Annotated in this window: 39 protein-coding genes (1 of these 39 running past the window's edge); 13 read left to right on the top strand and 26 right to left on the bottom strand. The window is 68.1% G+C overall.

The window, feature by feature from the left end; genetic code table 11:
• The 6 genes from ACFUEJ_RS14490 to ACFUEJ_RS14465 all read right to left on the bottom strand — a co-directional run.
• Positions 1-14,674, bottom strand: partial view of a non-ribosomal peptide synthase/polyketide synthase gene (locus tag ACFUEJ_RS14490; RefSeq protein ID WP_388030130.1) — the 5' portion only. Its footprint begins 25,529 nt before the window's first position; the window shows 14,674 of its 40,203 coding nt (coding positions 1-14,674); the start codon lies at positions 14,672-14,674; the stop codon falls past the left edge of the window.
• Positions 14,675-14,732: 58 nt separating this feature from the next.
• Entirely contained in the window at positions 14,733-22,868 is an 8,136-nt protein-coding gene (locus ACFUEJ_RS14485) for an amino acid adenylation domain-containing protein (RefSeq protein WP_388030128.1), read from the bottom strand.
• Positions 22,869-23,240: 372 nt separating this feature from the next.
• A complete protein-coding gene (locus tag ACFUEJ_RS14480; protein ID WP_388030147.1) occupies positions 23,241-24,074 on the bottom strand; it encodes an ABC transporter permease in 834 nt (277 codons plus the stop codon).
• Positions 24,075-24,103: 29 nt separating this feature from the next.
• A complete protein-coding gene (locus ACFUEJ_RS14475; protein ID WP_388030125.1) occupies positions 24,104-24,934 on the bottom strand; it encodes an ABC transporter permease in 831 nt (276 codons plus the stop codon).
• On the bottom strand, positions 24,931-26,454 hold the full coding sequence (locus tag ACFUEJ_RS14470) for an ATP-binding cassette domain-containing protein (protein WP_311277080.1): 1,524 nt from the start codon (positions 26,452-26,454) through the stop codon (positions 24,931-24,933). The genes ACFUEJ_RS14475 and ACFUEJ_RS14470 overlap by 4 nt, the downstream gene beginning before the upstream one ends.
• A 295-nt stretch (positions 26,455-26,749) precedes the next feature.
• Positions 26,750-27,661 (bottom strand): glycosyltransferase, encoded by a 912-nt coding sequence (locus tag ACFUEJ_RS14465; protein WP_388030121.1) that lies wholly within the window; start codon positions 27,659-27,661, stop codon positions 26,750-26,752.
• Positions 27,662-28,072: 411 nt separating this feature from the next.
• On the opposite strand from ACFUEJ_RS14465, the gene ACFUEJ_RS14460 reads away from it, so the two are divergent.
• Entirely contained in the window at positions 28,073-28,570 is a 498-nt protein-coding gene (locus tag ACFUEJ_RS14460; protein ID WP_065631405.1) for a phosphoribosyltransferase, read from the top strand.
• On the top strand, positions 28,567-28,938 hold the full coding sequence (locus ACFUEJ_RS14455) for a GNAT family N-acetyltransferase (RefSeq protein WP_006360243.1): 372 nt from the start codon (positions 28,567-28,569) through the stop codon (positions 28,936-28,938). Before ACFUEJ_RS14460 ends, ACFUEJ_RS14455 begins: the two co-directional genes overlap by 4 nt.
• Positions 28,939-28,962: 24 nt before the next feature.
• On the opposite strand, the gene ACFUEJ_RS14450 is transcribed toward ACFUEJ_RS14455, so the two are convergent.
• The 15 genes from ACFUEJ_RS14450 to rpsJ form a co-directional block, all read right to left on the bottom strand.
• Positions 28,963-30,063, bottom strand: coding sequence for a hypothetical protein (locus ACFUEJ_RS14450; RefSeq protein ID WP_388030118.1), 1,101 nt, complete (start codon positions 30,061-30,063; stop codon positions 28,963-28,965).
• A complete protein-coding gene (locus ACFUEJ_RS14445; protein WP_374614195.1) occupies positions 30,060-31,289 on the bottom strand; it encodes a sensor histidine kinase in 1,230 nt (409 codons plus the stop codon). Before ACFUEJ_RS14445 ends, ACFUEJ_RS14450 begins: the two co-directional genes overlap by 4 nt.
• Positions 31,273-32,376 (bottom strand): hypothetical protein, encoded by a 1,104-nt coding sequence (locus ACFUEJ_RS14440; RefSeq protein WP_388030114.1) that lies wholly within the window; start codon positions 32,374-32,376, stop codon positions 31,273-31,275. The genes ACFUEJ_RS14445 and ACFUEJ_RS14440 overlap by 17 nt, the downstream gene beginning before the upstream one ends.
• Positions 32,373-33,662, bottom strand: a complete 1,290-nt coding sequence (locus ACFUEJ_RS14435; protein ID WP_159371354.1) for a sensor histidine kinase — start codon at positions 33,660-33,662, stop codon at positions 32,373-32,375. Before ACFUEJ_RS14435 ends, ACFUEJ_RS14440 begins: the two co-directional genes overlap by 4 nt.
• Before the next feature lie 123 nt (positions 33,663-33,785).
• Positions 33,786-34,076 (bottom strand): 30S ribosomal protein S17, encoded by a 291-nt coding sequence (rpsQ, locus tag ACFUEJ_RS14430; RefSeq protein WP_058252339.1) that lies wholly within the window; start codon positions 34,074-34,076, stop codon positions 33,786-33,788.
• Positions 34,073-34,306, bottom strand: a complete 234-nt coding sequence (gene rpmC / locus ACFUEJ_RS14425) for a 50S ribosomal protein L29 (RefSeq protein WP_004020547.1) — start codon at positions 34,304-34,306, stop codon at positions 34,073-34,075. The genes rpsQ and rpmC overlap by 4 nt, the downstream gene beginning before the upstream one ends.
• Entirely contained in the window at positions 34,306-34,722 is a 417-nt protein-coding gene (gene rplP, locus ACFUEJ_RS14420; RefSeq protein WP_004020548.1) for a 50S ribosomal protein L16, read from the bottom strand. The genes rpmC and rplP overlap by 1 nt, the downstream gene beginning before the upstream one ends.
• A 3-nt stretch (positions 34,723-34,725) precedes the next feature.
• Entirely contained in the window at positions 34,726-35,532 is an 807-nt protein-coding gene (rpsC, locus tag ACFUEJ_RS14415; protein WP_004020549.1) for a 30S ribosomal protein S3, read from the bottom strand.
• Between the two features lie 2 nt (positions 35,533-35,534).
• Entirely contained in the window at positions 35,535-35,945 is a 411-nt protein-coding gene (rplV, locus tag ACFUEJ_RS14410; protein WP_004020550.1) for a 50S ribosomal protein L22, read from the bottom strand.
• Complete coding sequence (gene rpsS, locus ACFUEJ_RS14405) at positions 35,945-36,226, bottom strand: 30S ribosomal protein S19 (RefSeq protein WP_004020551.1); 282 nt, start codon at positions 36,224-36,226, stop codon at positions 35,945-35,947. The genes rplV and rpsS overlap by 1 nt, the downstream gene beginning before the upstream one ends.
• A 17-nt stretch (positions 36,227-36,243) precedes the next feature.
• Complete coding sequence (gene rplB / locus ACFUEJ_RS14400) at positions 36,244-37,080, bottom strand: 50S ribosomal protein L2 (protein WP_004020552.1); 837 nt, start codon at positions 37,078-37,080, stop codon at positions 36,244-36,246.
• Positions 37,081-37,110: 30 nt separating this feature from the next.
• On the bottom strand, positions 37,111-37,416 hold the full coding sequence (rplW, locus tag ACFUEJ_RS14395) for a 50S ribosomal protein L23 (protein WP_058252341.1): 306 nt from the start codon (positions 37,414-37,416) through the stop codon (positions 37,111-37,113).
• A 1-nt stretch (position 37,417) separates the two neighbouring features.
• On the bottom strand, positions 37,418-38,107 hold the full coding sequence (gene rplD / locus ACFUEJ_RS14390; protein WP_058252342.1) for a 50S ribosomal protein L4: 690 nt from the start codon (positions 38,105-38,107) through the stop codon (positions 37,418-37,420).
• On the bottom strand, positions 38,104-38,760 hold the full coding sequence (rplC, locus tag ACFUEJ_RS14385; protein WP_058252343.1) for a 50S ribosomal protein L3: 657 nt from the start codon (positions 38,758-38,760) through the stop codon (positions 38,104-38,106). The genes rplD and rplC overlap by 4 nt, the downstream gene beginning before the upstream one ends.
• 19 nt (positions 38,761-38,779) lie before the next feature.
• Positions 38,780-39,085, bottom strand: coding sequence for a 30S ribosomal protein S10 (rpsJ, locus tag ACFUEJ_RS14380; protein ID WP_003938093.1), 306 nt, complete (start codon positions 39,083-39,085; stop codon positions 38,780-38,782).
• Between the two features lie 405 nt (positions 39,086-39,490).
• Here rpsJ and ACFUEJ_RS14375 point away from each other — a divergent pair, with 405 nt between their 5' ends.
• From ACFUEJ_RS14375 to ACFUEJ_RS14330, 10 genes are all read left to right on the top strand, one after another.
• Entirely contained in the window at positions 39,491-39,967 is a 477-nt protein-coding gene (locus ACFUEJ_RS14375; protein ID WP_165629693.1) for a hotdog fold domain-containing protein, read from the top strand.
• Positions 39,968-40,088: 121 nt separating this feature from the next.
• Positions 40,089-41,888, top strand: coding sequence for an N-acetylglutaminylglutamine amidotransferase (locus tag ACFUEJ_RS14370; RefSeq protein ID WP_165629692.1), 1,800 nt, complete (start codon positions 40,089-40,091; stop codon positions 41,886-41,888).
• The gene (locus ACFUEJ_RS14365) at positions 41,885-43,798 is read left to right on the top strand and encodes a S9 family peptidase (RefSeq protein ID WP_165629691.1); all 1,914 of its coding nucleotides are present in this window, start codon (positions 41,885-41,887) and stop codon (positions 43,796-43,798) included. Before ACFUEJ_RS14370 ends, ACFUEJ_RS14365 begins: the two co-directional genes overlap by 4 nt.
• An 8-nt stretch (positions 43,799-43,806) precedes the next feature.
• Positions 43,807-44,499 carry a GntR family transcriptional regulator gene (locus ACFUEJ_RS14360; protein ID WP_078113145.1) on the top strand — a complete coding sequence of 231 codons (693 nt, stop codon included), beginning with the start codon at positions 43,807-43,809 and terminating at the stop codon, positions 44,497-44,499.
• A 122-nt stretch (positions 44,500-44,621) separates the two neighbouring features.
• The gene (locus ACFUEJ_RS14355) at positions 44,622-46,265 is read left to right on the top strand and encodes an NCS1 family nucleobase:cation symporter-1 (RefSeq protein WP_078113113.1); all 1,644 of its coding nucleotides are present in this window, start codon (positions 44,622-44,624) and stop codon (positions 46,263-46,265) included.
• A 138-nt stretch (positions 46,266-46,403) separates the two neighbouring features.
• Entirely contained in the window at positions 46,404-47,411 is a 1,008-nt protein-coding gene (locus ACFUEJ_RS14350) for an alpha/beta hydrolase (protein ID WP_388030103.1), read from the top strand.
• Positions 47,408-48,268, top strand: coding sequence for an SDR family NAD(P)-dependent oxidoreductase (locus ACFUEJ_RS14345; protein WP_058252350.1), 861 nt, complete (start codon positions 47,408-47,410; stop codon positions 48,266-48,268). The genes ACFUEJ_RS14350 and ACFUEJ_RS14345 overlap by 4 nt, the downstream gene beginning before the upstream one ends.
• Positions 48,269-48,311: 43 nt before the next feature.
• Entirely contained in the window at positions 48,312-49,235 is a 924-nt protein-coding gene (locus ACFUEJ_RS14340; protein WP_058252351.1) for a hypothetical protein, read from the top strand.
• 10 nt (positions 49,236-49,245) lie between these two features.
• Positions 49,246-50,739 carry an NAD(P)/FAD-dependent oxidoreductase gene (locus tag ACFUEJ_RS14335; RefSeq protein ID WP_078113114.1) on the top strand — a complete coding sequence of 498 codons (1,494 nt, stop codon included), beginning with the start codon at positions 49,246-49,248 and terminating at the stop codon, positions 50,737-50,739.
• Between the two features lie 4 nt (positions 50,740-50,743).
• Positions 50,744-51,559: a MerR family transcriptional regulator gene (locus ACFUEJ_RS14330; RefSeq protein WP_242697054.1), complete on the top strand. Its 816-nt coding sequence runs from the start codon at positions 50,744-50,746 to the stop codon at positions 51,557-51,559.
• On the opposite strand, the gene ACFUEJ_RS14325 is transcribed toward ACFUEJ_RS14330, so the two are convergent.
• From ACFUEJ_RS14325 to mftE, 5 genes are read right to left on the bottom strand one after another with little or no spacing between them, the layout of a single operon-like run.
• Positions 51,518-52,174, bottom strand: coding sequence for a hypothetical protein (locus ACFUEJ_RS14325; protein ID WP_176455926.1), 657 nt, complete (start codon positions 52,172-52,174; stop codon positions 51,518-51,520). The genes ACFUEJ_RS14330 and ACFUEJ_RS14325 overlap by 42 nt on opposite strands.
• Positions 52,161-52,592 carry a PPOX class F420-dependent oxidoreductase gene (locus tag ACFUEJ_RS14320; RefSeq protein WP_078113115.1) on the bottom strand — a complete coding sequence of 144 codons (432 nt, stop codon included), beginning with the start codon at positions 52,590-52,592 and terminating at the stop codon, positions 52,161-52,163. The genes ACFUEJ_RS14325 and ACFUEJ_RS14320 overlap by 14 nt, the downstream gene beginning before the upstream one ends.
• Positions 52,593-52,648: 56 nt before the next feature.
• Positions 52,649-53,989: a mycofactocin system GMC family oxidoreductase MftG gene (gene mftG, locus ACFUEJ_RS14315; RefSeq protein WP_078113116.1), complete on the bottom strand. Its 1,341-nt coding sequence runs from the start codon at positions 53,987-53,989 to the stop codon at positions 52,649-52,651.
• The gene (mftF, locus tag ACFUEJ_RS14310) at positions 53,986-55,515 is read right to left on the bottom strand and encodes a mycofactocin biosynthesis glycosyltransferase MftF (protein ID WP_078113117.1); all 1,530 of its coding nucleotides are present in this window, start codon (positions 55,513-55,515) and stop codon (positions 53,986-53,988) included. The genes mftG and mftF overlap by 4 nt, the downstream gene beginning before the upstream one ends.
• A complete protein-coding gene (gene mftE, locus ACFUEJ_RS14305) occupies positions 55,512-56,222 on the bottom strand; it encodes a mycofactocin biosynthesis peptidyl-dipeptidase MftE (protein ID WP_058252356.1) in 711 nt (236 codons plus the stop codon). The genes mftF and mftE overlap by 4 nt, the downstream gene beginning before the upstream one ends.
• A gap of 180 nt (positions 56,223-56,402) precedes the next feature.
• On the opposite strand from mftE, the gene ACFUEJ_RS14300 reads away from it, so the two are divergent.
• Positions 56,403-57,515 carry a CaiB/BaiF CoA-transferase family protein gene (locus ACFUEJ_RS14300; RefSeq protein WP_058252357.1) on the top strand — a complete coding sequence of 371 codons (1,113 nt, stop codon included), beginning with the start codon at positions 56,403-56,405 and terminating at the stop codon, positions 57,513-57,515.
• Positions 57,516-57,671 lie beyond the last annotated feature (156 nt).

Genomic DNA, 57,671 nt, shown 5'->3' with positions numbered 1-57,671 from the left:
GCGCAAGCGCGTCCGGGTTCTCCGCGACCCGGGCGACGAGGGCGTCGGGCAGGGTGACAGCGGGAACGGCGGTCTCGGCGCCCGACTCGGCGCTCTCGATCTGTGCATGCGCGGCATCGTCGAGCAGGGTGATGTCACCCACCGGGGCGGCGGGAGACGTGACGAGCCGGCGCAGTACCTCGACGAAGCGCGCGCCGAATTCGGCGATCGTCGGCTCGTCGAACAGATCGGTCGCGTAGATCAGCGAGACGTCCCACGCGGCATCTGGTGTCGCGGTCACGGTGACCGTCATGTCCATCTGGGCGGCGACCGAGTCCCGCTCGACCGGCGCGATCCCCAGTTCGGTCACCGCGTCGACGACCGCACCGGCCGACATGGCCGGATCGAACGACAGCATCACCTGGGCGAGCGGCGAGAACGCCTCTGAGCGAACCGGATTGATTCGCTCCACCAGGGCCTCGAACGGCACGTCGGCGTGCGCGAACGCGTCCAGGTCGGTGACCCGGACCGCGGCAAGCAGCTCGTCGAAACTCATACCCGGCCGTACCTCGGAGCGAAGGACCAAGGTGTTGACGAACATGCCGACGAGCGGGTCGAGGGCACGCTGACCACGTCCCGCGATCGGGGTGGCGACCGCGATGTCCTCGGTGGCCGACAGCCGGGCGAGGACGACCGCGAGGGCGGCGTGGACCACCATGAAGGAGGTCATCCCCCGCTCGGCGCGCAAGGCGTCGACGGCCGCGGCGACGTCCGCGGGGATCTGCAGGCTGTGGTGTGCACCGTGGTTGGACGCCACCGCCGGACGTGGACGATCCGCCGGGAGTTCGAGGACCTCCGGCAGTCCGGCGAGCTGGGCCGTCCAGTACCCGAGCTGGCGACCGATGATCGAGTCCGGGTCATCGGGGTCGCCGAGGACGTCGTGCTGCCAGATCGCGTAGTCGGCGAACTGCACCGCCAGCGGGCCGAACTCCGGCTCGGACCCCCGGCTGCGCGCCTGGTAAGCCGCAACGACGTCGGAGACCAGCGGCGCCAGCGACTCACCGTCTGCGCCGATGTGGTGGAGGATGATCGCGAGGATCGCCTCGGTGTCGTCGATGCGCCAGAGTCGGGCCCGCAGGGGCCACTGGGCGGTGACGTCGAATCCGGTTCCCGCGGCGAGTTCGAGCTCGTCGGCGGAGTCCACCAGCGCCCAGTCGAGTCGCGTATCGACCTCGCCGGTGGGGTGGATCAGCTGATACGGCTCGCCGGCGTCGTCGGGGAAGGTCGTGCGGAGCACCTCGTGCCGCTCCACCGCGTCGACGATGGCGGCGCGCAGCGCGTGGGTGTCGAGCGGACCCGTCAGGCGCAGTACCGCCGGGATGTTGTAGGCGACCGAGTCGGGCTGGAACCGGTTGATGAACCAGATTCGGCGCTGCGCGAACGACAGCGGGATCCGGTCCGGGCGGGGCGACACCGCCACCACGGGTGGCAGGGTGCTGCCGCGGCCGGACACGGCGTCCACCAGATCCCGGACGGACGGTGCCTCGAAGACGTCTCGCACCGACACGTCGGCGCCGAGTGCATCGGCGACGCGCGAGGCGAGGCGGGTCGCGGACAGCGAGTTGCCGCCGAGATCGAAGAAGCTCGTCGTGACCCCGATCTCGTCGACACCGAGGACGTCGGCGAAGACCTGCGCGACGGCGGTCTCCTGCGGGCCGGTGGGTGCGACGATCTCCTCGACGACAGTGGCCGAGTCGGGTATCGGAAGGGCATCGCGGTCGAGTTTGCCGTTCGCGGTGAGCGGCAGGGTGTCGACGTCGATGATCTGGTCGGGGACCATGTACGACGGCACCGCGCGGCCGGCGATGCGCCGGACCTCGGTCGCGTCGACCGCGTCCTGCTCGTCGCGGACCAGGTAACCGATGAGTTGCTCACCGCGACCGGGGATGTCGACGACCCGGGCCGCTGCCGCGCTCACACCCGGCACCGCCAGCAGTGCCGCCTCGATCTCGCCGAACTCGATCCGGTAGCCACGCAACTGCACCTGCGCGTCACCGCGCCCGAGGTACTCGATGTCGTCGCCCACGCGACGGGCGAGGTCGCCGGTGCGGTACATGCGGGTTCCGGGCTCGCCGTAGGGTGACGCGACGAAACGCGTCGACGACAGCCCGGCGCGCTTCAGGTAGCCCTGGGCCAGTTGTCCACCGGTGACGTACATCTCGCCCACGATGCCCTCGGGGACCGGCCGCAGCCGGTCGTCGAGCACGTGGATGGCCAGCGACGACAGCGGCCGGCCGATGAAGCTCGCGTCGTCGGCCGCCACCGAGTGCGGGTCGAGCGGCCGGAAACTGACGTGCACGGTCGTCTCGGTGATGCCGTACATGTTGACCAGCGTCGTGGTCTCGTCCGGATGATCGTCGAACCAGCGCCGCACCTGCTCGAAGCTGAGCGCCTCGCCGCCGAACACGATGTAGCGCAACGACAGCGGGGTGTCGCGGCGTCGTCGGGTCTCGGCGAGCTGGTAGAACGCCGACGGCGTCTGGCTCAGCACGGTGACCCGTTCGCGGGCGAGCAGGTCGAGGAGCTCCTCCGGCGCCCGCGCCAGATCCCGGTCGACCAGGACCAAGCGGCCACCGGTCAGCAGCGGCCCCCACAGCTCCCAGACCGAGAAGTCGAACGCGTACGAGTGGAACATCGTCCACACGTCCGTCTCGTCGATGTCAAAATCATCTGCGGCGGTGTCCATCAGGGTCACCACATCGCGGTGGGTGACCTCGACACCCTTGGGCCGGCCCGTGGAACCCGACGTGTAGATCACGTAGGCACGCGAATCGGGATGAACCGCAACCGGTTCCGGTTCCGGAGTCGCAGCGGCACCCTCAGCGATCAGCTGCGCGACCGGCACCACCGGCGTGGTGCCCAATTGGGACCACAGTTCGAAGTCCGCGGTCGTGTCGTCGATGATCACCGCGCTCGGCGCGGCATCGGAGACGATGAAACGCAGGCGGTCGACCGGATTGGTGGTGTCCAGCGGCAGATAGCCGGCGCCGGAACGCAACACACCCAGGATCGAGGAGACGAGATCGACGCCGCGGGAGGTCGCCACGGCGACGAGGTCGCCGGTGGAGACTCCTCGCGCACGCAGGGCCGCGGCGACCGCGGCGGAACGTTCGTCGATCTCGCGGTAGTCGAGTGTGGACGTGGTGTCGGTGACGGCCGGACGGTCGGCGTGGGTGCGCGCTGCCCGCGCGAACAACTCGGCGAGCGAGACGTCGGTGTTGCGGGTCCGGGTGACCGGCGGCGTGAGCTCGCTGCGGTACTCGGCGTCGTCGAGCAGGGAGATGGCGCCGACCGCAACCGTCGGGTCGTCGACCAGCGCACGCAGGATGCGGACGAGCGCATCGGAGTACACGTGGACCTGTCGCTCGTCGAAGGCGGCGGGCAGATACTTCAGTTTCAGCTCGATCTGGTCGCCGACCACGCCGGTCACCAGATTCAGCGGGTAGTGGGTCGAGTCGGTGGCGTCGAGATCCTCGATCCCGATGCCGCCGGCGTCGGCCCCCTGCTTCAGCGACTGGGCGTCGACCGGATAGGACTCGTGCACCGCGAGGGTGTCGAACAGCTGTCCGCGACCGACGAGTGCGGTCAGCTCGGGCAGTCCGAGGTGCTGGTGGTCGAGCACTGCGACCTTCGAGGCCTGCAGCGCGTCCAGGACGTCGGCGGCGCGGGCGCCCGGGTCGACGTCCGCGACCGCGGGCAAGGTGTTGATGAAGAGGCCGACCATCGTCTCGACGCCGTCCAGATCGGCCGGACGTCCGGAGACGGTCTCGCCGAAGACGACCGTGCGCTGGCCGGTGATGCGCGAGAGCAGCACCGCCCAGGCGAACTGCATCACCGTCGAGACGGTGACTCCCCGTGCGCGCGTGAGGTCGTCGACGGCGGAGGTGATCTCGGCCGGGAGCAGCACGCTGTGATCGCGCGGAAGCTGATCGGAGGTCGCCTCGCGGCCGGAGCCGACGAGGGTCGGCTCGTCGACGGCGGACAGCACCGACCGCCAGGCCGCCAGTCCCGCTTCGGTGTCGGAGGCGGCGATGTACCGCAGGTAGTCGAAGTAGTCTCCCCGAGCCCCGGACTCGGCGGCGACGGTGCCGGTGTAGGTCTGACCGGTGGCGTACAGCGCGAACAGGTCGGCCATGATCAGCGGGCTCGACCAGCCGTCGATCAGGATGTGGTGGCTGGTGACGACCAACGTAGAGCGTGTGCCACTGCGGACGAGGACGAACCGCATGAGCGGGCCGGACTCGAGGTCGAACGGCGTCGCGCGTTCGACCTGCGCGACCGCGTCGATCGCGTCGTCGCCGTTATCGGCGTCCACTGTCCGCCAAGGGATCTCGACCGTCTCCGGAACCACCACGACGACCTCGCCGCTGGGTACCCGGACGAAACTGGAGCGGAGTACCCGATGGCGGGCGAAGACCTCGCGCACGGCCTCGGCGAGACGGGTGGCGTCGACCTCGCCCTTGAGCGTGAGAACCGCCTGCGCGGTGTAGACGTCGACCGCCCCGGCTTCGCGGCCCGCCGCGGCGAGTTCGGCCTGGAACTGCAGGCCGCGCTGCAGCGGCGACAGCGGCCACACGTCGGCGCCCGGATACCGCCGGGCCAGGTGATCGAGATCGTCCTGGGTGACGCGCGCACCGAGGACATCCGACGGGGAGAGTCCCGGATCGCCGACGCGGGCGACCTCGTCGACGATGGTCGCGAGCTCGGCGTCCCAGCGCCGCGCGAGGTCGTCGACCGCCTCGGTGTCGATCGCGCCGCGCGGGAACGTGAATCCCGCGACGAACTCGCGACCGCTGTCGCCGATCGCGGTTCCCGCGTTGATGCTCAGCAGGTTCGGCACGACCATCGCGCCGGTGACCGTGCCGGGCAGGCGCGGTGCGGCGGGGTCGGGCAGGAACGGCATGCCCGCCTCGCCCACGGCCGAGGCGTTCTCGCCGCCGGCCCCGGTTCCCGTGACGTTGCCGAGGTAGTTGAAGCCGATGCTCGGCAACGGTCGCCGGGACAGCTCGGTGTCGCCGTAGCGGAGGAGTCCGTAACCGATCCCGTTGTCGGGTTGGCCGACCCGCTCCTCCTTGGCGAGCTTGACCGTGTGGACAGCGTCACCGCGGACGTCGACGGCCATCGGCGCGATGGTCGTGAACCACCCGACGGTCCGGGACAGATCCACGGTCCGCGGATCGGTTCCGTGCAGGAGGGATTCCTCATATCGGCCGTGACCCTCGAGCAGGATGGTCACCGGCCGGTCGTCGGCGATGCCCCGGGCCTGCTGCCACGACCGGACGGCGCGCGCCAGAGCAGCCACGAGAGCGTCGTTGACGTTGCCGCGGAAGGCGGTCGGCACTGAAGTCAGCAGCGCCTCGGTCACCGACGAGCCGACCGAGTGCACCACGGTCTCAGTGGTCGACATGCGGTCACGCGCGCGGTCGACCTCCGCCCCGAGGTCGGTGACCCGTTCCGGCGACCGTTCGAGCCAATAGCGCAACTCGTCGGATCGCCCGGCCCGCTGGGCATCGAGCGCGGCGGTGAAGGCGCGCGCCGAGGTGACCTCCGGTCGCAACGAATACGCCTGACCGCCTTGATGTTGCGCCCACGCGGTCAGCAGGTCCTCGATGATGACCCGCCACGAGACGGCGTCGACGCCCAGGTGGTGGATCACGACGACGAGCCGTGCGGCGGCGTCTGGGGCGGTGACCAGAACGGCCGCGACGAGCTTCCCGCTGGTCGGGTCGAGGCGCCGGGAGGCGTCCTCGAAGGCCGCGACGACGGTGTCGGAGAAGCCGGGGTCGCCGACGAGCGCGGGAGAAGCGAGCGCGGTGACCGCACCGGGCACCAGTGGCGCGACACCGGTGCGCATGCGCCACTCACCATCCGGCCCCGATTCGACGGCCGCGGCGAGCATCGGATGCACGGACACGACCTGCGCGAGGAGTTCCTGCGCGATCTCGACGGTGAGTCCGGCCGGCGCGGTCAGCACCATGGACTGGGAGAAATCGGCGAAGTCGGTGACCACGTCGGTCTGATCGAGGATCCACGAGACCACCGGCGGCACGGCCATCGGGCCGATCCCGCCGCCGGCCGGTTCCTCGAGGGCGGGCACCCGCTCGCCACGGGCGCCGACGGCGCGGGCAATCGCCCGAACGGTCTTGTGCTCGAAGATGTCTCGAGGCGACACATCGATCCCGGCGGCCCGCGCGGCCGAAGCGACCTGAATGGACATGATGGAATCGCCGCCGAGGGCGAAGAAGGAGTCGCTGACGCTGACGCGTTCGAGACCCAGGAGTCCGGCGATGATCGTGGCGAGCTGCTGCTCGACCGGCGTCTCGGCGTCGACATGATCGGAGTCGACCTCGATGGTCGGCGCGGGGAGTGCCCGACGATCGAGCTTGCCCACCGGGGTCAGCGGCAGTGCGTCGAGCACGACGATCCCGGCCGGCACCATGAACAACGGCAACCGGTCGGCGAGATGCTCACGCAGCGTGGCGATGTCGACTGCGTCGCGCAACACCACGTAGGCGGCGAGCGCCGCGACGACCGACTGTCCACTCGCGGCGAGCCCGCCGTCGGAGTCGACGCCGACGACGACCGCGGAGGCCACCGCGGGGTGATCGCCGAGCGCACTCTCGATCTCGCCGAGTTCGATACGCAGACCGCGAAGCTTGATCTGGTCGTCGCTACGACCGACATAGTCCACCGAGAGCGACCCGTCGCGGTCACGGGCCCAGCGGACGATGTCCCCGGTGCGATAGATCCGGTCGCCCGGCGCGCCGAAGGGGTTGGCGACGAAGCGCTCCGCGGTCAGGCCGCGGCGCGCGAGGTAGCCGCGCGCCAGGGCCGGGCCGCTCACGTACAGTTCGCCCGCCACCCCGACCGGAACTGGGCGGAGCCGGGAGTCGAGCACCAGCAGGTCGACGCCGCCGATCGGCGGTCCGACGAGGACCGGTTCCTCGACCCGCATGGGCGGGCCGATCGCGACACCGATCGTGGTCTCGGTGGGTCCGTAGAGGTTCTGGAAGCGCACCAGTGGTGCCCAGCGGTCACGCAAGGTGTCCGGGACCGCCTCACCGCCCGCGTAGACGGTGTGCAGATCCGGGAGGTCGGCCGGATCGAGGGAGGCGAGCACTGTCGGGGTGAGGAATGTATGGGTCACGCGGTGCTCGCGCATGAAGTCCGCGAGCGGTGCACCGGCCACCGCGTCGCGGTGCCGGTACACGACGGAGGCACCCACGGTGAAGGCGAGCAGATACTCGAGCACGAAGGCGTCGAAACTGGGTGAGGCGAAACCCAGGACGCGTGAGTCCGGGGTGATGCCGGATTTCTCCGCGGCCTCGACGCCGAAGTTGCGCAGGCCGCCCGCGGTGACCTCGACGCCCTTGGGCGTGCCGGTCGATCCGGACGTGTAGATCACGTAGGCCGTGTCGTCGGCCCCGACCGCGCTCGGCCGGTCGGCGTCGGTCACAGGCGAATCACTGGCCGCCGCAACGGCTTCGATGAGCTCCGGCGCGTCCAGTTCCAGCCACTCGCTGCCGGGCATCCCGGGCCCGGCCACGTCGCCGAGCGTGAGCCCGAGCCGCGCACCGGAATCGGTGATCATGTGCGACACGCGATCCGCCGGGTAATCCGGGTCGATCGGTACGTACCCGGCCCCGGTCTTGGCCACCGCCCAGATCGCGACCATCAGTTCCGCCGACCGCGGGATGAGCAGCGCGACCAGGGTGCCGCGGCCGATGCCCCGATCCAGCAGGTGACGAGCCAGCCGGTTCGACGCGGCATCGAGCTCGCCGTACGTCAATGACCGCTCGGGGTCGACGACCGCGGTCCGGTCCGCTCCGCCGCGCCGGACCGCGGCGGCGAACAGCTCGGCCAGCGGCACGGCCGGTGTCGCGGGCTGACGGCCCACGGGGGTCAGCAGCTCGCGCTCGTCGGTGTCGAACAGGTCGGCGTCACCGACCGGCACGGTCGCGTCGGTGACCAGCTCGTGCAGCAACCGCGCGAATCGATCCATCATCCGCGCGACCGTCGCCTCGTCGAACAGGTCCGTGGCGTAGTTGACCCGGCCGATCCAGGACCCGGCGCGACCCCCGCGGAGTCCGACCGTCAGGTCCACCTTGGCCGAGTTCTCCTCGGTCTCAACCACTTCCACCGCGAGCTCGTCGATGTCGGCGACGAGAGTGGACGGATCCGCGGGCGTGGGGTCGACGGTCAGCAGGATCTGCGTCAGCGGCGCGAAGGCCTCCGAGCGCGACGGAGCGAGTGCGTCCACGACCGCCTCGAAGGGGGCATCGGCGTGGGCGAAGGCGTCGAGATCGGTGACCCGCACGGCGTCGAGGAGGTCGGCGAACCGCTGCGCCGGGTCGACGACGGTACGCAGAACCAGGGTGTTGACGAACATGCCGACCAGCGGATCCAGGGCGGCGTCGCCGCGTCCGGCGATCGGGGTGCCGATGGCGATGTCGTCGGTGGCCGAGAGTCGCGACAGCAGCACCGCCAGTGCCGCATGGATGACCATGAACTCGGTGACGCCACGCTCGGTGGCGAGATTTCGGACGAGATCTGCTGTCGCCGAGTCGATCTCGAAACCGACTTCGGCGCCGGCCATCGACGCGACCTTCGGACGCGGACGGTCGGCGGGGAGTTCGAGCACCTCGGGAAGCCCGGCCAGCGCGGTGCGCCAGTAGTCGACCTGCGCCGAGACCCGCGAATCCGGGTCGTCGATCGAGCCGAGCTCACGACGTTGCCAGAGCGCGACGTCGGCGAACTGCACCTCCAGCTCGGCGAAGTCGGGCGAACGACCTTGGGAGCGCGCGACATACGCGGTCACCACGTCGGTGACGAGCGGGCGCATCGATTCGCCGTCGCCGGCGATGTGGTGGATCACGATGAGGACGATGTGCTCGAGGTCGTCGACGCGATGCACGCGGATGCGGATCGGTCGCTGCACGGCGACGTCGAAACCCGCACCGGCGGCGGCGAACAGGTCGGATTCCTCGTCGACGACAGCCCAGTCGAGTTCGGCGCCCACACCGGTCGCGTCCCCGATGACCTGTCGCGGTGCGCCGTCGATCGACGGGAACACCGTGCGGAGCACTTCCTGACGCTCGACGACGTCGACCATCGCGGCACGCAGCGCGGCGAGGTCGAGCTTGCCACGCAGGCGCAGGGCGATCGGGATGTTGTAGGCCGCCGAGCTGGTGTCGAACTGGTTGATGAACCAGATGCGTTGCTGCGCATAGGACAGCGGGATCTCATCCGGGCGCGGGCGTACCGCGGTGACCGGCGGGAGGCCGGGTACGCGGTCGGCGACGCGTTGCGCGAGCTCACGCACGCTCGGTGCGTCGAAGAGGTCGCGGACGCTGACCTCGACGCCGAGCGCCGCACCGGCGCGGGCCGCGACCCGCATCGCGGCCAGGGAGTTGCCGCCGAGATCGAAGAAGGAGTCGACGACCGAGACCCGCTCGACCCCGAGGACCTCGGCGACGACAGCGGCCAGGGCCTGCTCGGCCGGCGTCGTCGGCTCGACGATCTCGGACTTGGACACGGTGGGCGCCGGCAGCGCGCGCCGGTCGACCTTGCCGGAGGCGTTACGGGGCATCTCGTCGAGGACGACCCACAGTGTCGGGCGCAGGTGGGTGAGCAACCGTTCCGCGGCGAAGGCGCGGACCGTGTCGACGTCCACGGTGTCGCCCGGATGGCCCGTCAGGTAGGCGACGAGCGCATCACCCGCGGAGGTGGTGGTCACCGCGGCAGCAGCGGCGACCACGCCCGGCGCGGCGGACAGGACTGCCTCGGTCTCGCCGAGTTCGATGCGCTGTCCGTGGATCTTGACCTGGAAGTCGGCGCGGCCGAGATACTCGAGTTCACCGTCGGCGCGCCAGCGTGCGAGGTCGCCGGTCCGGTACAGCCGCGAGCCCGCTGGGCCGGCCGCGTCGGCGACGAACGCCTGGGCGGTCAGCGCCGGCGCGCCGGCATACCCGCGGGCCATCTGCGCGCCACCCAGGTACAGCTCGCCGGGAACGCCGGGCGGCACCGGGCGGAGGCGGTTGTCGAGGACCCGGGCCGTCACGCCCGGTGCCGGGCGGCCGATGGTGACGACCTCGACCGGTTCGACCAGGGGCCGGATCGTCGCGTCCACCGTCATCTCGGTCGGCCCGTACTGGTTGACGACCACCGCGTGCCGGGCGGCCGCAAGCGTCTGCTGCGTCACCGCGGGGGTGAGTGACTCACCGCCGGTGAAGATCTGACGCACCGAGGACAGACCGGTGGCGGGATCGAAGCTCTCGTCGAGGAACACCGCGAGCAGCGATGGCACGAACTGGACGGAGGTGACCCGCTCGTCGGCGATGACGCGGGCGAGATGCGCCGGATCACGGTGGCCGTCGGGTGCTGCGACCACGGCGGTGGCGCCCGCGACGAACGGCCAGAACAGCTCCCAGACCGAGGCGTCGAAGGTGTAGGGGGTCTTCACCAGCACCCGTTCGTCCGCCGGGTCACCGGTGTAGGCCCCGAACCAGGACAGCATGTCGTGCAGGCCCCGGTGGGTGACCGTCACACCCTTGGGCTGTCCGGTCGAGCCCGAGGTGAACAGCGTGTAGACCGGGTGCCCGGCGCGCAGCGCCACCGGACGATCCGCGGGGGTGAGGGGAGCCGACGCAGCGGTCGCGAGCGCGTCGAGATCGACGGTGACGAAGGTTTCCGGAACGGTGGACGCGGCCTCGGCCCAGCTCGGACGTGCCCCGGCGACGACCACCGTCGACGCACCGGACAGCGCCAGCTGCCGGCGGACGACCTCGGCCGGCGCCTCCGGGTCGATCGGCACGTAGGTTCCGCCGGCGAGCACGATCCCGTGGATCGCGACGAGCATCTCGACCGACCGCGGAACGGCAACCGCGACCGCCACATCCGGCCCGACACCCTGCTCGAGTAGTCGTCGTGCGAACGCGTGGACCAGCGCCCCGTACTCGGCATGGTCGTAGGTGCGCCCGCCCGCGCGAACGGCGGGGCGGGACGCGTTGCGGGCGAACGAGTCCGCCAGCGCATCCGCGACCGTGACGACCTGCCCGGGACCGGCGTCGGTGTCAGCCGCACCGACCCATCTTTCGATCGCCTCGTGCTCGGCCGAGGTCATCAGCTCGGCGTCGCCGACAGGCGCACCCGGGTCCGCGGTCAGGGCGTCGAGAAGGCGGACGAACCGATCGGCGAACAGGCGCACCGATTCGGCGTCGTACAGGTCGGTCGCATAGAGCACCGAGCCCTGCCAGTTGTCGCCGTTGTCGGCGATGCCGACGGTCAGGTCGACGCGCGCGGAGAGTTCGTCCGGTTCGGCCGGGGTCACGGCCAGGCCGCCGGCCTCGCCGATCGTCCCCCCGCCGATCGTCAACGTCTGCGAGGCCAGGTCGGCGATGGCCGACTGGTCGAAGGCGAGCCACACCTGCGCGAGGGGCGCGTAGGCCTCGGTGCGCAGCGGGTTCACCCGTTCGACGACCGCCTCGAAGGGGATGTCCGCGTTCGCGAAGGCCTCGAGATCGGTGCGGCGGACGTCGTCGAGCAGTTGGTCGAAGCCGGCCGAGGAGTCGACGCCGGTCCGAAGGACCAACGTGTTGACGAACATCCCGACCATCGGGTCGAGGATCGACTGGCCACGACCGGCGATCGGCGTCCCGACGGCGATGTCCTCGGTCGCGGACAGACGCGACAGCAGGACCGCGAGCGCCGCATGCGCGACCATGAACGGGGTCAGCCCGCGATCGCGGGCCAGGCGCGCAACACGCTCCGAGACCTCCTGCGGCACACTGAATTCGACGCGTGCACCGCGCTGTGAGGCCACGGCCGGACGTGGGCGGTCGGTGGGCAGCTCGAGCACGTCGGGCGCGCCGTCGAGTTGCCGCGCCCAGTACTGGAGCTGTGCCCCGATGAGCGAGGAGTCGTCGGTGGCGGCGCCGAACACCCGACGCTGCCACAGCGCGACGTCGGCCATCTGGACAGGCAGCGGCTCGAACGCGGGCGCACGCCCGGCGACCCGTGCGGTGTACGCGGTGATGAGGTCGGTCACCAGCGGCGCCAGGGATTCGCCGTCGCACGAGATGTGGTGCACCACCATCCCGAGGACCGCCTCGGTGCTTGAGATCCGGGAGAAGCCGACGCGCACCGGCAGTTCCGCGACCAGGTCGAACCCGCCGAGCATCACCTGCGGCAGCGCCGCTTGCGGCACCTCGCGCCAGTCGAGCATCGCAGCCGCTGCCGACGGCTCGTGGACGAGCTGATAGGCGTCGCCGTCGGCTTCGGGATAGGTGGTCCGCAGGACCTCGTGGCGCGTCATGACGTCGAGCAACGCCGCACGCAGCGCGTCGGCGTCCACGTCGCCCGACAGCCGCAGGACCATCGGGATGTTGTAGGCGGGCGAGGCCGGGTCGAACCGGTTGATGAACCACATGCGCTGCTGTGCAAGCGACAGCGGGATGCGGTCCGGACGGTCGGCGACGGGCTCGATCGGGGGCAACCCCGGGCGCTTCGACGCCGCGGCCAGTGCGAGGTCGCGAACCGTCGGGGCGTCGAAGAGGTCACGGACGGTGAGGTCCACACCGAGCGTCTCCGCGGCGCGGCCGACGATGCGGGCGGCCAGCAGCGAGTTGCCACCGACGTCGAACACCGACTCGACGACGCTGATGTCCTCGAGACCCAGTACCTCCGCGAAGATGTCCCGCAGGGCCGCCTCGGTGTCGTTCTCGGGCGCGACGAACTCGGTCGTCGACGCGAGCACCGGCCGCGGCAGTGCGCCGCGATCGAGTTTGCCGTTCTGGGTCAGCGGCAGCCGCTCGACCGTCATGACGACGTCGGGGACCATGTACTCCGGCACCGTGGCCGCGACTCGGCGGCGCACGACCTGTTCGTCGACCTCGGCGCCCGGCTCGGGAACCACGTAGGCGGCGAGGATCTCGCCACGGTCGGGCAGGTCCACGACGTTCGCCGCACCCGCCGCGATCCCGTCGACACCGACGAGTGCGGCCTCGATCTCGCCGTATTCGATGCGGAAGCCGCGGAGCTGGACCTGGGCGTCGCCCCGACCGAGGTACTCGATGTCGTCGCCGACGCGACGCGCCAGATCGCCGGTCCGGTACATCCGGTCACCGGAACCGTCGGGCGCGAACGGATTCGCGACGAAACGGGTGGCGCTCAGACCGGCTCGACGCAGATAACCCTGCGCGAGTTGCGTTCCGGTGACGTACATCTCACCGATGACACCCTCGGGCACCGGCCGCAGCCGCGAGTCGAGGATGTGGATGTCCAGCGACGACAACGGCCGTCCGATGAACGACGCGTCACCCGCCGACACCGCGTCGCGGTCCAGGGCGCGGTAGCTGACATGCACCGTGGTCTCGGTGATGCCGTACATGTTGACCAGTTGCGCCGGATCGGCCGGGTTGTCGTCGAACCAGCGCCGGACCTGCTCGAAACTCAGCGCCTCGCCACCGAACACGATGTAGCGCAGGGCAAGTGCGGCCTGCTTCTGCCGCTGGGCGGTGATGAGCTGGTAGAAGGCCGACGGCGTCTGGCTCAGCACCGTGACCCGCTCGGTCTCGAGCAGCTCGACGAAGGCGTCCGGATCGCGCGTGGTGTCCTGGTCGACCACGACGACGCGCCCGCCGGTGACCAGCGGTCCCCAGATCTCCCAGACCGAGAAGTCGAATGCGTAGGAGTGGAACAGCGTCCACACGTCGTCCGGACCGAACGAGAACTCCTGCGCCGCGGCCTTCATCAGCGCGACGACCTCGTGATGCGAGACGACGACGCCCTTCGGCCGGCCCGTCGAACCCGAGGTGTAGATCAGGTAGGCCGGCAGCCGCTCGTCGAGGGGTTCCTCTGCTCTCTGAGGAGACCGTTCGCTCGCGAAGGGGCGTGCCCCCTCTGCTCCCCCGGCCGTCAGATCCTCGGGCGCCGCGAACCGCACGTCGATGACGCCCCAGGCCGCGGCCAGGTCTGCGTCGGCGAGCACCAGCAGCGGCGCGGCGTCGTCGATGATCGACTGCGCGCGCGCAACCGGCTGGGAGCGGTCGAGAGGCAGGTACGCCGCCCCGGTCTTGAGGACGGCGAGCAGGGCCACGATCAGCTCGGCACGGCGCGCGAGCGCGACACCTACGAGGCGACCCGGACCTGCGCCGATGGCGCGGAGTGCGCCGGCCAGCACCTCGGAACGATCGTCGAGCTCGCGATAGGACAGTACGGTGCCGGTCGCGTCGCTGACCGCGGGCCGGTCGGCGTGGCGGGCCACGGCGGAACGGAAGAGCCCGGGCAGTGAGCCGAGGTCGGTACTGCCGATCAGCTCGAGGGCCCGCTCTCGGATCAGCGCGATCGCGCGCCGGGTGGCGTCGGCGATCTCCGCGGGCGCGCGACCGGCGGCGGCCTCGGTCTGGGTGACCCCGGCGCCGACGGCTGCCTCGGTGTCGAGCCCCTGCGCGATGAAGATCTGGGCCGTTGCCGAGACGCGTGCGTACAGCTCACCGAAGGTGACCGGACCGGACGCCGCCTCGTAGGCGGTCTCGGAGGGTGCGACGCCGGCCGAGAAGGCGATCAGGTGCAATGTCGAAGGCCGCGAGCCCCAGGTGAGAGAGATGTTGGAGGCCGTTGAATCGACATCGGTCACGTCTGAGTCATTCCTTTGGTCGACTGCACTGCTTCGTTCCCGCGGGACCCGCCTCCGGTCACGGCGCGCCATCCAGAACCCGGAGGGCGTTGGTGCGGAGCTCTCCCAGTACGTCACCGAGTGCGTCGGGCCCCGATACCGCGAGGCCGGGCAACAAGCTCATCAGCGCGGTGGTGAGGGCAGAGTCCGGGTCAGGGAGTGCGGCAGCCATCGCATCACTGATCGACGACAGCACCGTGAACGTTACCTGCGCATCCTGATGTGCGGCCGCCACCGCATCCGGCTCTGCGACGGTGGCACGGGCCACCAGATCGGGGAGCGAGACGGCGCGTTCGGCGTCGGCGATGTCACCGGCCGCCGCCTGTTCGGCCGCGGTGACGATGTCGATGTCGCCCACCAGCACCTGCGGGTTCTCCGACACCTCCTCGAGTACTCGCAGGTACCGCTGCGCATAGCTCTCGACCGTGTTCTTGGTGAAGATGTCGGCGGCGTAGATCAACTGGCCCGTCATTGAATCAGCGTCCTTTGCTGCCGGTGCACCGAAGTCGTTCGGGAACAACGTGAGCTGGAGATCCACCTTGGCTGGGGTCAACTGCTCGGATACCGGTGCGATCGTCATCGAGTCCATGTCGAGCGAGGGGATGGTGAAGTTCTGGTAGGCGAACATCACCTGATAGATCGGGTTGTAACTGGTGGGCGGCGAGGAGAGAACAGATGACACGATCGTATCGAACGGGATCTCGGCGTTCGCCATGTCCGCCAGGTCCTCGTCGCGGACCCGCTGCAGCAGCTCGGCGAACTTCTCTTCGTCCTGGAGCCGCGACCGCAGGGCCAGGGTGTTGACGAACATGCCGACCACGCCGTCGAGTTCGGGCTGACCCCGCCCGGCGAACGGGGTGCCGATCACGATGTCGCGCTGGGTGGTCAGCCGGCTCAGGAGCACCACCAGTGCGGTCTGCATCACCATGAACAGTGTCGCGTTGTGCTGGCGCGCGACCGCCTCGAGCTTGTGCACCAGGCCGCCGTCGATGTCGAAGCGCACCTCCTCGCCGACGAAGGACGGCGTCCGCGGGCGGGGACGGTCGGTCGGCAACTCGAGCCGGGCCGGCGCGTTGTGGAGCCGGTCGGCCCAATAGGCGAGCTGCCGGTCCGCCTCGGTCGTCCCGTCGGGCCCGGGGACGGCAAGGGCCTCCTGCTGCCACAGCGTGTAGTCCAGGTACTGGACCGCGAGCGGCTGCCACTCCGGCCGGCGGCCGGCCACCCTCGCCGAATAGGCGGTCATGACATCGGTGGCCAGTGGCAGCATCGAGGCGCCGTCCGCGGTGATGTGGTGGACGACGAAGACCAGGATGTGCTCGGTCTCGGTGAGCCGCAGCAACATCATCCGCAGCGGCGGGGCGATCGTGACGTCGAAGCCACGGCCGGTGAACTCCGCGATCACCGGCACGGGGTCACCGTCGACGTCGACGACGCTGCGCTCCAGCAATTCGAGTGCCGCGTCCCGGTCGAGCACGAGTTGGATCGGCTCGCCGTCGACCAGCGGATAGCGCGTCCGCATCGACTCGTGGCGGTCGATGAGGTCCTCGATGGCGCCGCCGATGGCGTCGGTGTCCAACTGTCCCGACAGTCGCAGCGCCATCGCGACGTTATAGGCCGGCGACGCCGGATCGGCCCGGTTGATCAACCACATGCCGCGTTGTACGGCGGACAACGGCGCGCGGTCCCCGTGCGTGCGAGCCACCAGACGTGGCCGGCGCGAGGGAGTTCCGTGGTCGCTGGCGAATGTCGCCATCGCGCGCACCGACGGCGCGTCGAACACCGCGGCGACGGGGATGTCGACCTCGAGGTCGGCCGACAACCGGGCCGCGACCTTGGTCGCGCTCAACGAGTTCCCGCCGAGGTCGAAGAACGACTCGGCCACGCTGATCCGGTCCACGCCCAAGACATCGGCGAACACCCGGGCGATGACCCGCTCGGTCGCGGTGCTCGCGGGCACGAATTCGGCGGTCTCGATCACCGGCGCCGGCAACGCCTTGCGATCGACCTTGCCCGCCGAGTTCAGCGGCATGGTCGGCAGCGGCATCCAGATCGTCGGCACCATGAACTCCGGGACCGTCCCGGTGAGATGCGCCTGGGCATCGGCCGGGGTGACCGAGTCGGGCGAGTAGTAGGCCACGAGGCTCTGGCCGGCGGCCAGGTCGGCCACGGTCACCGCCGTGTGGACGATGCCGGGAACCGACATCAGCGCGGACTCGATCTCACCGAGCTCGAGACGCTGACCGCGCAACTTCACCTGGAAGTCGTTGCGGCCTAGGTACTCGATCTCGCCCGCGGGACCCCACTTGCCGAGATCGCCGGTGCGGTACAGCCGCGACCCGGCCGAACCGTACGGGTCGGCCACGAAGCGTTCGGCGGTGAGCCGGCCCTGCGAGACGTATCCGCGCGCCAGTTGGATGCCGCCGAGATAGATCTCACCGGGCACGCCGACCGGGAGCGGACGCAGCCGGTGGTCGAGGACGTGGATCGTCGTGTTGGGCACCGGCCGCCCGATCGGGACGACGGTCTCCGAACCGCGGACGTTGTGTTCGGTGACGTCGACCGCGGCCTCGGTGGGCCCGTACAGATTGTGCAACCCGACGGCGGGCAGCGCGGTGCGCAGGCCACCCGCGGTCGAGGCGGTCAGGGCCTCCCCCGAGGTGAACACCTGACGCAACGAGCTCAGTTCGGCCAGCCGGTCCGGACCGACGACGTCGAGGAACGTGGACAGCATCGACGGCACGAAGTGAAGCGTCGTCACGTCCTCGCGCTGGATGATGTCGACGAGGTAGGACGGGTCGCCGTGACCACCGGGCACCGCGACCACCAGCCGCGACCCGGAGATGAACGGCCAGAACAGTTCCCACACCGATACGTCGAAGGTCACCGGCGTCTTCTGCAGTACGACGTCACGGTGGGTGAGCGTGTAGTACTCCTGCATCCAGTCGAGCCGGTTGACGATCGCGCCATGCGACACCACGACGCCCTTGGGTCGTCCGGTGGAGCCGGAGGTGAAGATCGTGTATGCGGCGTTCTCGGGACCGAGCGGCACGCTGCGCTCGGTCGAGTCGAACGGCGCGGCGTCCGAGTCGACCTCGGTCGAGGCGTCGACCACGGTGATCGTGACGCGATCTGCGAGGTCGTCGACCACGGCGGGGCGGGCCCCTGGTCCGACGAGTACGCGCCGGGTACCGGCGGTCTCGAGCATGTAGTCGGCGCGATCGACCGGCGCCTCGGTGTCGAGCGGCACGTACTGCCCGCCGGCGAGGACGATCGCGTGCACCGCGACCAGCAGCTCCACCGACCGCGGGATGCAGACCGCCACCGCGACATCGGGACCGACGCCGTCGGCGATCAGCTGGCGGGCCAGAGCCGTTGCGCGGAGAGCGAATTCGAGGTAGGTGACTTCGCGGTCGGCGAAGACCAGTGCGACCGCCTCGGGGTCCTGTCGGTACCCGGTCAGCAGCGCGGCCGAGAGATCGGGTGCGGTCGGCTCGCGACGGGCGCCCTGTGACCAGCCCCGGACAATGTCCACCTCGGCCTCGGGGAACGCGAACAGGTCGTCGACGCGCAGCGCCCGGCCGGCGTCGTCCGCTTCGAGCGAATCCGCGATCGCGCCGAGCACGTCGTGGAGGTAGCGCGCGAACCGTTCGACGGTGGACTCGTCGAAGAGATCACGCGCATACCCGAAAGCGACCGAGATCTGCCCGGCGTGGTCGCCGGTATCGGCGTACTCGACGACACTGAGCGAGAGGTCGTATTTCGCGAACGGTGCCCGCGCGTCGATGAGGCTGATTCCGGCCTCGTCCTCGAAGAGCCGCTCGACCTGATCGTGCTGCATCACCAGCTCGACCTGGAACAGCGGCGAATGCGCGGTGGAACGGCGGGCACCCACCGCGTCCACGACCTGCTCGAAGGGCACATCGGCGTTGCTGAGTGCTTGCGCGCGAGTGTGATTGGCCTCGCTCAGCAGACTGTTGAGGTCGGTGTCGGGATGCACCCGCGTGCGGAGCACGAGGGTGTTGACGAACATGCCGATCAGGTCGGCGAGTTCCGGCTCGTCCCGGCCGGCGATGGCGGTGCCGATGGCGACGTCGTCGCTGCCGGACAGACGCGACAACACCACGGCGAGCGCGGCGTGGAAGATCGCGAAGACGGTCACGCCGTGCTGAGCGGCCACCGCGTGCAGCCGGGCGACGGTGTCGGCGTCGAGGAGGGTGTCGACGTAGCCGCCCGCACCGGACGGCCGGATGGGTCGCGCGCGATCGGTGGGCAACGAGATGAGTTCGGGCATCCCCGCCAGTTCGGTGCGCCAGAAGTCGAGCTGCGTCGCCATGACCGAATTCTGGTCGGCGGCCTCCCCCAGGACGTCGCGCTGCCACAGCGCGTAGTCGGCGTACTGCACCGGCAGCGGGCGCCATGCGGGCTGCTCGTGAGCGAGCCGCGCGGCGTAGGCCGTCAGGACGTCGGTGATCAACGGTCCCAGCGAAGCACCGTCGCCGACGATGTGGTGCATGACGACGATCAGGACGTGATCGAGCGTCCCGTCGGGCGCCACGGAGCGGAAAAGTCGTGCGCGGACCGGATATTCGTAGTTCAGGTCGAAACCGGTCACGGCGAAGTCGGCGAGCCTGCGTTCGGTGTCCACGGGTGCCACGTCGACCACGTCGAACAACCGGGCCGCAGCGGCCGCCTGCGCCGAATGGATGAACTGGTAGGTCTCCCCGTCCTCGTCGGGGAACGTCGTCCGCAACGGCTCGTGTCGCGCGATGACATCGTCGATCGCGGCGGCCAGCGCGGCGGCGTCGACGTCGGCACCGAGCCGAACCGCCCCTGGGATGTTGTAGGCCGGCGAGGTCGGGTCCAGCCGGTTGATGAACCAGAGACGACGTTGGCTGAAGGCCAACGGAATCCGGTCCGGGCGCGGCTGCGGCACGAGCTCCGGGCGGCGCGCGGCGGCGTCGTCGGTCACCGGTGTCGCGACCCGGATGATGTCGCCGAGGCTCTGGCTCTCGAAGACATTGGCGAGCTTGATGTCGAGGCCCGCGACGGTACGCAGTCGCGAGGCCAGCCGGGCCGCGGTCAGCGAGTCCGCACCGAGCGCGAAGATGTTGTCCTGCAGCCCGATCGGCTCGATGTCGAGCAGTTCTTCGACGATCGCGACCACTTCACGTTCGCGCGGTGTCGACGGCGCGACGTAGGCGACCCGTTCATCGCGCGCGAACACCGGCTCGGGCAGCGCCTGCCGGTTCAGCTTGCCGTTGGCGGTCAGGGGCAGTTCGTCGATCAACATGACGACGTCGGGCACCATGTACCCGGGCACATGGGCGCGCACCTGCTCGCGGATGGCCGATTCGTCGAGCCCGCAACCGGTTTCGGTGACTGCATAACCGATCAGCTTCGCCCCGCCGGCCGATGCCGCGTCGGTGACCACTGCGGCAGCCGCGGCGACGCCGTCGACCGCGCGCAGCGCCGTCTCGACCTCACCCAGTTCCACCCGGAACCCCCGCAACTGCACCTGCGTGTCGGCGCGCCCCAGATACTGGACGTCGGTGCCGATACGCCGGCCCAGATCGCCGGACCGGTACATCCGCTCGCCGGTGCCGTGTGGGTCGGCGACGAACCGGGTCGCCGTCAGTCCGTGGCGGTTACGGTATCCGCGCGCGAGTTGTCCGCCGACCACATAGATCTCGCCGACGGCGCCCTCGGGCACCGGACGCAGGCGGTTGTCGAGGACCCGGAGGCCGAGCGAGTTCAACGGACGGCCGATGAGGCTCGCACTCTCGTCGCGCACCAGATCGGGATCGAGCGGACGGTAGGTCACGTGGACCGTCGTCTCGGTGATGCCGTACATGTTGACGAGTTCGATCTCGTCACCGAACGCCTCGTACCAGTTGTGCACCTCGTCGAAGCGCAGCTCCTCGCCACCGAAGACGATGTAGCGCAACGCCAACGGCGTTCCGGTGCGGCGCCGGACGTCGGCCACGATGCTGAACGCCGAGGGCGTCAAGGACGCCACGGTGATCTGCTCGTCGGCGAGCAACTGCAGGAACTCGGCGGGCGCACGGGCGACCATCCGGTCCACGATCACCGCACGACCGCCGGTGAGCAGCGGGCCGAAGATCTCCCATACGGAGAAGTCGAAGGCGTAGGAGTGGAAGACCGACCACACGTCCTCGGGCGTGAACTCGAAGTCGGCCGACGCCGCGTCGAGCAGCGTGGCGACGTTCCGATGCACGATCTCGACACCCTTGGGCGCCCCCGTCGACCCGGAGGTGTAGATGACGTAGGCCGTCGCCTCGGGTGTTGCGAGGCCGCGCGGCACCGGGATCGCGGCGACGTCGGGGCTCTCCGCCTCGGCGAGCAGTTCCCCGGTCTCGACGACCTCCGACTCCCCCGCCCATCCGGGCCGGTCGCCGTCGGAGACGACCACACACGCCGGGGCGGCGTCGTCGACGATGTAGCGCAGACGCTCTTCCGGATTGCCGGTGTCGAGTGGCAGGTATCCCGCCCCCGCCTTCAGCACGGCGAGCATCACCACGACGAGACTCGTGTCGCGAGCCGTCGCGACGCCGACCAGGTCGCCTGCTCCGACACCGCGAGCGCGCAACGATCGCGCCATCGCTTCCGAGCGGCTCGCGAGCTCGGCGTAACTGAGGGTCGTGCCGTCGGCGTCGGAGACCGCTCCCCGGTGACGATGGGCGGCTGCGACCTCGTCGAACATCTCGACGAGGGTCGGCGTGGCCGCCCGCGGATGTGGCTGTGGAAGCGACTCGAGCAACCGGAGATCGCTGTCCACGAGCAGGCCGATGTCGGTGACAGGGGTGTCGAGTGCCTCCACCGACAGGAACCGGTCCAGGAACGTCAGGAATCGCTGGTGCAGCGCGTCGAGTTCGGCCGGTGCGTACAGGTGCGGGTTGCCGTGTAGGTCCACGACCAGCGGTGCGCCAGGGCTTGACTGGTACAGGTTGATCAGCAGGTCCTCGAGGATGCCCGAGGTCAGGATCCGGTACTCCATCTCGGTGCCGTCGATGGCGACCTGCTCGTCGAAGAACACCATGTTGATGGTGGGCCCGAACGAGACCGAACTCTGGTCGAGACCGGCGTCGCGACGGATGTCGTCGGACCGGTAGCGCTGGTGCCGCAGTGCGCCGGTCAGTTCGAGCTGCGCGGTCTGGATCAGCTCCCGCACCGACTTCGAGGCCACCTCACGCAACCGGATCGGCAAGATATTGGACACCATGCCGCCGGAGATCTTGATCTTGGCGGTGGCCCGGCCGGTGACCGGGAGGCTGAGGACGATGTCGTCGTGATTGCTCATGCGCGCCAGGAACGCGCCGAACGCCGAGGTCATCAGGACGGCCAGCGAACTGTTCAGCTCACCGGCGAGGGCCTCGTACCGGCGTTGCCGATCGGGGTCGAGGGCGACGCTGGAGACGACGTTGTCGAAGGAGAGCGAACCGGCGGTGCCGACCTTCGACAGGGTCACTCGCTCCGGCAGGTCCGCGACGCGGTCGAGCCAGTGCGCGCGGTCGGTCTGCCGCCGGGTACTGCCCTGGTAGGCCTCTTCGTAGGCGACGATGTCGGCCATGGTGGCCGGCGGCTTGTCGCGCGGTTCCTCTCCCCGGCGGAGAGCGTTGTAGCGGTCGACGGTGCGCCGCATGATCGACAGCGCGGCATAGCCGTCGATGATGATGTGGTGGGCGCGGTTGTACCAGAACGTGCGATCGTCGGAGATCAGCAGGATCGAGACGATGATGAACTGGTCGGTGAGGAGATCAACCGGCTGGCGGTACTCGGCCTGCATCCACGCCATCGCCGCGGCGACCGGGTCGGCCTCGGAACGGAAGTCGAGGATGTCGACGGTCTGATCGAAGTCGACGTCGACGTACTGCATGGGGATGCCGTCGATCTCGGTCAGACGGACGAAGGGCGACTCGACGAGTTTCCCGACCTCTTCACAACAACGGGCGAAGAGTTCGATGTCCAGTCCACCCGGCGCGTGGCGGATGTCCACGTACTGAGCGATGTTGACCGAGTACTCGGACGACAGCGACTCGGCGAACCACATGCCGCGCTGCGCCGCGGTGAGCGGGAGGACCTGAATGGTCTCGTCCACGTCACCCGGCGTATCCGCACGGAAATCGGCGATTGCCACGTCCTCTGAACTCTCCCTCGCTAGTCCTGCAGTCGATTAGACCTCACGACACTGCCGTTGGTAATCGTTCAGACCCTCCACATCGGACGCCGACACAGAATCTCCATCCTATTTCACGCGAGGGGGTCTCATGAAACCGGGATGCGGGGCCAGCCTCTGAGAATGCCATCGCCGTACCCGCCTTCCTTGTTACGCCCGTCGGCGTGTCCGCGCGCCTCGAGGTGGCGGCCCCGGCCAGCGGTAGTTCGTCGCACGCGACCCGCTGACCAGTGCCGATGCGCCGCCGGAGGGCGATGACACGATCGGCATGGACCGGATTGGGGCCATAACGGGTGTCATTCGTTACCTCGACGGTATGGGATCGGTTCGTGATCATCGATCCCTCGCGGCTTTCCGATAACCGCGGAGAGCCGGATAAATGGAAATGACCAGAAGCACTACGGTCCAAACCGCGACTTTCAGGAGATCTTCGGTGAGTGGCCCGCCCGCCGCCAGCGCTCTCATCGCCTCTATGGCAGGTGACATGGGCTGATTCTCGACCACTGGCTGCAGCCAGGTGGGATAGGCGCTTACCGGAGCGAAACCCGAATTGAAGAACATCAAAAGACTCGAGACAAGCCCCAAGTAGGGCACGATCGGGGCTCCAGGGCGCGCACTCACGGCCAGTGCAAGGGTGAGAGTGGCAAATGCGGCACCGTAGGCCAACGCCACAAGCACGATTCCGAGCGCTGATCCCAGACCCTGAGTGAATCGAAAGCCAATCAGGTGCCCGGCCGCCAGGAGGATGACCGTGGTGACCAGAATCCTCACGAGCTCCGCGATGACCCGTGACGACAAGTCGGCAGCGCGATGGATCGGCAGCACATAGAGCCGCGCCAAAAGCCCGGTCAATCGCTCGTGGTTCAGCCGCGTCGCCGAAGCGATAGAGCCAAACATCGCGCCCACGAGGATGACGAGCGGCACGGTACCGAATGCGCTGTTCTGGCCCGTGGCTGAACCGATTGCATCTCCCAGCACCACTTTGAACATCAGCATGCTGAGCGCGGGGAACAAAAGAGATTGTACGAGGGTGGGTACGTCCCGCACGAACACCACTATCTGCCGGCCTGCAAGCGGAAGGCTTTGGCGCCACAGAGCCTGTAGAGAGGATTCAGGCGGCACACTGGTGGGTTGAGTAGCCAGATAGTGACTGCGCCGCGCCTGCATCTTTGCATCTGATACGGGATCGCCAACAGTCATCTGCGAGTCCTCCGAACGCTGATCGCCAGTAGAACGAGCGCAGTCGCCGCCAATCCGAGGCACCACAACAACGACGGTCGTAACAACGCCCAGGTGGCGGTACCGGTGTCGAAGGCGCGCATCGCATCGGCGAACTGCGAAATTGGCTGGTTACGCACGAACGGCTGGATCCACTCCGGGAATTGTGACAGTGGCACGAAACCGGTGGACATCATCCCAAGAATCAGCGTCGGGAGCGCCAGAGCCTGACTCGTCGCCTCCGGACTGCCGGCCACGAGCCCGAGGCCGTCGGCCACCCAAGAGAACAAAGCCCCAACGAGCCCGGCCAAGCCGAATAGCCCGACGGTGCCCCAGAAACCCCCACCGGGCCTCCAGTCGATGAGCAAACAAGCCGTTGCGGCACAAATCAGCGAGATCGTGAGAAGAAATGCGTTCGTCGTAGTGCGCGCAAGCATCGGCACCAGCGGCGACATAGGCATCACTCGAAACCGAGTGTTAATACCCTGGACGCCATCGAAGGCCGACCGCATCGCCGCTGACGATGCACAAAAATTCACTGATTGCAATAGGATGATCGGCATCAGAAACTGGCCATAGTTGACCCCCGGCGCGACCTCAACGATGCTTCGCAGCGGTAGATAGAAGCAGATCGCCAGCATCGCCGGCGAGATGAAGGCGAAGATGGCCTCGCCACCTCGAATTACCTGGGAGATACCTCGACCGACCAGTGCCCACCACTGTTGAAGCGGCCGTTCGCGGGGCTCGATCAACACAGTTGCGGACCCCGACGTCGTTGCCCGCGATCTCAGAACGTCAGAAACTGTCACGTTTCTACGGCCCTTCGGTCTCGCCGCGGGTCAGTGAGGGCGAGGAACACCTCGTCGAGTGAGGGCCTGCGCATCGCGACGTCGTACAACCGAATGCCGGCCGCGCTGGTGCGTCGGATGACCTCGACCAAGGTTTCGGGGCCGTCCGGGGCAGGCACTGCGACAAGATGCTCATCCGAGCTGGCCGGGTGGTCACCGATCAGGTCGGCGAGGGCCGTCCGCAGTCGGGAGAGCTCGGTCGGATCGGCCGGGGTAACTTCGCAATATGCAGGACCTGTCGACGCCTTCAACTGGTCCGAGGTGCCCTCCGCAATGACCCGGCCTTTGTCGATAACGACGATGTTGTCGGACAGAACGTCGGCTTCCTCAAGGTACTGGGTGGTCAGAAGAATGGTGACGCCGGAGTCGCGTAACTTCTCGACGAGGGCCCACACTTCTTGCCTGCTGCGTGGATCGAGACCAGTAGTGGGCTCATCGAGAAAGACGATCTTGGGGGCAGTGACCAATCCACAGGCGATATCGATCCGGCGCCGCATTCCGCCCGAGTACTCCCGAACACGCTTGCCACCGACATCTGTAAGCGAGAAGACATCGAGCAACTCATCCGCTCGCCCGCGCGCAGCGGTTTTGTCGAGGCCAAGAAGCCGACCGAACAAAACAAGGTTCTCCCGACCGGTAAGGGACTCGTCGAGCGCGGCGAACTGACCGGTGAGCATGATCGACTTGCGGACAGCTGAAGCGTCACGGACGATGTCGTGACCGCTGACAGTCGCCGTTCCGCTGTCGGGCTTCAGCAGAGTGCACAGCATGTTGACAGTGGTCGTCTTTCCGGCCCCGTTTGGTCCGAGCAATGCAACGATGCTCCCCGCGGGGACCGTGAAACTAACATCCTCGACTGCGACCATGTCCTTGAATCGCTTGTGCAGATTCCGGACTTCGATGGCTACAGCACTGCCCGCTAGGGCTTGCTTCTCGGACGTCCTCGACGGAGTCGGCGAATACGCTATCCCGGCGGCTGACCCTGTGTTAGCGGGAGCTGTCGCGACGTGGACTGTCGAAGGCCGAGACGTGGACAACGTTTTATCAGGCACTACTCGCTCGTCTAGCTGGCCGAGGTCCCCCGACCCGTCTAAACCGGCGGCGTCATCCTGCTCGATCTTTGGAGCAGACGCCCGTGGCGCACGTCGGCCAGGAACCGCCGTCGGCCGACGTATCTTCAACGGCTCTGCACCGCTGGGACCGTTTGGCCATCGACCGGCTGCGTATTCCGCATCGCGCGAGATCGAGTCCACGACTCTCGTCTCGGGGTCACCTGGGCCCAGTTCGTGCTCGGCCGCGTCGAGACCGTTGGCCGTAGTATTGCCGGAGGCTGACCGTTCGGTACGCCACAGTCGTAGCTGCTCCTCCACCGGGTCCGGCATGACGAACGGATCCTCCGGCGACGGCACTGACGAGTCCGGCCGTTGATGGCGCGGCGCATAAGAGGCATCTGTAGGTCGCTGACCGCTGGCCTCGGACATGTCCACCTCTACGCGTCGGGAACGAAACTGCCGGGACTGTCAACGCACTGGGCGGTGGTAACCGATCCAACGACGGCGATTTTACCTAGAGCGTTGTGTCCCCCGGCAACAAACTTACGCACGAATCAAACCCGCACGCGAATCTGACCCGGCCTGTCTTGGCGATCCTCGGGCTGGAGCCCACGATTGTCACGAGACCTTGAGCTACTGCGAAGACCCCCTGGAACGCCGGTCGTGACCGTGACTACACACCGACGCCGTGACAGCGCGACGAGTTACCGACGACTAGCCTCGCCTACTCTGGGCGAGCCCGCGCCTCGGTGACCAACGCACGTTCACGAGGTAACGGCGTCAACAATCGGTGGGGGCGCCAATTACTCTTCTGCGGATCCCAGGGCCGGAACATGAGCCACATGACCGTGAACGCAACGAATCGGAAAGGACGTTCGAACCTTAGAGCTTTTACCGCAGCCTCGTTGCCCCTGCGCTCGGCGGTGCGCACCCCGCCGCTGATGTACACACGGTTGGCCCACGGCGAGTGCCGTAGTTGCCGGCACGACGTGTCAACGTGGACGTCGGGATCGAAGTACATCTTCCGGTTGTTCTCCGACAGGGCAAGTCCTAGATCCAAGTCCTCCCAACTGTCCGGGTTAGTCTGTAGTGAGTCACGTACCTCGTACCAGGCTTCCCGGCGAATCACGTAGTTGATTCCGTTGAGGCTACCGATCTCACCGCCACGCTTCAGCTGACCGAGGTTCCACGTCAAGAGTTTGCGCTGAAATCCTCGTGCGGGTGCGTCCCAGCAGAGCACAAGACCGGTGAGGCCCGAGAACTCGCGGCCGAGATCGGAATCGAAAAACGCCACCACCCGTTCTGCCCAGTCTTCTCGGATTCGGGAATCTGCATCGGTCTTGGCAATCAGAGTTGAAGTAGCGGCGTCGAACCCGCTGCGCCGGGCGTGAATGACACCAGGCTCCGGCTCCACGAGGCGCGTCACATTCGAATACTTCTCGGCGAACTCATCGACTATTGATGGAGTCGCATCCGTTGACCCGTTGTCCACGACGATGATCTCGTCGATCTGTCTGGTTTGGTTCACCAAACGATCCAGACATCCTCGAATCCTCAGGTCCTCATTGAACGCTGGAACAACGACTGACAAGGTGCTCAAACCATCCTCCGGTGGGTCGACATCCGTCGTAGGCATTCACTACACGACTACGCAAGAGATCCGCGCCGCAAGATACGTGAACCTCAGCCACCCAGCCCGCGACTGCCGTCTCCGCGTAAGTCAGTTGCGGAGGTCGGTACGGCAAGTGTCGAGCTTTCAGCTGCTGCGAGGCTACCCGAACATTGATGTTCTGGGTGCGGCCTAAGCGAATCCACCACTGCCTGATGTACACGCACATACGAGTGATAGAACGCGCCCGTAGATGTGGTCGCCGGCCCAACGAGACTGACCGGCCAATTGACGATCCCCGGGGTTGCATGACAGAGTTGCCACTCTCCGGTCAAATGACGTGCTTGCGTCGTCCTCACAGCGAGCGACGAACCTTCACTATCGTCGACGTCTGCTTCAATTGCTCACCGCCGCGCCCGCTCTGGAAGAGTGTCTCCCATGACCACTCCATCTCCCGAGCGCGAGGTGCTCACTTGGGAGCTCAACGGCATCGCCTGCCGCGAACTCGCCGAGCAGGTGGCCGCCGATGCGTTCGTCCCGGACATCATCCTCGGCATCGCCCGCGGCGGCCTGATCCCGGCCGGTGCCCTCGCCTACGCCTTGGACTGCAAGCTGATGATCTCGTTGAACGTCGAGTTCTACACCGGCGTCGGCGAGACACTGTCCGAACCGGTGATGCTGCCCTCGCTCCTGGAGTCGAGCGGTCTGACCGACCAGCGGGTGCTCGTCGTCGACGACGTGGCCGACACCGGCAAGACCCTCAAACTGGTCAACGATTTCTGCCAGGAGCAGGGACGGGTCGCCGAGGTCCGCAACGCCGTGCTCTACAAGAAGCCGCACACCATCACGATCCCCGACTACAGCTGGCGGACGACCGACAAGTGGATCGACTTCCCCTGGTCCGTGCACGGCCCGATCGTGGCGGTGCAGCGATGACCGCGGACAAGACCGGCGCCGAGACCACGGTCCGCGACAACCCCGCCGCACGCCGCTACGACATCCACGTCGACGCGCCCGGTGGTGACGCACTGGCCGGCTTCGCCGAGTACCGCGACCGGGTCTCCGGGACCGACGACGCTCCGACGACCGAGCGGGTGTTCTTCCACACCGAGGTCGACCCGGCGTTCGGCGGACGCGGTCTCGCGACGATCCTGGTGTGCGAAGCCCTCGAAGACGCCCGCGCACGCAACCTCACGATCGTAGGCGTGTGCCCGCTGGTGGCTTCGTTCCTGAAGAAACACCCGGAATATGCCGACGCGACCGCTCCGGTGACGCCGGCCGTCCTCGAGTGGTTGCGCTCCTGATCCGGACTGGTCTGAATCTCGTCCTCACGTGCCCGAGACGCTCCGCACCACCTCGCCCTCTGCGGTCATCTCGATCCGACGCGTGCAGTCTCGCGACGAGACGACCACGGACGCCGCCACCGGTCGGCCCGGCGGCATGATCCGGGCTGTCACCCGCTCGTTGTCGGCAGCCAACTCATCGAGCAACAGGCGCGCCATCCGATCGCGTGACGAAGCGCGGTCTTCTTCATCGAGCGATTGCAGCGCCCCGTCGTCGAGCAGGATCACCACCGCCCCGCGGGCTCGCGCCGCCCACACCGCATCCCGGATCGCGGGCGTGTCCCAGTCGGGTGCCCGGATGCCGTCGCGGAGCTGGGACTCGAGCAGATGCATCTCGGCGATCTCCGACGACGAGAACTCGTCGTCCGCGGCGATGCGCTCCAGGACCGGGCGCGCACGCTGCTCGAAGTCCTCGAAATTGCGCCGGCGCTCGTCGGCGGCCGCCTCCGTCGATGCTGCGTCGAACGCCTCCCGGAGGGACCGGGCCCGCAGTTCGGCATTCTGATCGGCCATCGGCCGGAGGATGAGCAGGAACAGCGCCGACAGGACGAGAACCGGGTATGCCCACACGGTGATCGTCACGCCGGGAACGAAGCCGATGCCCCGGTCGAGACCCCACAGCCCGCACAGCACGCTCATCGCCACTGCGCCGGCCCACGCGATTCCCGGCTGCCCACGCACCGCGACGAGCGTCAGCACCACGATTCCTCCTGCGGTCGCCGGGCCGTTCTGCAGCGTCATGTACTGCTCGGCGGGCAGCGACCACCACGAAATCCCGGTCGCGGCGAGCACCGCGACGGCGGCCGCAACGGCCGACCGTCGATCACATCGGCCGTCCGGGAGTCGCACCACCCGTCGTGCCGTGACCACCAGCAGCCCGAATGCCACGATCAAGCCTGCCCATCGACGGGGTGAGGTGATGTGCAGGCCGGTTCCGACGGTCACTGTCACGTACGCGACCGCGAATCCGACGAGCGCGACAAGCACTGCGCGGGATCGAAACCCGAAGAGGTCGTCGTCCTGACCGCCGGTCCCGGCGGCCGCGCAAGCAGTTGCGGCGGACGCCTGGATGCCTGCGCCGCTCATCTCGGCGACCATGAGAGCCTCACCACCGTCCCGCGGCCGGGAGCGCTGCGCACCTCCGCGTCGCCGCCGATCGCGCGCATTCGACCGATGAGTCCGGCGTCGATGCCGAAGCGCGACGAGTCGAGATGTCCGGGGTCGAACCCCACTCCGTCGTCGGCGACGCCCACCCAGAGCGCGTCGGCCGCGAGTTCACCACCGACGACCCGCTCCGCGTGGTCCCCGGCATGGCGCACGCTGTTCCGCATCGCCTCCGACAGACCGGCCAGCACGGCCTCGACGACCGTCGCTGGATAGGTCTGGCCGTTGTCGACGACGTGGACGGTGAATTCCACGTCGTCGTCGATCTGTGCGGTCGTCAGCCGGACTTTCCGGAGCAACTCTGTCGGGACGACGTCACCGCCCACATCGCGGTCGCCGCGACGCCAGGCGTCGATCTCGCCGAGAGCCTGTCGGGCCTGCTCGGCCACCCGCTGGTCCTGGGTCGACGGCCGCAGCGCGAGGAGGCAGGCGATCACATGATCGTGTATCAACGCGTCATAGCGGGAGCGTTCGGCTTCCCGTGCGACCGCCGACGCGGTCACCTCCGCCGCCCGCACCGCGGTGGAGCGCGTCTCCCCCAGCTTCTGAGCGGTTCGCATCGTCACAATCCCCACCGCCATGAACACCCCCGTCAGCCCGATGGTCAGGGCGGTACTCGTGTACATCGTCGCCCGGACACCACCGAACACGGCCAGCTGATTGGCGGTGTGCACCATCGCCGTCGCCACCACGAGATAGCCGATCGCCGAGCCGAACCGGAGCGCGATCACCAACGCGAGCCCGGGGACGCCGGGAAACTGCACCAGCCACACCGGCCACCGTCCGTACCCGCCCGCGGTGTCGGGGTTCCATGCGACGAACCACAATGCCGTCGCCAGGAGGTAACCGGCGGCGCTGCAGATGCCCGCCGACAGTATCCATCCCGTCGTCGGACGGAAACTACCGACGAGCAGTGCGATCGCGGGTCCGACGATGAGTGCTGCGCTGAGCGGCGGCCACCACGAAGCCGTCAGCGAGGCCGAACCGATCAGAACCGGCAGCATCGCCGCGGAGTAGGCGATCACGCCCGCTCCGACGAAGCGAGCCGCATACTGTTGTGCGCGTACCAGATCGGCGTTGGTCTCGATGGGTTCCGCGTCGGTGGCAGCGCCGTCGTCGACCGTCCGAGCGCTAGACGTTCTCAGCACGTGCCTCGCGCCCGATTTCGGTGCGGACCAGCACACGGGGGTGGAACTCGACCCGGTGAGAGACGTGGCTCGCGTCCACTCCGACCGACGCGAGCACGTCGCGCCCCGGGGGCTGGATGCGTACCGTCACGCGCCCGTCACCGACTTCGTCCAGCAGCTCGGCGACCGCGTTCGCCAGCCGTTCGCGCGCCACGGCCGCGTGCGCGTCGTCGAGCGCGGCCAGCCCGCCGTCGTCGAGCAGAACGACGCGCACACCCCGCTGACGCGCCCGCCACGCCGCGTCCCGGACCATCGGGAGGTCGAGCCCGGAGGCACGGATGCCGTCGCGTAATTGCGCCTCGAGCAGCCGGGCCGTGGCCACCTCGTCGGCGGTGAGGGTCTCGCGGCGCGCCATGCGTGTGAGGACGGGGCGTGCGCGTTCGTCGAGAGCGGCGAGACGTCGGTCCCGCACCTCGGTGGCCGCAGCGGCGGCGGCGTCGAGCGCCGCCTGGCGTTCGTTGGCCTCGCGTAGTTCGTAGATGTTGCGGGCCATCGGGCGCAGCATGACGGAGAACAGCGACCCCATGATCATGATCGCGTATCCCGGCAGGGTGATCGACAGTCCCCAGACCGCTCCCGCGGTCGAGACGGCGCCCCACACGCCCGCGATGACGCTGATGCAACCGCTCGCGAGCCACGCCGCCAGGGGACGACCGCGCACCGCGACGAAGGCCAGGATGATCACCGAGGCCCCCATCGGCGGCCCGGTCTGCATCACGTGCGACGGCGGCGACGGCAACGAGAACAGCGTCACGGCCACGGCCGAGACGGTCATCGCGGCGATGACGGAGGTCGTCGATCCGGGCAGCGGATCACCGGGCGAATCGAGGATCGTCATCCCGGCCACGACGAACAACACGAAACCGGCGAACACCCCGGTCCACTGCCACCACCCGGTGATGGACGAGTCGGCATAGAGCGTCACGGCGAAGTAGCCGCATGCGAACGCGCCCATCATCAGCCACAGGGGCCGCGACCCGATGCCGAACGCATTGACGACCTCGCCGCGTTCGGCGTCGTCGACGCCGCGAGAACACTCTCGTCTCACGGCCGCTCCCATCGGATCTGAACCGTGGTCCCCCGCCCGGCGCGACTGTGCACCCGCGCGTGGCCACCGGGCAGCCTCGCGAGACGACCGCGGATGCTCACCGCGATTCCCAGCCGGCCGACCGCCACCGACTCCGGATCGAACCCGACGCCGTCGTCGACGACCGCCATGCTCAGGGCGTCGGATGCCAACTGCACGATGACGGCGCATTCGGCATCGTCCCCGGCGTGGCGCAGCACGTTCCGCAACGACTCCGACATCGCCTCGACGACCGCATCGAGGACCTCGACGGGATACGAGGCCGGCTCGGCACGCCGAACCTCCACGGCGTCCTGGTCACCGGGGTCCTGGTCATCGGCGTTCTGGCCACCCACGACCTCCACGTCGAATCGTTCGGAGATGTCGGCGGCGGCCAGCCTGATGCGCCGGACCACCTCGACATCCGTCACGGTGTCCGCATCCCCGGGTCCCGGCACCCGGGCGAGTTCGTCGAGGGCCGACGCGGCCTGGGCGGCGAGCCGCTCGTCGGGACGCCCCGGCCGGACGGCCAGGAGTGAGGCGATGACCCGGTCGTGCACGATGGCGTCGAACCGCTCTTTCTCCACCTCGCGGGCCGACGCCGCGGCCACGTTGGCCGCGGTGCGGTAGGTCTCCTCACGCGTCTCGTCGAGCTCTCGGCCGGTGCGGGTCGCGACCAGCACGACCGCGAGGAAGACACCGGTGAACACCAGCGACCACAGGATCTCCACGGGCGCATCGGAAGTCACCTCACCGAATCGGCCGAGCTGCTGGGAGATGTGCGCGAGGGTCGACGACACGAGCAGACCCGCCACTGCGAGACGCGGCCGCACGAGCATCAGCACCATGCTCGGCATACCGCAGAAGGCGACCATCCACTGCGCCGAGTCGTCGGGATTCGTCAGGGTCGTCCCGTTCCAGGCCACGAACCACAGACCCAGGCCGAGGATGTACCCGGCCCAGGTCGTCAGGGCGAGCGGGGTGAGCCACGCCGTGCCCGGTCGAAAGGTCGCCGCGATCACCAGGATTCCTGGTCCGACCGACAGCAGGATGCTCAGCGGTGGCCACCAGGCGTCGGTCAGCGGCGCCGAGGCGAGGATCGACGCCGCGGAGACCACGGGGTAACCGATGAAACCCAGGCCCAGGAAGCGGGCGCCCACCCGGCGGACGCGGTCCAGATCCGGCTCCGCCGAATCCGATTCGAATGCGCGCCGCACCCACGCGGGTCGTGCGGGGGTGTCGCCGCTCGCGAGATCGGTGGTGGGCATCGCGTCTCAGCCTCACACCGTCCGGCTCGACCGGTCAATCCCCTGTTGAGACCAAATACGACGAAACCGGCCCGCTCCCTGTGGGGAACGGGCCGGTGACGGTAGAACTCGTTGGGAGAGGGCTTACTTGGCCTTCTCCAGCACCTCGACGAGACGCCAGTGCTTGGTCGCCGACAGCGGGCGGGTCTCCATGATCCGCACGCGGTCACCGACGCCGGCATCGCCGTTCTCGTCGTGGGCCTTGACCTTGCTCGTGGTCCGGATGATCTTGCCGTAGAGCGGGTGGCTCTTACGATCTTCCAGCTCGACCACGATGGTCTTCTGCATCTTGTCGCTGACCACGTAGCCGATGCGCTCCTTGCGGCGTGCGCGCACCTCGGTCTGGGTTTCGGTCACCTTCTGGTCCTCACTCATGCGTCATCACCATCCGGTCCGGACGCCAGGCCCAGCTCCCGTTCGCGCATCACGGTGTAGATACGCGCGATCTCGCGACGCACGGTCCGCAGGCGACGGTTGTTGTCGAGCTGGCCGGTGGCCATCTGGAACCGAAGGTTGAACAGTTCTTCCTTCGACTCTTTCAGGCGATCGACCAGATCAGCGTCGTTGAGCTCACGAAGCTCGTTCGCAGCAACTCCGAGTGCCATCAGAACTGCTCCTCTCTGGTCACGATCCTGGTCTTGATGGGGAGCTTGTGCTGCGCGCGACGCAGGGCCTCGCGAGCGATCTCCTCATTCGGGTAGGTCATCTCGAACAGCACGCGACCCGGCTTGACCGGGGCGACCCACCACTCGGGCGAACCCTTACCCGAACCCATGCGGGTCTCGGCCGGCTTCTTGGTCAGCGGGCGGTCCGGGAAGATGTTGATCCAGACCTTGCCGCCACGCTTGATGTGCCGGTTGATCGCGATACGAGCGGACTCGATCTGACGGTTGGTGATGTACGCGCCTTCCAGAGCCTGGATGCCGTAATCGCCGAACGTCACCTTGGTGCCGCCCTTGGCCTGCCCCTTGAGGCTGGGGTGGTGCTGCTTGCGGTGCTTGACCCGACGTGGGATCAACATGGCCTAGCCCTCCTGCTTCTCAGCCGCACCAGCGGTGGCCTCGGCGGGAGCGGCTTCGGCCGCGCGAGCGGCGTCGGTGCTCGTCGCAGTGGTGCCCGAGGCACCGCTACGCCGGGGCCGGCTGGGCCGGCGCGGACGGCGATCCTCGGCTGCCGGAGCGGCCGCGGCCAGCTCACGACGTCCACCGACGATGTCGCCCTTGTAGATCCACACCTTCACGCCGATCCGGCCGAAGGTGGTCTTGGCTTCGTAGAGTCCGTAGTCGATGTCGGCGCGCAGCGTGTGCAGCGGCACGCGACCCTCGCGGTAGAACTCGCTGCGGCTCATCTCAGCGCCGCCCAGACGACCCGAGCACTGGACCCGGATGCCCTTCACGTTCGGCTGACGCATCGCCGACTGGATCGCCTTGCGCATCGCGCGGCGGAACGCCACACGGTTGCTCAGCTGCTCGGCGACGCCCTGGGCCACCAGCTGGGCCTCGGACTCGGCGTTCTTGACCTCGAGGATGTTCAGCTGGACCTGCTTACCGGTCAGCTTCTCCAGGTCGCCGCGGATGCGATCGGCCTCGGCGCCGCGGCGACCGATGACGATGCCCGGACGCGCGGTGTGGATGTCGACGCGAACCCGGTCACGGGTGCGCTCGATCTCCACCTTGGCGATGCCGGCCCGCTCGAGCCCCGTGGAGAGGAGCTTGCGGATGGCGACATCCTCTTTGACGTAGTCCGCGTACTGCTTGTCGGCGTACCACCGCGACTTCCAGTCGGTGGTGATGCCCAGACGGAAGCCGTGCGGGTTGATTTTCTGGCCCACTACTAGGCTCCCTTCTTCTTCGGCTGACGCGAACGGCCACGGCCGCCGGCTGCCTTCTCCGGCAGGCTCTCCACGACCACGGTGATGTGGCTGGTGCGCTTGCGGATACGGAACGCACGACCCTGCGCGCGCGGCTGGAAGCGCTTGAGGGTCGGGCCCTCGTCGGCGAACGCGGTGGCGACGACCAGGGTCCGGCGATCCAGATCCAGGTTGTTCTCCGCGTTGGCCACGGCACTCGCCAGGACCTTGTACACGGGCTCGGACGCCGACTGCGGTGCGAACCGCAGGATGTCGAGCGCCTCGTCCACGTTCTTGCCGCGGACCAGGTCCAGGACACGACGCGCCTTCATCGGCGTGACGCGCACGAACTTGGCGGTCGCCTTTGCTGTCGGATTATCGGTCTGCGTAGTCATTACCGGCGCTTCGCTTTCCGGTCATCCTTGATGTGACCCTTGAAGGTACGGGTGGGGGCGAACTCGCCCAGCTTGTGCCCGACCATCGAATCCGAGATGAACACCGGCACGTGCTTGCGGCCGTCGTGGACGGCAAAGGTGTGACCGATGAAGTCGGGAATGATGGTCGAACGACGGGACCAGGTCTTGATGACCTGCTTGGTGCCCTTCTCGTTCTGGACATCCACCTTCTTCAGGAGGTGGTCGTCGACGAACGGGCCCTTCTTGAGGCTGCGTGGCATTCTCTTACCTCCTCCTGTTATCGCTTGTTCTTGCCGGTACGACGGCGGCGGACGATCAGCTTGTCGCTGGCCTTGTTCTTGCGGGTACGGCCCTCGGGCTTGCCCCACGGGCTGACCGGGTGGCGACCACCGGAGGTCTTGCCCTCACCACCACCGTGCGGGTGGTCGACCGGGTTCATGACGACACCACGGACGGTCGGGCGCTTGCCCTTCCAGCGCATACGGCCGGCCTTGCCCCAGTTGATGTTGCTCTGCTCGGCGTTGCCCACCTCGCCGACGGTGGCGCGGCAGCGCACGTCGACGCGACGGATCTCGCCGGAGGGCATACGCAGGGTGGCGTAGGTGCCTTCCTTGCCCAGCAGCTGGATCGACGATCCCGCGCTGCGGGCCATCTTCGCGCCGCCACCCGGACGCAGCTCCACGGCGTGGACCTGGGTACCGGTCGGGATGTTGCGCAGCGGCAGGTTGTTGCCGGGCTTGATGTCGGCGGTCGAACCGCTCTCGACGACGTCGCCCTGCTTCAGGCCCTTGGGCGCGATGATGTAGCGCTTCTCGCCGTCGACGTAGTGCAGCAACGCGATCCGCGCGGTGCGGTTCGGGTCGTACTCGATGTGAGCGACCTTGGCGTTGATGCCGTCCTTGTCGTTGCGACGGAAGTCGATCAGACGGTAGGCGCGCTTGTGGCCGCCACCCTTGTGACGAGTGGTGATACGGCCGTGAGCGTTTCGGCCACCACGCCCGTGCAGCGGACGCACCAGCGACTTCTCCGGGTGGTCACGGGTGACCTCGGCGAAGTCGGAGCCGCTGGCCCCACGACGACCCGGGGTCGTCGGCTTGTACTTACGAATAGCCATGAGTCTCTAGTCCTTCTCTGGGCGCCCCGGTCAGCTGACCGAGCCCCCGAAGATCTCGATGGGCTTGCTGTCTGCGGTCAGCGACACGATGGCGCGCTTGGTGGACTTGCGCTGGCCGTAGCCGGTGCGGGTCCGCTTGCGCTTGCCCTGTCGGTTCGCGGTGTTGACGCTGGCAACGCTGACTCCGAAGATCTTCTCGATCGCGATCTTGATCTCGGTCTTGTTGGACTCCGGGTGCACCAGGAAGGTGTACACGTTGTCCTCCATGAGCCCGTAGGACTTCTCCGAGATCACGGGCGCCAGGATGATGTCGCGCGGGTCGGCAACGGTCGCCATGTCAGGCCTCCTCTGCTGTCTTCTCGACGGCAGCCTTGGCATCCGCCGTGTTCTGCTCGATGAAGGCATTGAGCGTCTCGACGCTGAACACCACCTCGTCCGAATCCAGGACGTCGTAGGTGTTGAGCTGATCCGGCGCGATCGGCAGCACGTTCTGCAGGTTCGCGACACTCAGCCACGCCGTCAGGTCCTCGCGGCCGAGGACGACCAGGAACTTGCGGCGATCGGAGAGGCTCTCCAGGAACTGACGCGCCGACTTGGTCGAGGGCTTCTGCCCGGAGACCAGTTCGGTGATCACGTGGATGCGCTCGTTACGAGCGCGATCGCTCAGCGCACCGCGCAGTGCGGCCGCCTTCATCTTCTTGGGGGTGCGCTGGCTGTAGTCGCGCGGCTGCGGGCCGTGGACGGTGCCACCGCCGGCGAACTGCGGGGCGCGGGTCGAACCCTGACGCGCACGGCCGGTGCCCTTCTGGCGGTACGGCTTGGCGCCACCGCCGCGGACCTCGCCGCGGGTCTTGGTGGAGTGCGTGCCCTGGCGTGCCGCTGCCTGCTGGGCCACGACGACCTGATGCATCAGCGCGATGTTGGCCGGGGCGTCGAAGAGCGCGGCGGGCAGGTCAACGGTTCCGTTGGTCTTGCCGTCGGCGGTCTTGACGTCCAGCGTCAGCTTGGTAGCCGTCTCGGTGCTCATTTGGCACCACCCTTCACTGCGTCGCGAACCATCACGATGCCGCCCTTGCGACCCGGGATCGCTCCCTTGATCAGCAGGAGACCGGCCTCGGCGTCCACCTTGTGGACGGTGAGGTTCTGCGTGGTCACCTTGTCGTTACCCATGCGGCCTGCCATGCGCATGCCCTTGAACACGCGACCCGGCGTGGCGCAGCCACCGATCGAACCCGGAGCGCGGTGTACGCGGTGGGCACCGTGGCTGGCGCCCAGACCGGCGAAGCCGTGACGCTTCATGACGCCGGCGAAGCCCTTGCCCTTGGAGGTGCCGGTGACGTCGACCAGCGCGCCGTCGGCGAAGATCTCGGCGGTCAGTTCCTGACCGACCTCGAACTCGGCGACGTCGTTGACGCGGATCTCGGCCAGGTGGCGGCGCGGGGTGACCCCGGCCTTGCCGAACTGACCGGCGACCGGCTTGGTCACCTTGCGGGGATCGACGGCGCCGTAGGCGAGCTGGACGGCCGTGTAGCCGTCACGGTCCGCGGTGCGGAGCTGGGTGATCACGTTCGGGCCGGCCTGGATGACAGTCACCGGGACGACGCGGTTGTTCTCGTCGAAGACCTGGGTCATGCCGAGCTTGGTGCCCAGGATGCCCTTGGTCGAACTCTGATTGCTCATGTGTTATCTCGCCCCCGTCCTACTGGATGTTGACGTCGACGCTGGCCGGCAGGTCGATGCGCATGAGCGCGTCGACCGTCTTCGGTGTCGGGTCGAGGATGTCGATGAGTCGCTTGTGGGTACGCATCTCGAAGTGTTCGCGGCTGTCCTTGTACTTGTGCGGCGAACGGATGACGCAGTACACGTTCTTCTCGGTGGGCAATGGCACCGGGCCGACGACGCGTGCCCCGGTACGGGTCACGGTCTCCACGATCTTGCGCGCCGAAGCGTCGATCGCCTCGTGGTCGTAGGCCTTGAGCCTGATGCGGATCTTTTGTCCCGCCACGCTGTGTCCTCTTCCGTCAGTTGTTCTCGACAGACAAACACCGCGTGATCTGGACCGACCTCTCGCCGGCTGAGCACATGACCACCGTGTGAGATACGGCAATCGACGCTGTTCATCTGTCGTTGTACGTTGGCTCGCACCTGGTACGAGCCGGTTTGCTCCGGCACCCGCGGTCGGGCGTGTCGGGACCGTGAACCGAAATCGGGGCACGCGTTACACGCCCAGTCCCCGTAGACCGGGCCTGGGAGTCATTCACCTGATCGCGACCGCGGGTCTGGCACATGGCACAACCTGCGTCCGCCGGTCAAGGCAACCCGAACAGTATGCATCAGGTCGGGAGCACGATCAAATCAGTGCCGGCGACCGTCGGCCGAACCTTACCTGACCGATGAGTAAGATACCGCCATGAGTTCCACGAACCCCACCTTCGCCCTGCGCAAGAAGCTGCCCGCCAATCCGCTGGGCAACGTCCTCTTCTCCCTCGGCATGGTCGCGAAGGTCCCGTACTTCGGCACCGTCCTGCCTCTCGTGCAGGAGATGGAGCCCGGCTACTGCAAGGTCACCGCGCCCAACTGGTTCGGCGTCCACAACCACATCGGCACCTTCCACGCGATCGCGGCGTGCAACCTCGCCGAGGCCGCGATGGGGATGCTGATGGAGGCCACCACGCCCACCACCCACCGTTGGATTCCCAAGGCGATGCAGACCAGCTATCTGACGAAGGCCACAACGCGCCTGACCGCCGAGGCGCGACTGGCCGACCCCGTCGACTTCGACGCGATCACCACCGGCACCGACGTCACCGTGTCGGTGAGCATCGCCGACACCGAGGGCGTCGAGGTCGTGCACTGCGACATCACCACCTGGTTGACGCCGAAGTAGTCGCCCCGCCCGGGGTGCCGTCCCGACCGGCTGCTCCTAGGGTGGGAGGATGCCTCCGCCCGGGGCACCAGGGCACCAGCGGCACCGGAGTACGACAGCTAACGAGGAGGACCACCGACCCATGTGCGGAATCTGCGGCGAGATCCGGTTCGACGGGACGGCTCCGGATGTCTCGGCGGTCGACGCCATGACCTGCGAGATGACGCGTCGCGGCCCTGACGGCTCGGGCGTCTTCTCGAAAGGCGCTGTGGCGCTCGGTCATCGGCGCCTGAAGATCATCGACCTGACCGAAAAGGGCAGTCAGCCGATGATCGACCCGGCACTCGGCCTGGCGTTGGTCTTCAACGGCTGCATCTACAACCACCACGAACTGCGCGCCGAACTCGAGGGCAAGGGCTACACGTTCTTCTCCCACGCCGACAGCGAGGTCATCCTCAAGGCGTTCCATGCCTGGGGCCCCGACTGCGTCGACCATTTCATGGGCATGTTCGCGTTCGCCGTCGTCGACACCGACACCGGCGTGGTCACCCTCGGACGGGACCGGCTCGGCATCAAACCGCTCTACCTCGCCGACACCCCCGGTCGACTCCGGTTCGCCTCGTCGGTGCAGGCACTCCTGCGCGCCGGCGACGTCGACACCTCGATCGACCGGGTGGCGTTGCACCACTACTTCAGCTTCCATGCCGTCGTCCCGGCACCCCACACCATCTACAACGGCATCCGGAAGCTGCCGCCGGCCACCGTCATGACCATCCAGCCCGACGGACGCCGCACCGAACGCCGTTACTGGGAACCGGCTTTCGAACCGCATCCCGACCGCCGGGACTGGGACGAGAAGCGATGGCAGCACGAGCTGCTCGACTCGCTGCGGACGTCCGTGCGCAGGCGGATGGTCGCCGACGTCCCGGTCGGCGTGCTGCTGTCCGGGGGCGTCGACTCCTCGCTGGTGGTCGCGCTGCTCGCCGAGCAGGGTCAGACCGACCTCGCGACCTTCAGCATCGGATTCGATTCCGCGGCCGGGGAATCGGGGGACGAGTACGCCTACTCCGACCTCATCGCCGACACCTTCGGTACCGACCATCACAAGATCCACATCGGGACCGACCGGTTGCTGCCCGCGATCCCGGATACGGTCGCGGCGATGGGCGAACCGATGGTCAGCCACGACTGCGTCGCGTTCTATCTCCTGTCGCAGGAGGTCAGCAAGTCCATCAAGGTGGTCCAGTCCGGTCAGGGCGCCGACGAGATCCTCGGCGGGTACAGCTGGTATCCCCCGCTGCTGGACGTGACGAGGGAGAAGACGACGCGCGCGTACGCCGACGTGTTCTTCGACCGCGACGATGTCGACATCCGCGGCATCCTCGCCGACGACTACCTCACCGAGGCCGGTTACGACCCCAGCTTCGAATTCGCCTGGGCCCACCAGTCCGCACCGGGCGCGGCCACCGCCGTCGACGCCGCCCTCCGCCTGGACACGACCGTCATGCTGGTCGACGACCCGGTCAAACGCGTCGACACCATGACGATGGCCTGGGGCCTGGAGGCCCGCGTCCCGTTCCTCGACCACGAGTTCGTCGAACTGGCCGCCACATGTCCCCCCGATCTCAAACTCGCACATGGCGGCAAGGGGGTCCTCAAGGAGGCGAGCCGGGCGCTGCTGCCGTCGGCGGTCATCGATCGCACGAAGGGGTACTTCCCGGTGCCGGGTATCCGCCATCTGACCGGCGGCGTCCTCGATCTCGTGTCGGACACCCTGCGGTCGAAGGCGGCGCGCGACCGCGGCCTGTACCGGCCCGAGGCCCTCGACCGACTGTTCGCCGATCCCAACGGGATCCGCACGAGACTCGACGGCAACGAGCTGTGGCAGGTCGCCCTGCTGGAGATGTGGTTGCAGACGATGGAAGCGAACGCCCGACGGTGACCGCTCTGCGTTTCGACGACCGCGGCTGGAAGACCTACGGCGCCTCGCTCTCCCCCGACGGGAGTGCCTTCGCCTACATCGTCGACGAGGGCACCGGTTATCCGCGGGCCGCGCAGCGATCGCTCTCGCGGGACGGCGTCGGCGAGTTGCGCTGGGTGCAGCTCCGATCCACCGGTCCGGTCCGAAAGGTGGTGCACTCCACGGACGGTCGCTGGCTCGCAGTGGAGATCGCGCCGAGCGGCGGTGAGCACCACCAGGTGTGGGTCGTCACCACCGATCCCGACGACGACACCGCCCATCGCATCGCCGCGACGCGCCCCGACGGGCGATCGTTCGGCACGGTGGGCCTGGTCGGCTGGGACACCGACTGGGTCCTGATCACCGCCATCGATCAGGACGGCACCTCCCACGCGCTCCGCGTGCATCCGGGGACCGGGACGACACTCACCCTCGATCAGCGCGTCGGCAGCGTGCTGATCGACTCGTGGAAGGGTGCCACCCTCGTCCGAGTAGGTCCGCGGGGCTATCACGACATGCTGCTGTTGCGCCGCCGCCCCGAGTCGGGTGACGACGAGATCACGATGACCCCGCTGCTGCCACAGGATCCGGGCGCGGTCACCGATCAGGGTTACCTCCTCGACCAGGGTTTCGATCACTCATCCCTGGTGTTCGTCCCCGCCCCGAACGAGCCGGCGCGGGACCTCGACAGTGTCCAGGCGCTGGTGCGCAGCGATTTCGACGCCAAGTTCCCGCGGCTTCTGGGAGTCGAGGTCAGCAAGTTCGGCGTGCGCTTCCGCGTGATGGCCCAGCGCGTCGACATCGGGCTCGACGAGTTCGCGGTCAGCCACGACCAGTCGACCGTCGCCCTGCTGTGGAATGTGCGGGGCTGCAGCGAGTTGCAGATCCTGACCCTGCCCGATCAAACCCTGCACCCGCCCATCGAACTGCCCGGCGAGGTGGCCTCCGACCTGTCCATCAGTGCCGCGGGGGCGGTCGTGACGGTGACGGTGTCGAGCCCGCAGCACTCCCCCCTCGTCCATCTCGTGGATGTCGCCAACCGGCAGGTGTTCCCGGTCCGCGACGACGTCGTCGCCGGCGAGGGTCCCTCGTGTCTGCTCCGGCCCGAACTGATGGAGTTCTCGGCGCGCGACGGTATGCCGTTGTCCGGCTTCCTGTTCCGCGCCAAGCGGACCGCCGGCACGGCCGCGCCCGGCCCCACCCTGCTCTACTTCCACGGCGGACCCGAGGGGCAGTCGCGCCCGGACTACCAGTTCTTGTTCGGTCCCCTCGTCGACGCCGGGATCACGGTCTTCGCCGCGAACGTCCGCGGGTCGTCGGGATACGGCCGGTTGTTCGCGCACGCCGACGACCGTTACGGACGGTATGCCGGGATCGACGACGCCGCGGACTGTGCCGAGTTCCTGTGTCGACAGGGCATCGCCGACCCCGACGCGGTCTACTGCTCCGGCCGTTCGTACGGCGGTTATCTGACCCTGGCATGCCTGACATTCCATCCCGAGCTGTTCGCCGCCGGGATCGCCATCTGCGGCATGAGTGACCTGGAGTCGTTCTTCCGCAACACCGAACCGTGGATCGCGGTGGCGGCCTACACCAAGTACGGACATCCGGAGTTCGACCGTGAACTCCTCGCCGACCTGTCGCCGATCCACCGGATCGACGCGGTGCGCGCGCCGCTGCTCGTCGTCCACGGAGCGCACGACACCAACGTGCCGGTGAGCGAGTCGCAACAGATCGTCGCCGAACTCCAGGCACGCGGCGCCGTGGCCGAGATGCTGATGTTCGACGACGAGGGTCACGAGATCGTCAAGCGGCACAATCAACATCGGCTCACCGAGGCGGTCGCCGACTGGATCGCGCGTCACCCGTCCCGGAACTGGTCGTCGCGATGAACCGGCGGATGACCGACCGCCTGCTCGCCCAGCTCGCCGAGACGCGTTCGGCCAACACACGTGCGAATGTGCTCGAGGAACTACGTCGACTGATCCTGTCGGGTGGCGCGCCCCCGGGGACCCAACTCCCGCCGGCCGAGATCGCCGACGCCTTCGATGTCAGTCCGATCCCGGTCCGCGAAGCTCTGAAGACGCTGGTCGGCGAAGGCCTGGTGGTGCACCGTCCCGGAGCGGGGTACCGGGTGAGTCAGCTGTCCACCGAGGAGCTACGCGAGATCTACTTCGTCCGAGGCACTCTCGAACAAGCAGCACTCGCCCGGTCGGTCGGCTTGATCGACGAGTCCTCCCTGGAGACCGCACGCGCACACCACATTGAGCTGCTCGCGGCGGTGAAGTACAACGACGGCAAGGCTTTTCACGACATCTCCCGCGAGTTCCATCGCGCTCTCACCGAGCCGTGCGCGATGCCGCGGCTGCTCAACATGTTCGAGGCGACCTGGAATCTCACCGAGCCGTTCCAGGTGATGAGATCGGTGACCGCCGAGACCCAGCAGGCACTCAACACCGACCACGCCGACCTGCTCGCGGCGTTCGGCGACCGAGACACCACTTCGGTCCTCGACGTCGCGCACCGTCACCACCAGCGCCTAGAGAGCGCCGTCATCGAGACCGCCGCACTCCTCGACGTCCGCCACGACTGAGCCCCGGCGAAATATATCTGCCCGTTCATCGCGGGGTAACAATCCGTTCTTACATTTCTCCCATCAGCGTGCGCCCCGTACGACTTCCGACCCCGGCCGCTGACCAGGACCAGGAGAACGCAATGTCCACACCACCCTCCGGGACGCCCGGACCGCAGGCACCCGCGGCCACGTCTCACACCGGCGCCGCCGGTGAGAGCGTCATCAAGTCCACCTACGACGACCGGCTCACCAACACCGATCTCGCGCCACTGAAGGAACAGAAGTGGACGTGGTACAACATCTTCGCCTTCTGGATGTCCGACGTGCACAGCGTCGGCGGATACGTGTTCGCGGGCAGCCTCTTCGCGCTGGGCATCGCGGCCTGGCAGGTGCTGGTGGCGCTCGTGGTGGGCATCGTGGCCGTCAACATCCTGTGCAACCTGGTCGCGAAGCCCTCCCAGATGGCGGGCGTTCCCTACCCGGTGACGACCCGGGTCTCCTTCGGCGTCAAGGGCGCCAACATCCCGGCCATCATCCGCGGCGTGATCGCGGTCGTCTGGTACGGCATCCAGACCTACCTCGCCTCAGTCGCTTTCGGCCTCCTGGCGCTGAAGTTCTGGCCCGGACTCGAGCCCTGGGGCGAGGTCGAACAGCATGGTTTCCTCGGATTGTCCGCGCTCGGCTGGGCGGGTTTCATCCTGATGTGGATCCTGCAGGCGTTCGTGTTCTGGAACGGGATGGAGACCATCCGGAAGTTCATCGACTTCTGCGGTCCCGCAGTGTATGTCGTCATGATCGCGCTGGCGGCCTACCTGGTCGTCGAGGCCGGTTGGGACAACGTCAGTCTCGACCTGTCGGTCGGCGACGGACTCTCGGGATGGTCGTCGTTCACGATGATGATCAGCGCGATCGCACTCGTGATCTCCTATTTCTCCGGTCCGATGCTCAACTTCGGTGACTTCTCGCGTTACGGGCGCACTTTCGGCGAGGTCAAGAAGGGCAACTTCTGGGGCCTGCCGGTCAACTTCCTCTTCTTCTCACTCCTCGTGGTGTGCACGGTCTCCGCGGCGGTCACGGTCATCGGCACCGACGAGGACGGCAACATCATCACCGATCCGGTGCACATCGTCGATCGCATCGACAACACGACCGCCGCGGTGCTGGGCGTGCTCACCTTCGCCATCGCCACGATCGGGATCAACATCGTCGCGAACTTCGTCTCGCCGGCGTTCGACTTCTCGAATGTCGCGCCCACCAAGATCAGCTGGCGAACCGGCGGCATGATCGCGGCGGTCGGCTCGGTGCTCATCACGCCGTGGAACCTCTTCAACAATCCGACCGCGATCCACTACACGATGGACACCCTCGGCGCGGTCATCGGTCCGCTGTTCGGCATCCTCATCGCCGATTTCTACCTCGTCAAGAAGCAGAAGATCGAGGTGGACGAGCTCTTCACCATGAGGCCCGAGGGCGCCTACTGGTACCGCAACGGCTGGAACCCGGTTGCCGTCGGCGCCACCGCCATCGCGTCGATCCTCCCGATCGGTGTCGTCATCTTCGGCACCGTGTATCAGGCCAGCTTCACATGGTTCATCGGCGCGGGCATGGGCATGCTCCTCTACTGGCTCGGGATGAAGTTCGTGCCGACCCGCCTGATCTACGGACCCGCGGCGCTCGCTCGCATGACCGCTGACATCGAAGTGATGTCGGCGGAGCCCGAGACCGCGGGAACGCCGACCACAGAAGCCGCGTCCACCGTGCCCGGGGGCAGCACCCGGAACTGACGGGCGGTGAACCACCGGGCCGCGCGAGCATCTCGCGCGGCCCGGTCTGCTGTGTGTGCGGCTCCCGAACCCACCGCCCACCCCTGACGCATCCATTGTGCCATTGACAAATGGTACGGTTGCTGATGGTGTGAGTTGATGCACACCAGCACGACTCCGACCCCGCTGCCGACCCGCGCGTCGGCACGGGCCACCGTGACCGCCCATGCGACGAGGTGGGGGCTCGGCACGTTCACCGGCGCGATTCCACTGAATCCGCTGGGCATCCGACTCTCGCGCGGTCTCATCGCCGCGATCATGCGCACGCTCGGACGTACGCCATCCGGAACAACCGTGTATCCGGTCCGCGAGAACGGCATTCGCGGCGAGTGGGTTCTCGGACCGGATGTCCGACGGGGGCGCCGCGCGATCTACTACGTCCACGGCAGCGCGTACAGCATCTGCTCGGCTCGCACACATCGGTCGCTGGCCGCGCGGCTCTCTTTCGCGACCGGGATACCGGTGTTCGTCGTCGACTACCGTCTGGCGCCCGAGCACCGATTCCCCACCGCCGCCGAGGACGTCGCCGACGGCTTCGACTGGCTGCTCCGCCAGGGCTTCCTCCCTTCCGACATCGTGGTCGCCGGCGACTCCGCCGGCGGTCATCTGGCCTGCGATCTGACCCTCCGGCGCGCGGACGGCGGCGCCGCCCAACCCGCCGCGGTCGTCCTGTTCTCCCCGCTCATCGACCTCAACTTCGAGCTGGCGCGCACCCAGGAACGCATCCGGCGCGACCCGGCGATCACGGCTGCGGCGGCCGCCCGCCTGGTGGCGCTCTACACCCGCGACGTTGCCGCCGACGACCCGCGAGTCGCGTTTGATTTCGCTGCGGCACGGCACCTTCCACCGTTCCTCATCCAGGCGGGCGGCGCCGAGATGCTCAGCGCCGACGCCCGCCACCTGCACGAGCAACTCCGCGCGCACGGCGGTGACAGCCGGCTGGAGATCTGGCCGGGCCTGATGCACGTCTTCCAGGCCCTCCCTCGACTCGGCCCCGAGGCCGACGCCGCACTGCGGCGGGTGGCGCAGTTCCTGGGCGACCAGGCGGCGAACCGGCCGTCTCCGGCGACGGCCCCGGCTTCGCCCACCGAGGCGGACGCGTCATGATCACCGCGGTCGACGGAATCCGGCGCCGGTTCCTCCGGAATCCGTTGTCGCAGAATGCCCGCGCCCTCGTCACCGGTGCCGGCAGCGGGATCGGTCGCGCATTCGCGCTCGAACTCGGCCGACGCGGCGGCGAGGTGATCTGCGCGGACATCGACGAGACACGCGCCGACGAGACCGCGTCGCTGGTCACCTCCCGGACCGGGCGGGTGGCCCATGCGTTCACCTGCGATGTCGCCGACCGTGCCGCGATGACCTCGCTCGCGGCGTTCACCCGCGACACCTTCGACGGTCCACCGACTCTCGTCGTCAACAACGCCGGGGTCGGCATCGGGGGCCGCCCGGTCGGCGACATCGGGTTCGACGACTGGGACTGGACGCTCGGGATCAACCTCTGGGGTGTGGTGCACGGGTGCGAACTCTTCGCGCCGATGCTGCGCGAAGCGGGCCGCGGGGGGATCATCAACGTCGCGTCGGCCGCAGGGTTCGCCGCCGCGCCGGTGATGGCGCCCTACAACGTGTCGAAGGCCGGTGTGGTCTCGCTGAGCGAGACACTCGCCGCCGAGCTGGCCTCCGCCGGCGTCGGTGTCACGGTTCTGTGCCCCACGTTCGTCAAGACCAACGTGGCTCGCGACGGTCGGATCACCTCGGACGCACAGGATCTCGCCGGGACGCTGATGCGCTGGACCGGGGTGTCCCCGGCCGGCGTGGCCGCATCGACACTCGACGCCCACGATCTGGGGCGTCTCTACGTCCTGCCGCAACTGGACGCGCGCGTGATCTGGCATCTCAAACGACACTTCCCGGCGTCCTACGTCCGCGGACTCGGACTCCTCAACCGCCTCCTGCCGTCGTCCTGACCCGGCGACCTCAGCCCACCGACCACTCGAAAGGACCACTCTCATGGCCATCGACCTCGACAACATGCTGCAGAAGATCAAGGACCGTCAATGGGCCCTGATCGACATCGATTGGGACGCACCGGGCGCCGAGCTCATCGACCCCGACCTCCACGCCAAGCTCAAGCCCTTCATGAGTGACCTGATGTGGATCGAGAACGTCGGCGCACGGGGCTTCGCGGCCATGGCCAAGAAGGCGCCGACCCCGACGCTGAAGAGCATCTACGAGCACTTCCACGCCGAGGAACAGAAGCATGCCAACGCCGAACTGGCACTGATGCGCCGGTGGGGCATGCTCGACGGCGACGAGATCCCGTCACCGAATGTCAACGTGCAGCTGGTGATCAACTGGCTCGACCGACACTCCGACGACATGTCCCTGTCCTTTCTGGGAACTGTGATCCCGATGCTCGAGGTCGCGCTCGACGGCGCGCTGATCAAGTTCATCACCGACGAGGTCAAGGACCCGGTGGCCCAGGAGGTGTTCAGACGGATCAACTCCGATGAATCGCGGCACCTCGCAGTCGACTTCGAGGTGATGGAGATCCTCGGACACGCGGGGTTGCGCAAACGGACGATCGATTTCGTCGGCGGGTGGGTCAAGCCGACCTTCCTGATCGGAGCTCTCAGTTATGTACCGCTCCTGAACAAGATGCGCGACAACATCGTCGCGATGGGGGTCGACGAGGAACGGCTGTACAGCGCGATGAAGCGCTACCGGGCGGTGGGAGATCGAAGTGAGTACGTGCGGCGCCTGCCCATGTTCCAGGTGGTCGCGTACCACGGTGCGGCGGTGATCAATCGAGGCAACGTGCCCTACCACCTGTTCGCCGACTCGATGGTGAAGCTCACCGATCGCATCCCGTTCGGGCTGGTCCACCGAACACCCACGTGGTCGCAGGAACTCACCTACGAGCCGACGGCCTGAGGCGGCGGTGATGCACACCTCGGTGGCCATCATCGGAGCCGGATTCGCCGGTATCGGCGCGGCGATCCGTCTCCGGGAGCACGGAATCGACGACCTCGCGATCTTCGAACGCGACGACCGGGTCGGCGGCACGTGGCGCGACAACACCTATCCGGGTGCCGCGTGCGACATCCCGTCGCGCCTGTACTCCTACAGCTTCGCGCCCAACCCGGACTGGTCGCACACCTACTCGCGCAGTGCCGAGATCCTCGACTACATCCGGTCGATGGTCGACGACTCCGGGATCGGACCGCACATCCGGTTCGGCCACACGGTGACCGGGATGGAGTACAACGCCGACGACGGTCTGTGGACCATCACCTTCGACGAAGGGCACGAACCGGTACGGGCGCGCGCCGTCGTCCTGGCCTCGGGTCCGCTCGCGAACGCCTCCTTCCCCGACATCCCCGGCATCGAGGACTACGAGGGGCACAAGATCCACAGCGCACGTTGGGATCACGACTACGACTTCACCGGCAAGAAGGTCGCTGTCGTGGGCACCGGGGCGAGCGCGGTCCAGATCGTGCCGGAGCTGGTCGAGACCGCCGCGTCGGTGAAGGTCTTCCAGCGCACGCCCGGCTGGGTCCTGCCCCGCGCGAACGTGCGGACCCGTGCGACGACCAAGCGGCTCTATCGGGCGGTGCCCGGCACCCAGCGACTGGCGCGTTCACTCTGGTTCTGGGGTCACGAGACGGTGGCGCTGGGCGTCGTCTGGAACACTCCCCTGACCCGCGTCGTCGAGGCGGCCAGCAAAATGCACCTGCGGTCGCAGGTCGACGACCCGTGGCTGCGCCGGCAGCTCACCCCCGACTTCGCCGCGGGATGCAAACGACTGCTCATGACCAGTGACTACTACCCCGCGCTCCAGCGACCGAACTGCACACTGGTGACCTGGCCGATCGCCCGCATCGCCGAACGCGGCATCCGCACCGTCGAAGGTGTTGAGCACCAGTTCGATTGCATCGTGTTCGCGACCGGGTTCGACGTGTCCAAGACCGGGACGCCGATCCCGATCACCGGCCTCGACGGCCGCGACCTCGCGTCCGAGTGGGGCCGGGGCGCGTTCGCGTACCGCAGCGTCGCCGTGTCCGGCTATCCCAATCTGTTCTTCACGTTCGGACCCAACTCCGGCCCGGGCCACAGCTCCGCGCTGGTCTACATGGAGGCCCAGATCGACTACATCACCGAAGCGGTCACCCAGCTGCTCGAGAACGACTGGAAGGCTCTCGACGTGCGCGCCGAGGCGCAGGAGCGATACAACCAGGACATCCAGCGTCGACTGACCTCGACCACCTGGAACTCCGGATGCCAGAGCTGGTACCTGACCGACGACGGGTTCAACGCGACGATGTACCCCGGCTTCGCGACCCAGTACGTCAATCAGCTGCGCCGCGTCGAACTGCGCGACTACCGGATCCTCGTTCACCAGGACGCTCGGACTCCGGCCACCGCAGCGTTACAGTGAGGGGATGACCGAGTACCGGATCGACGACCTGGCGCGCGTGTCCGGGACCACGACCCGGAACATCCGCGGCTATCAGGAACGCGGGCTGCTCCCCCAGCCGCTGCGGCGCGGACGCGTCGCGATCTACACCGAGAAGCACCTGCGTAACCTCCGGGCCATCAACAAACTGCTCGGGAGCGGGTTCACCCTCAAGCACATCGCCACCTTCATGACGAACCCCGGCGCCCGCATCGGGGATGCGTTGGAGCTCAACGAGATCCTCGACGAGCACTGGTCGAGCACGTCACGCCCGGAGATCACCCGCGACGAGCTCGACGAGAGATTCGGTCCGCTGGACGATGCCCAGGTCGCGGCTCTCGTGCGAGCCGGTGTGATCTCCGAGACCCCGCGCGATGGGGTGTACGAGGCCATCGACCCGCGCATCATCGGAAACCTGGCGAAACTCGTGCGACGGGGCGTGCAGATCACCGCGCTGGCAGATGTCCACGAACGGTTCACCGCAAAGATCAACGAAGCCGCCGAGATCCTGCTCGCTGCCGCGCATGACGAGGTGGACCGACGCAAGGGCCCGGGCTGGCTGCCGGAGAACGACGACGACGTCGCCTGGGCGGTGAACCTGCTGGGGATGATGCGCCGAGTCGGAACCGAGAACGCCCACGCCGCACTCGACCGCGCCCTCGACACGGCGCTGGACCGGGAACTCTCGGCCCACCAGAGCGCCGTCGACGAGCGCGCGGACGCCGACGCGCCGCAGCCCGGCCGGGAATCCGTCGAGCCCTCAGCCGGACCCGTTGTGCCGCTTCAGCAGAACGACCAATGAGGCGAGGAAGAAGCAGATCGCTCCCACGAACGTACCGACCGTCGCGGCCACCGCGTCGGCGGTGACGCCACCCCTGGTCACGAATGCTCCGACGGCCGACACCCCGAATGCGACACACCCGATCCAGTTGATCAGCACCGACCACCAGTCCCGATCGCGGAGATCCCACCGGCGTCCGGTGGCGCGGGTGTAGCCGGCGAAGGCGACCGCGCCACTGATGAGGAAGGCGATGGACCCGCCCGCGTCCGGGGTCCAGACCAGGTGCCGGTCGCCCCAGATCGTATGCGCGACCAGAGCTCCCGTGGTCGACACGTTGAACAGGATCGTACCCACCGATTGCGTGGCTGCTGTGAGCCATTCGGCACGGATGACCGAACCGGGCGCCGACGACCGCAGTTCGGCCACGGTACCGCTGCGGATCAGCTGGATGAATCCGGCTGCGGTGAAGAACCAGGCGCCGACGAAGTAGCAGCTGTTGGCGAACCCGGCGCCCATCAAGTGGGCCAGCCCGGGGGCCGACCCCAGCGCGAACAGCGCCGACCCGATCATGAACCCCCAGCACTGCTTGGGCAGCGTCGGCGTCAGGAACGCATGTGTGCGGTCATGCAGTGACATCAAGGCTCGCGATGACCTTGCTCGGCTCGATCCAGATCCCCAGCTCGCCGGGGACCCCGTTGCGGGCTCCGAACTCCTCGGCCCGCTCGGCACCCATGTATCGCGCCCCGCACATCGTCGCGATGCGACGCACCTCGTCGAGGGCTTCGGTGACCCGCGCGATGCCTTGCACCTGCACGAACCCGAACGGCGGTTCGGGCAGGTCGACTGCCATCACGACACGTGGATCACGCAACAGCGCACGGCCTTTGGCAGTCGTGGCCCCGGTGTTGAACGCGATCCGGTCGCCGTCGAGGACGAACCACACCGGAACGACGAGCGGTCGACCATCGGCGGCGGTGTATCCGAGGTGCCCGGTCTTCGTGCCGCTGGTGAGGAATTCGCGGACGGCCGGGTCGGACAGCGTGGGCGCAGACATGCCTCTCACCCTAGAGAGACCCGGCCGCAACCGCGAGGTGTTCGGACCCGACCGCCTCACCGTTGCGCGAGGACATCACCGATCCGGCACGCCATCATCATGATCGTCGCGTGTGGGCCACTGCGCCCGCTGGTGGGCAGAATGGACCCGTCGACGATCCGGAGTCCGCGAACCCCGTACACCCCGCCGAGCCAATCGGTCCGGACGCCCATCGGCATCGTCCCCCACGCGTGCTGGGAGAACCCCGCCCGATCGGCGATCCGCACGCTCCCCGGGACGACGACGTCGGCGAACTCGGGCGCCCGCAGCATCTCCACGACTCCCGCGGCCGCCGTCCGCAACGCGATGGCGGTAGCCGGGTCGGGTTCGTCGAACTCCATCCGTACTGCGGCGCCGTCGGCGGCGATCCGTACCGCCGAATGCCTCATCGCGGTCACCTCGACGATTGGACCCCACGCGCGCAGACCACGAATGTACGAGGCGAAATCATCTCGATAACAACGTATTTCGAGACCGCTGTCGGTGTGCACCACGGTCGGCAACACCATGCCCGGCCCCGCCGGTGTCCGCCTGGCGTACGACACCGCCAGGCCTCGATGCTCCCCGGCACCCAGCGAACGGGCACCTGCGCGACCCTCGATGGCAAGTGCGGGCAACTCCGAACGCAACAGGATCCCCGCGGTGCCGAGGGTGCCCGCGGCGAGGATCACCTCGCCCGCGCCGACCGTGAGCGAGCCCGCGTGCACGCCCGTCACCGTCGTACCCCCGGCCGACGCCACACGGTCCACCGTGCAACCGGTCACGACCCGGAGGTTGGGTCGCGACAGCGCCGGGACGAGGTACGCGTCGGCCGCCGAGCGGCGCGCGAGCCCGCTCCGATTGATCGGCACCCGGTTGAGCCCGACCACCGGCCACCGCTGCGCGAGCGGACGGACCGGTGCCCGCGCCGTCCAGTAGCGCTCGAAAGCGGTTCCGGCGTCTCCGAGTTCGTCGTCGGCGACGGGTTCGACACCCATGGTGCCGCCGAGCGCGTCCAGTTCGTCGTACGCATCGGCGATGGCGTCAAGCCCCCACCCGGCCGGCCACGTTCCGAAGTCGTCGCGATGCCACCTGAGGAAGTACCCGCCGTTCACCGCCGACGAACCGCCGAGAGCCGACCCGCGGGCAGCCGACACCCCGAGGTTCGTGTCGTGGCGGACCGCGTGCGGGGCGGCGTCGTCGATCGGTAGCCGAGACAGCTCGAGGTCCGCGGGGGTCGGCAGGCCTCCCGGACCGCGTTCCAGCAGCACGACCGCACGGTCGGGGTTCCGCGAGAGCCGCTCGGCGAGCACGCATCCGGCGCTGCCGGCGCCGACGATGACGACGTCAGCGGTGAGCGACCGGTCGGTCGTCGTCATCGAGAGATGACCGGGCGCAACGCTTCCGGGTCTCGGTGGGTGATGACGCCTTGCCACAGGCCCGCACCGTAGGCCAGGTCGTCGAGCCGGTGCATGAGGATGTAGCGCAGCGGACCGAGCGTGGGCGGACTGGTCGGATCGGCGAGCAGATCCCGGACCCAGGACACCACCCCCTCGACGATCGCCACCTGCACGGCGAGGGTGCGGAAACGCTTCGACACGAGGGCGAGCAACACCGCCACCGGCCAATAGTGACGGCAGATGGCGTCCGCGGCCTGTAACAGTCCGAACCCGGCCGCTCGTCCGGTCATCTGCGCCGACACCAGCGGGGCCGACGGCAGATCGCCCAGCCGGCGCCGCATCCGAACCGCCAGATGGGTGAGAATGATCATCGCCAGGGCGGCACCGAACCGCGTCCGCGACAGCAACGCGACCACCGCGGCGGCCATCGGAACCGACATCTTCATCGGCGCCGCCCGGTCACCGTGCCGGGAGGCCAGGTGCGCGGCGCCGGTGCCGTAGAAACAGCGACGCGAGAGCACCGAGCGCAGGTCGGCGCGGTGCTCATGGGCCACACGAGCCACCGGGTCGTAACGGATCCGCCACCCCTCCGCGTGCATCCGCCAGCACGCGTCGACGTCCTCGGCCACCCGCAACGACTCGTCGAAACCGCAGAAAGCGCTGCGCCGCACCACCATCGCGGCGCTGGGCACATACGGGGTCCGGGTCGAGGGCGCCACCGCGGACTCCTCGGGTCCCATGTCCAGGGAGGACCACCCGTTCTCGTACCGCTCGGCCAGCGAGGACGCCACCGCCGCGTCGGACTGCAATCCGACGATGCGCGGCGCGACGAGCCCGACCGTGGGGTCGGAGAAGTGCGTCAGCAGGATGGTGAGCCAATCCGGGTCGGGTACGACGTCGGAGTCGAGGAATGCGACGAAGTCGGTCGTCGCGGCCTCCGCCCCCGCGTTGCGCGCCGCGGACGGACCACGGTTGTCGTCGAAGCGCAGGACCCGCGCCGTGGGCCGGTCCGCCACGATCGGGGTCGCGGAGCCGTCGTCCACGACGATGACCGTCAGCCCGTCGAGGGCATCGAGCAGGCGATCGATGCCAACCTGGTTGTCCCGGACCGGGACGACCACGGTCACGTCCTGCGGCTGCGGCCCGAACATGGGCCGGGGATTGGCGATCCCCGCGTCCAGCAGTGCGCGCGCCAGTCGTCGGGTCACGTTGTCGCACACCTCGATCCGACCGTCCTCGGAGGTCATCCCGAGTGCGGTGTCGGACATGCGCAGCAGCCGCGTCGGCGAACCGCCGACCAGATACCGGAAGTCGCCCGCCTTGGCACAGCGCAGGTCGATCTGCACCTGGAAGCCGTCGGGCAGATCGGTGCGCGGCCCCGGAGGCGCGTCGGCGTCCGAGTGCGCTCCGGGTTCGACGGACTCCGAGTCGTCCCGGGCGGAGGCGTCGTCCGCGTCCTGGTTCCCGGCCCAGCGTCGTGGGGCCGAGTCGTCGAGGGCCGTCATCCCAGGCGCCCCAGATCGTCGATCTGCCACGACTCCAGGGCGGCCCACAGGCGGTCGGTCACCCCGTCGACCAGACCCGCCCCCGTCTCGGCGCTCGCGCCCTCCGGGTCGCCGAGGACACCGTTGGGACTCACGGCGGCGACACCGCCCGACCGCATCGCCCCCATCAGCGCCCCCACCGGCTCCCGGTTGCCCGCCACGGCACGGTCGGGATCCACGACGGACGGCGAAACATGCAGCAGCACAGATGTTTCGGTGAATCCCGCGTGGGCGTCGGCGCCTTCGAAAGCGCACGGGAACCAGGCGACGTCCCGGCCCTCGTAGCGGAGTCGGGTCACCGCCTCGATCAGCGTCCGGGTGTTCCCGCCATGTCCGTTGACGAACACCACGCGCGCCGCCCATCGGCACGCACTGCGGCCGTACTCGACGAGGAGGCCGCGCAACGCCTCGTGTCCGATCGAGATGGTCCCGGCGAAGCCCTCGTGTTCGCCGCTGGCGCCGTAGTTCAGATCCGGTGCGCACAGGAGTCCGGAGGCCTTCGATCGCCCGCAGACGCGCTCGGCGATCGCCGACGCGATACGCGTGTCGGTGTCGAGCGGGAGGTGGGGCCCGTGCTGCTCGACCGAACCGAGGGGCACCAGCAGGGTGATCACCTGCCCATCGAGGTCTGGCCAGTTGCACTGCCCCAACGCCGATGGCACCGTCATTCGACCAATGCTAGCGATGGTGCCTGCGAGTGTGTCGGTCTCGCCCGAAAAACGGAGCGAAAAACGCGTCCAGATGTCGCGAACCACCACTCTGACGAGCGTTCGATCGGTTGTGGAATGCTGAGAGCATCCAGTGACACCTGACACAGTGCGCGAACAACGATCGGGAGGACGACACCCATGAGCAGTGCCACACCACACGACAGCGGCAAGCCCGGCCCTCTGAGTTCGATCCGGGTCATCGAGTTCGCCGGTATCGGCCCCGGTCCGCATGCCGCCATGCTGCTGGCCGATCTCGGCGCCGACGTCGTGCGCGTTCAGCGCCCGGGGTCGCTGCCCAAGCCCGGCCGCAATGCCGATGCTCTGCTCCGCGGCCGACGCGTCGTCGAGGCCAACCTCAAGGACGACAACGACCGGGAGACCATTCTCGGCCTCGTCGCCAAGGCCGATGTGATCCTCGAGGGTTTCCGTCCCGGCGTGATGGAACGGCTCGGACTCGGACCCGACGACCTCGAGAAGGTCAATCCCGGCCTCGTCTACGGGCGCATGACCGGCTGGGGACAGGACGGACCCCGTGCCAACCTCGCCGGCCACGACATCAACTACATCTCGCTCACGGGCATGCTGCACGCCATCGGACGCAAGGACGATCGTCCCGTGCCCCCGCTCAACCTGGCCGGTGACTTCGGCGGCGGTTCGATGTTCCTCGTCGTCGGTGTGCTCGCGGCACTGCTCGAGCGCGGGGTGTCCGGCCGGGGGCAGGTCGTCGACGCGGCCATGGTCGACGGCGCTTCCGTTCTCGGACAGATGATGTGGGCGTTCCGCGGCACCGGACTGTGGAGCGACACCCGGGGTGTGAACATGCTCGACACCGGCGCTCCGTACTACGAGGTCTACGAGACCTCGGACGGCAAGTACATGGCGGTCGGCGCGATCGAACCGCAGTTCTACGCCGAGCTGCTCAAGGGCCTCGAACTCACCGACGCCGACCTGCCGGACCAGAACGACATCGCCCAGTGGGGGAAGCTGAAGGAGATCTTCACCGAGACCTTCAAGTCGCGCACCCGCGACGAATGGGCCGCGGTCTTCGAGGGCACGGACGCCTGCACCTCGCCGGTCCTCACCTTCGCCGAGGCACCTGCCGACGCCCACATGGCCGCCCGCGCCAACCTCGTCGACATCGACGGCGTGACCCAGGCCCAGGTGGCACCGCGCTTCTCGCGCACCAAGCCGGAGACCCCCACGGGCCCGACCACCGAGGCGACCGATCCGTCGACGCTCTGGGCCGACTGAGGGTCCCGCCACCGCTTCTCCGTGCGGGAGAAGCGGTGGCGACCCGCCCATTGCTCCCCGAGGTTCCAGGAGCGAAAGCCGCCGGGCCGAGCAAGCGACGAAGGAGCGCGTCGAGGTCGACGAGCCACGAAGGGCGACAACTCACGTCGCCCTTCG

It is taken from the genome of Gordonia sp. NPDC057258 (assembly GCF_042668985.1).
In the GTDB taxonomy this organism is placed as follows: domain Bacteria; phylum Actinomycetota; class Actinomycetes; order Mycobacteriales; family Mycobacteriaceae; genus Gordonia; species Gordonia hongkongensis.
This window is presented reverse-complemented; position numbering and strand designations above follow the sequence as displayed.

Bases quoted from the DNA above. Each gene is read 5' to 3' on its own strand.
- ACFUEJ_RS14335 (WP_078113114.1), top strand. From the start codon at position 49,246: ATGCACACCTCGGTGGCCATCATCGGAGCCGGATTCGCCGGTATCGGC.
- ACFUEJ_RS14455 (WP_006360243.1), top strand. From the start codon at position 28,567: ATGACCGCGGACAAGACCGGCGCCGAGACCACGGTCCGCGACAACCCC.
- ACFUEJ_RS14355 (WP_078113113.1), top strand. From the start codon at position 44,622: ATGTCCACACCACCCTCCGGGACGCCCGGACCGCAGGCACCCGCGGCC.
- ACFUEJ_RS14340 (WP_058252351.1), top strand. From the start codon at position 48,312: ATGGCCATCGACCTCGACAACATGCTGCAGAAGATCAAGGACCGTCAA.
- ACFUEJ_RS14325 (WP_176455926.1), bottom strand. From the start codon at position 52,174: ATGTCACTGCATGACCGCACACATGCGTTCCTGACGCCGACGCTGCCC.
- ACFUEJ_RS14435 (WP_159371354.1), bottom strand. From the start codon at position 33,662: ATGCCCACCACCGATCTCGCGAGCGGCGACACCCCCGCACGACCCGCG.
- rplC (WP_058252343.1), bottom strand. From the start codon at position 38,760: ATGAGCAATCAGAGTTCGACCAAGGGCATCCTGGGCACCAAGCTCGGC.
- ACFUEJ_RS14465 (WP_388030121.1), bottom strand. From the start codon at position 27,661: ATGCCTACGACGGATGTCGACCCACCGGAGGATGGTTTGAGCACCTTG.
- rplV (WP_004020550.1), bottom strand. From the start codon at position 35,945: ATGACTACGCAGACCGATAATCCGACAGCAAAGGCGACCGCCAAGTTC.
- ACFUEJ_RS14470 (WP_311277080.1), bottom strand. From the start codon at position 26,454: ATGTCCGAGGCCAGCGGTCAGCGACCTACAGATGCCTCTTATGCGCCG.
- ACFUEJ_RS14360 (WP_078113145.1), top strand. From the start codon at position 43,807: ATGACCGACCGCCTGCTCGCCCAGCTCGCCGAGACGCGTTCGGCCAAC.
- ACFUEJ_RS14450 (WP_388030118.1), bottom strand. From the start codon at position 30,063: ATGAGCGGCGCAGGCATCCAGGCGTCCGCCGCAACTGCTTGCGCGGCC.
- mftE (WP_058252356.1), bottom strand. From the start codon at position 56,222: ATGACGGTGCCATCGGCGTTGGGGCAGTGCAACTGGCCAGACCTCGAT.
- mftG (WP_078113116.1), bottom strand. From the start codon at position 53,989: ATGACGACGACCGACCGGTCGCTCACCGCTGACGTCGTCATCGTCGGC.
- ACFUEJ_RS14370 (WP_165629692.1), top strand. From the start codon at position 40,089: ATGTGCGGAATCTGCGGCGAGATCCGGTTCGACGGGACGGCTCCGGAT.
- rpsQ (WP_058252339.1), bottom strand. From the start codon at position 34,076: ATGAGTGAGGACCAGAAGGTGACCGAAACCCAGACCGAGGTGCGCGCA.
- rplB (WP_004020552.1), bottom strand. From the start codon at position 37,080: ATGGCTATTCGTAAGTACAAGCCGACGACCCCGGGTCGTCGTGGGGCC.
- rpsS (WP_004020551.1), bottom strand. From the start codon at position 36,226: ATGCCACGCAGCCTCAAGAAGGGCCCGTTCGTCGACGACCACCTCCTG.
- ACFUEJ_RS14460 (WP_065631405.1), top strand. From the start codon at position 28,073: ATGACCACTCCATCTCCCGAGCGCGAGGTGCTCACTTGGGAGCTCAAC.
- rplP (WP_004020548.1), bottom strand. From the start codon at position 34,722: ATGTTGATCCCACGTCGGGTCAAGCACCGCAAGCAGCACCACCCCAGC.
- rplW (WP_058252341.1), bottom strand. From the start codon at position 37,416: ATGGCGACCGTTGCCGACCCGCGCGACATCATCCTGGCGCCCGTGATC.
- rpmC (WP_004020547.1), bottom strand. From the start codon at position 34,306: ATGGCACTCGGAGTTGCTGCGAACGAGCTTCGTGAGCTCAACGACGCT.
- ACFUEJ_RS14345 (WP_058252350.1), top strand. From the start codon at position 47,408: ATGATCACCGCGGTCGACGGAATCCGGCGCCGGTTCCTCCGGAATCCG.
- mftF (WP_078113117.1), bottom strand. From the start codon at position 55,515: ATGACGGCCCTCGACGACTCGGCCCCACGACGCTGGGCCGGGAACCAG.
- ACFUEJ_RS14330 (WP_242697054.1), top strand. From the start codon at position 50,744: ATGACCGAGTACCGGATCGACGACCTGGCGCGCGTGTCCGGGACCACG.
- ACFUEJ_RS14350 (WP_388030103.1), top strand. From the start codon at position 46,404: ATGCACACCAGCACGACTCCGACCCCGCTGCCGACCCGCGCGTCGGCA.
- rplD (WP_058252342.1), bottom strand. From the start codon at position 38,107: ATGAGCACCGAGACGGCTACCAAGCTGACGCTGGACGTCAAGACCGCC.
- ACFUEJ_RS14320 (WP_078113115.1), bottom strand. From the start codon at position 52,592: ATGTCTGCGCCCACGCTGTCCGACCCGGCCGTCCGCGAATTCCTCACC.
- ACFUEJ_RS14375 (WP_165629693.1), top strand. From the start codon at position 39,491: ATGAGTTCCACGAACCCCACCTTCGCCCTGCGCAAGAAGCTGCCCGCC.
- ACFUEJ_RS14480 (WP_388030147.1), bottom strand. From the start codon at position 24,074: ATGCAGGCGCGGCGCAGTCACTATCTGGCTACTCAACCCACCAGTGTG.
- ACFUEJ_RS14300 (WP_058252357.1), top strand. From the start codon at position 56,403: ATGAGCAGTGCCACACCACACGACAGCGGCAAGCCCGGCCCTCTGAGT.